General features: G+C 72.1%; 50 protein-coding genes. 7 read left to right on the forward strand and 43 right to left on the reverse strand.

The annotated features are described in order from the left end of the window. Positions 1–265: 265 nt before the first annotated feature. From ACZ52J_RS26130 to ACZ52J_RS26170, 9 genes are all read right to left on the reverse strand, one after another. Positions 266–1,789, reverse strand: coding sequence for a CoA-acylating methylmalonate-semialdehyde dehydrogenase (locus ACZ52J_RS26130; RefSeq protein ID WP_360504704.1), 1,524 nt, complete (start codon positions 1,787–1,789; stop codon positions 266–268). Positions 1,790–2,009: 220 nt separating this feature from the next. Then, entirely contained in the window at positions 2,010–2,849 is an 840-nt protein-coding gene (locus ACZ52J_RS26135) for a nucleotidyl transferase AbiEii/AbiGii toxin family protein (protein WP_465622221.1), read from the reverse strand. 139 nt (positions 2,850–2,988) lie between these two features. Continuing rightward, positions 2,989–3,420 (reverse strand): hypothetical protein, encoded by a 432-nt coding sequence (locus ACZ52J_RS26140; protein ID WP_465622223.1) that lies wholly within the window; start codon positions 3,418–3,420, stop codon positions 2,989–2,991. Between the two features lie 112 nt (positions 3,421–3,532). Further along, positions 3,533–4,927, reverse strand: a complete 1,395-nt coding sequence (locus tag ACZ52J_RS26145) for an NAD(P)/FAD-dependent oxidoreductase (RefSeq protein ID WP_360504701.1) — start codon at positions 4,925–4,927, stop codon at positions 3,533–3,535. Positions 4,928–4,988: 61 nt separating this feature from the next. Continuing rightward, positions 4,989–5,792 carry an ABC transporter permease gene (locus ACZ52J_RS26150; RefSeq protein ID WP_465622224.1) on the reverse strand — a complete coding sequence of 268 codons (804 nt, stop codon included), beginning with the start codon at positions 5,790–5,792 and terminating at the stop codon, positions 4,989–4,991. Beyond that, complete coding sequence (locus ACZ52J_RS26155; RefSeq protein WP_465622226.1) at positions 5,792–6,736, reverse strand: ABC transporter permease; 945 nt, start codon at positions 6,734–6,736, stop codon at positions 5,792–5,794. Before ACZ52J_RS26155 ends, ACZ52J_RS26150 begins: the two co-directional genes overlap by 1 nt. Beyond that, entirely contained in the window at positions 6,733–7,875 is a 1,143-nt protein-coding gene (locus ACZ52J_RS26160) for an ABC transporter ATP-binding protein (RefSeq protein ID WP_465622227.1), read from the reverse strand. The genes ACZ52J_RS26155 and ACZ52J_RS26160 overlap by 4 nt, the downstream gene beginning before the upstream one ends. Positions 7,876–7,915: 40 nt before the next feature. After that, complete coding sequence (locus ACZ52J_RS26165) at positions 7,916–9,166, reverse strand: polyamine ABC transporter substrate-binding protein (protein ID WP_465622228.1); 1,251 nt, start codon at positions 9,164–9,166, stop codon at positions 7,916–7,918. 57 nt (positions 9,167–9,223) lie between these two features. After that, a complete protein-coding gene (locus ACZ52J_RS26170) occupies positions 9,224–10,735 on the reverse strand; it encodes a gamma-aminobutyraldehyde dehydrogenase (RefSeq protein WP_465622230.1) in 1,512 nt (503 codons plus the stop codon). Between the two features lie 398 nt (positions 10,736–11,133). On the opposite strand from ACZ52J_RS26170, the gene ACZ52J_RS26175 reads away from it, so the two are divergent. Beyond that, the gene (locus ACZ52J_RS26175) at positions 11,134–12,789 is read left to right on the forward strand and encodes a PucR family transcriptional regulator (protein ID WP_465622231.1); all 1,656 of its coding nucleotides are present in this window, start codon (positions 11,134–11,136) and stop codon (positions 12,787–12,789) included. Between the two features lie 10 nt (positions 12,790–12,799). On the opposite strand, the gene ACZ52J_RS26180 is transcribed toward ACZ52J_RS26175, so the two are convergent. From ACZ52J_RS26180 to ACZ52J_RS26190, 3 genes are all read right to left on the reverse strand, one after another. Next, a complete protein-coding gene (locus ACZ52J_RS26180) occupies positions 12,800–14,002 on the reverse strand; it encodes a polyamine ABC transporter substrate-binding protein (RefSeq protein ID WP_465622233.1) in 1,203 nt (400 codons plus the stop codon). 65 nt (positions 14,003–14,067) lie between these two features. Beyond that, a complete protein-coding gene (locus ACZ52J_RS26185; protein ID WP_465622234.1) occupies positions 14,068–15,426 on the reverse strand; it encodes an aminotransferase class III-fold pyridoxal phosphate-dependent enzyme in 1,359 nt (452 codons plus the stop codon). A 181-nt stretch (positions 15,427–15,607) separates the two neighbouring features. Next, positions 15,608–17,101: a gamma-aminobutyraldehyde dehydrogenase gene (locus ACZ52J_RS26190; protein ID WP_360504683.1), complete on the reverse strand. Its 1,494-nt coding sequence runs from the start codon at positions 17,099–17,101 to the stop codon at positions 15,608–15,610. A gap of 250 nt (positions 17,102–17,351) precedes the next feature. Here ACZ52J_RS26190 and ACZ52J_RS26195 point away from each other — a divergent pair, with 250 nt between their 5' ends. From ACZ52J_RS26195 to ACZ52J_RS26210, 4 genes are all read left to right on the forward strand, one after another. Then, complete coding sequence (locus tag ACZ52J_RS26195; protein WP_030306695.1) at positions 17,352–17,825, forward strand: Lrp/AsnC family transcriptional regulator; 474 nt, start codon at positions 17,352–17,354, stop codon at positions 17,823–17,825. Then, the gene (locus ACZ52J_RS26200; protein ID WP_360504681.1) at positions 17,822–19,216 is read left to right on the forward strand and encodes an aspartate aminotransferase family protein; all 1,395 of its coding nucleotides are present in this window, start codon (positions 17,822–17,824) and stop codon (positions 19,214–19,216) included. The genes ACZ52J_RS26195 and ACZ52J_RS26200 overlap by 4 nt, the downstream gene beginning before the upstream one ends. 221 nt (positions 19,217–19,437) lie before the next feature. Then, the gene (locus ACZ52J_RS26205) at positions 19,438–20,193 is read left to right on the forward strand and encodes an ABC transporter ATP-binding protein (protein ID WP_465622236.1); all 756 of its coding nucleotides are present in this window, start codon (positions 19,438–19,440) and stop codon (positions 20,191–20,193) included. A 27-nt stretch (positions 20,194–20,220) separates the two neighbouring features. Beyond that, positions 20,221–21,372, forward strand: a complete 1,152-nt coding sequence (locus ACZ52J_RS26210; protein ID WP_465622238.1) for a hypothetical protein — start codon at positions 20,221–20,223, stop codon at positions 21,370–21,372. Positions 21,373–21,390: 18 nt separating this feature from the next. Here ACZ52J_RS26210 and rlmN read toward each other — a convergent pair whose 3' ends face one another. The 6 genes from rlmN to rpsB all read right to left on the reverse strand — a co-directional run bounded on the left by rlmN (position 21,391) and on the right by rpsB (position 27,685). Beyond that, entirely contained in the window at positions 21,391–22,491 is a 1,101-nt protein-coding gene (gene rlmN, locus ACZ52J_RS26215; RefSeq protein ID WP_360504676.1) for a dual-specificity RNA methyltransferase RlmN, read from the reverse strand. 73 nt (positions 22,492–22,564) lie between these two features. Beyond that, positions 22,565–23,845, reverse strand: coding sequence for a phosphatidate cytidylyltransferase (locus ACZ52J_RS26220; RefSeq protein ID WP_465622240.1), 1,281 nt, complete (start codon positions 23,843–23,845; stop codon positions 22,565–22,567). A gap of 281 nt (positions 23,846–24,126) precedes the next feature. Then, complete coding sequence (gene frr, locus ACZ52J_RS26225) at positions 24,127–24,684, reverse strand: ribosome recycling factor (protein ID WP_359900627.1); 558 nt, start codon at positions 24,682–24,684, stop codon at positions 24,127–24,129. A gap of 99 nt (positions 24,685–24,783) precedes the next feature. Beyond that, positions 24,784–25,548, reverse strand: coding sequence for a UMP kinase (pyrH, locus tag ACZ52J_RS26230; RefSeq protein WP_360504673.1), 765 nt, complete (start codon positions 25,546–25,548; stop codon positions 24,784–24,786). A 261-nt stretch (positions 25,549–25,809) separates the two neighbouring features. After that, positions 25,810–26,649, reverse strand: coding sequence for a translation elongation factor Ts (gene tsf, locus ACZ52J_RS26235; RefSeq protein ID WP_387693683.1), 840 nt, complete (start codon positions 26,647–26,649; stop codon positions 25,810–25,812). 130 nt (positions 26,650–26,779) lie between these two features. Beyond that, a complete protein-coding gene (gene rpsB, locus ACZ52J_RS26240) occupies positions 26,780–27,685 on the reverse strand; it encodes a 30S ribosomal protein S2 (RefSeq protein ID WP_465622242.1) in 906 nt (301 codons plus the stop codon). A gap of 607 nt (positions 27,686–28,292) precedes the next feature. Here rpsB and ACZ52J_RS26245 point away from each other — a divergent pair. After that, a complete protein-coding gene (locus tag ACZ52J_RS26245; protein ID WP_465622243.1) occupies positions 28,293–28,970 on the forward strand; it encodes a M23 family metallopeptidase in 678 nt (225 codons plus the stop codon). On the opposite strand, the gene ACZ52J_RS26250 is transcribed toward ACZ52J_RS26245, so the two are convergent. From ACZ52J_RS26250 to proS, 18 genes are all read right to left on the reverse strand, one after another. Further along, positions 28,957–29,559 (reverse strand): TetR/AcrR family transcriptional regulator, encoded by a 603-nt coding sequence (locus ACZ52J_RS26250; RefSeq protein ID WP_465622390.1) that lies wholly within the window; start codon positions 29,557–29,559, stop codon positions 28,957–28,959. The two genes, ACZ52J_RS26245 and ACZ52J_RS26250, sit on opposite strands and share 14 nt — an antisense overlap. Positions 29,560–29,750: 191 nt before the next feature. Further along, positions 29,751–30,785: an RNA polymerase sigma factor WhiG gene (whiG, locus tag ACZ52J_RS26255; protein WP_465622244.1), complete on the reverse strand. Its 1,035-nt coding sequence runs from the start codon at positions 30,783–30,785 to the stop codon at positions 29,751–29,753. A gap of 252 nt (positions 30,786–31,037) precedes the next feature. After that, on the reverse strand, positions 31,038–32,261 hold the full coding sequence (dprA, locus tag ACZ52J_RS26260) for a DNA-processing protein DprA (RefSeq protein ID WP_465622246.1): 1,224 nt from the start codon (positions 32,259–32,261) through the stop codon (positions 31,038–31,040). A gap of 8 nt (positions 32,262–32,269) precedes the next feature. Further along, entirely contained in the window at positions 32,270–33,979 is a 1,710-nt protein-coding gene (locus ACZ52J_RS26265) for a YifB family Mg chelatase-like AAA ATPase (RefSeq protein ID WP_465622248.1), read from the reverse strand. Position 33,980: 1 nt separating this feature from the next. Further along, positions 33,981–34,415 carry a YraN family protein gene (locus tag ACZ52J_RS26270; protein ID WP_360504712.1) on the reverse strand — a complete coding sequence of 145 codons (435 nt, stop codon included), beginning with the start codon at positions 34,413–34,415 and terminating at the stop codon, positions 33,981–33,983. A 297-nt stretch (positions 34,416–34,712) separates the two neighbouring features. After that, positions 34,713–35,039: a DUF2469 domain-containing protein gene (locus tag ACZ52J_RS26275; protein ID WP_030056781.1), complete on the reverse strand. Its 327-nt coding sequence runs from the start codon at positions 35,037–35,039 to the stop codon at positions 34,713–34,715. 55 nt (positions 35,040–35,094) lie between these two features. Continuing rightward, entirely contained in the window at positions 35,095–35,568 is a 474-nt protein-coding gene (locus ACZ52J_RS26280) for an NUDIX hydrolase (protein WP_465622249.1), read from the reverse strand. A gap of 112 nt (positions 35,569–35,680) precedes the next feature. Next, positions 35,681–36,436 (reverse strand): signal peptidase I, encoded by a 756-nt coding sequence (lepB, locus tag ACZ52J_RS26285; protein ID WP_465622250.1) that lies wholly within the window; start codon positions 36,434–36,436, stop codon positions 35,681–35,683. 145 nt (positions 36,437–36,581) lie between these two features. Continuing rightward, entirely contained in the window at positions 36,582–37,523 is a 942-nt protein-coding gene (lepB, locus tag ACZ52J_RS26290) for a signal peptidase I (RefSeq protein WP_465622252.1), read from the reverse strand. 306 nt (positions 37,524–37,829) lie between these two features. After that, positions 37,830–38,771, reverse strand: a complete 942-nt coding sequence (gene lepB, locus ACZ52J_RS26295; protein WP_465622253.1) for a signal peptidase I — start codon at positions 38,769–38,771, stop codon at positions 37,830–37,832. Next, positions 38,755–39,687: a signal peptidase I gene (gene lepB / locus ACZ52J_RS26300; RefSeq protein ID WP_465622255.1), complete on the reverse strand. Its 933-nt coding sequence runs from the start codon at positions 39,685–39,687 to the stop codon at positions 38,755–38,757. The genes lepB (ACZ52J_RS26295) and lepB (ACZ52J_RS26300) overlap by 17 nt, the downstream gene beginning before the upstream one ends. Positions 39,688–39,764: 77 nt before the next feature. Beyond that, positions 39,765–40,115, reverse strand: coding sequence for a 50S ribosomal protein L19 (gene rplS / locus ACZ52J_RS26305; RefSeq protein ID WP_030306736.1), 351 nt, complete (start codon positions 40,113–40,115; stop codon positions 39,765–39,767). Between the two features lie 154 nt (positions 40,116–40,269). Then, positions 40,270–41,088 (reverse strand): tRNA (guanosine(37)-N1)-methyltransferase TrmD, encoded by an 819-nt coding sequence (gene trmD, locus ACZ52J_RS26310; RefSeq protein WP_465622392.1) that lies wholly within the window; start codon positions 41,086–41,088, stop codon positions 40,270–40,272. Positions 41,089–41,120: 32 nt separating this feature from the next. Then, positions 41,121–41,756: a ribosome maturation factor RimM gene (gene rimM, locus ACZ52J_RS26315; RefSeq protein WP_465622256.1), complete on the reverse strand. Its 636-nt coding sequence runs from the start codon at positions 41,754–41,756 to the stop codon at positions 41,121–41,123. A gap of 203 nt (positions 41,757–41,959) precedes the next feature. Next, complete coding sequence (locus ACZ52J_RS26320) at positions 41,960–42,199, reverse strand: RNA-binding protein (RefSeq protein ID WP_030056773.1); 240 nt, start codon at positions 42,197–42,199, stop codon at positions 41,960–41,962. A gap of 2 nt (positions 42,200–42,201) precedes the next feature. Continuing rightward, complete coding sequence (gene rpsP / locus ACZ52J_RS26325; protein ID WP_360504647.1) at positions 42,202–42,630, reverse strand: 30S ribosomal protein S16; 429 nt, start codon at positions 42,628–42,630, stop codon at positions 42,202–42,204. A 391-nt stretch (positions 42,631–43,021) separates the two neighbouring features. Further along, positions 43,022–43,600 carry a hypothetical protein gene (locus tag ACZ52J_RS26330; protein WP_360504645.1) on the reverse strand — a complete coding sequence of 193 codons (579 nt, stop codon included), beginning with the start codon at positions 43,598–43,600 and terminating at the stop codon, positions 43,022–43,024. Between the two features lie 521 nt (positions 43,601–44,121). Then, positions 44,122–45,534, reverse strand: coding sequence for a proline--tRNA ligase (proS, locus tag ACZ52J_RS26335; RefSeq protein ID WP_465622258.1), 1,413 nt, complete (start codon positions 45,532–45,534; stop codon positions 44,122–44,124). A gap of 230 nt (positions 45,535–45,764) precedes the next feature. Here proS and ACZ52J_RS26340 point away from each other — a divergent pair, with 230 nt between their 5' ends. Next, positions 45,765–46,589: a class I SAM-dependent methyltransferase gene (locus ACZ52J_RS26340; RefSeq protein WP_360504641.1), complete on the forward strand. Its 825-nt coding sequence runs from the start codon at positions 45,765–45,767 to the stop codon at positions 46,587–46,589. Positions 46,590–46,642: 53 nt separating this feature from the next. Here ACZ52J_RS26340 and ftsH read toward each other — a convergent pair whose 3' ends face one another. The 7 genes from ftsH to nsdA all read right to left on the reverse strand — a co-directional run bounded on the left by ftsH (position 46,643) and on the right by nsdA (position 57,282). After that, positions 46,643–48,736: an ATP-dependent zinc metalloprotease FtsH gene (ftsH, locus tag ACZ52J_RS26345; RefSeq protein WP_465622259.1), complete on the reverse strand. Its 2,094-nt coding sequence runs from the start codon at positions 48,734–48,736 to the stop codon at positions 46,643–46,645. Between the two features lie 93 nt (positions 48,737–48,829). Next, on the reverse strand, positions 48,830–49,354 hold the full coding sequence (locus ACZ52J_RS26350; RefSeq protein ID WP_396289949.1) for a GNAT family N-acetyltransferase: 525 nt from the start codon (positions 49,352–49,354) through the stop codon (positions 48,830–48,832). A 108-nt stretch (positions 49,355–49,462) separates the two neighbouring features. After that, positions 49,463–51,028: a signal recognition particle protein gene (gene ffh / locus ACZ52J_RS26355; protein ID WP_465622393.1), complete on the reverse strand. Its 1,566-nt coding sequence runs from the start codon at positions 51,026–51,028 to the stop codon at positions 49,463–49,465. Positions 51,029–51,177: 149 nt separating this feature from the next. After that, positions 51,178–53,634, reverse strand: a complete 2,457-nt coding sequence (locus tag ACZ52J_RS26360) for a [protein-PII] uridylyltransferase (RefSeq protein ID WP_465622260.1) — start codon at positions 53,632–53,634, stop codon at positions 51,178–51,180. 144 nt (positions 53,635–53,778) lie between these two features. After that, positions 53,779–54,117: a P-II family nitrogen regulator gene (locus ACZ52J_RS26365; RefSeq protein ID WP_045700226.1), complete on the reverse strand. Its 339-nt coding sequence runs from the start codon at positions 54,115–54,117 to the stop codon at positions 53,779–53,781. Further along, positions 54,117–55,502 carry an ammonium transporter gene (locus ACZ52J_RS26370; RefSeq protein WP_360504635.1) on the reverse strand — a complete coding sequence of 462 codons (1,386 nt, stop codon included), beginning with the start codon at positions 55,500–55,502 and terminating at the stop codon, positions 54,117–54,119. The genes ACZ52J_RS26365 and ACZ52J_RS26370 overlap by 1 nt, the downstream gene beginning before the upstream one ends. Positions 55,503–55,827: 325 nt before the next feature. After that, positions 55,828–57,282: a transcriptional repressor NsdA gene (nsdA, locus tag ACZ52J_RS26375; RefSeq protein ID WP_360504633.1), complete on the reverse strand. Its 1,455-nt coding sequence runs from the start codon at positions 57,280–57,282 to the stop codon at positions 55,828–55,830. Positions 57,283–57,671: the final 389 nt, after the last annotated feature.

Consider the following 57,671-nt stretch of genomic DNA (forward strand, 5'->3'; position numbering starts at 1 on the left):
ATAAAACGAACACGCCGAATAAGAACCGAGCCGCGACGCACAAATGCAGACGCAACCCAGCCCGAACCTGGGAAGTGGTGTTTCAGAGGATTGGCTACCCCGGGACCGTCCGCGCCGATGCGTGTCCGGTGCTCCCTGCCGAGCAGCTCGAAGAACTCTACGCGCTTCGGCAGGCTGATGCAAACGCGGATGCGGCGTGCGGGCAAGAGCACGCCGGCCGGACCCCGGGAGAGGGGTCCGGCCGGCGTGTCCGCGCGGTGCGGGCTCAGCTGTTGGTGGGGAAGCCGAGGTTGATGCCGCCGTGCGACGGGTCCAGCCAGCGCTGGGTGACGGCCTTGCCGCGGGTGAAGAACTGCACGCCGTCCGGGCCGTACGCGTGGGCGTCGCCGAAGAGCGAGGCCTTCCAGCCGCCGAAGGAGTAGTAGGCGACCGGCACCGGGATCGGCACGTTGATGCCGACCATGCCGACCTCCACCTCGAACTGGAAGCGCCGGGCCGCGCCGCCGTCGTTGGTGAAGAGGGCGGTGCCGTTGCCGTACGGGTTGGCGTTGATCAGCGCCAGGCCCTCCTCGTAGGAGGAGACGCGCACGACCGAGAGGACCGGGCCGAAGATCTCGTCGTTGTAGACGGACATGCCGGGCTTCACGTGGTCGAACAGCGTCGGGCCGAGCCAGAAGCCGTCGGCGGTCGGGGTGCCGTCCTTGTCCTCGGCGGTGACCGGGTGCTTGCGGCCGTCCACGGCGAGCTCGGCGCCGTCGGCGACACCGGACTCCACGTAGGAGGTGACCTTGTCACGGTGCTGGCCGGTGACCAGCGGGCCCATCTCCGAGTCGCCGTTGCAGCCCGGGCCGACCTTGAGGGTGGCCACCCGCTGCTTGATCTTCTCGACCAGCTCGTCGCCGATCGGGTCGACCGCGACCAGGACGGACACCGCCATGCAGCGCTCTCCCGCCGCGCCGAAGCCGGCGTTGACGGCGGCGTCGGCGGCCAGGTCCAGGTCGGCGTCGGGCAGGACCAGCATGTGGTTCTTGGCGCCGCCCAGGGCCTGCACGCGCTTGCCGTAGCGGGTGCCGGTCTCGTAGACGTAGCGGGCGATCGGGGTGGAGCCGACGAAGCTGACGGACTTGATGTCCGGGTGCTCCAGCAGGCGGTCGACGGCCACCTTGTCGCCGTGCACGACGTTGAAGACGCCGTCCGGCAGGCCGGCCTCCTTCCACAGACCGGCCAGGAAGTCGGCGGCGGACGGGTCCTTCTCCGAGGGCTTCAGGACGACGGTGTTGCCGGCCGCGATGGCGATCGGGAAGAACCACATCGGCACCATGGCCGGGAAGTTGAACGGCGAGATGATGGCGACCGGGCCGAGCGGCTGGCGGATCGAGTAGACGTCGATGCCGGTGGAGGCCTGCTCGGTGAAGCCGCCCTTGATGAGCTGCGGGATTCCGCAGGCGTACTCCACGACCTCCAGGCCGCGGGCGATCTCGCCCAGGGCGTCGGAGTGCACCTTGCCGTGCTCCGCGACGATGATCGAGGCCAGCTCGTCGCGGCGGGCGTTCAGCAGCTCCCGGAAGGCGAAGAGCACCGTGGCCCGCCTGGCGACCGAGGCGGTGCGCCACTCGGTGAAGGCCGAGGCGGCGGCGGCCACGGCCTGGTCGACCTCGGCGATCCCGGCGAAGTCGACGTGACCGGCGACCTGACCGGTGGCCGGGTCGAAGATGTCGCCGCGACGGGGCGCCGCACCCGCGGTGGCGACCGGCTTGCCGCCGATCCAGTGAATGATGTGCTTGCTCAAGGTCGTCTGCCTCCGAAGTCCCGGGCGGCGTCCTGCCACCGGTCCGGTCTGGCGCCGCCCGCGAGTGGGCCGGGCGACGGAAATTCACGGGGCTACCGCGCTCGTCTCCAGTCTGCTCGCCGCTTCGGCCCGGCTCAACGAACAGGCTGACGGGGATCTCGGATTCAGCCTTACAGGTCGTCCGGTCGCTACTCCGAACGTGTTCCGCCCACCACGTTGCTCAGGCTTCGTCGTCCTCCGGGGACGGATCCTCCGAAGGTGAACCCTCCGGGTCCGGGTCCTCCGGGTACGGGTCCTCCTGGTCCGGGTCCTCCAGGTAAGGATCGTGCAGCCCGTCCGCCGCCTCCTGGGTCTCCAGCAGGTCCAGCCGCAGGTCCTGCGCCCACGCCAGCGCCCACCGTTTCCGCTCGTCCACCCCGCCGGCCGGAACGCCCCGGGCGCGGAACCGCCCGTCCGCCGCCTCGGCGAGCGTCTCCAGCCGGTCGGCGAGCGCCGCAGGCTGGAAGTCCGGGTCCAATTCCCGTGCCAGTGCGAGCAGTTCGCCCTCCCGGTAGCAGCGGGTGAGCGCGTGGACGTCGATCAGGTCGCGCGGCATGCCTCGGTCCACGAGCAGCGCGGTGGTCAGCGCCGCCACGTCCTCCAGGGCGACGACCGGCAGCACCACCGGTGGCTCGTCCGGCCCGGGCGCGCCGAGGTCGAGCCGGACCGGCCGATGGGCCAGCGGTTCCTTGCGCAGCTCCACCGAGTGCGTCCGGCCGCCCAGCGCCAGCCGGACGGTGAGCTGCTCCAGCCGCGGGGTGCCCGGTCGCTCGGCCACTCCGCCACCCGCCGCGCGGTACGCCTCGGCCAGCGCGTCGGCGACCTCCGGCAGGTCGGCGCCGCCGGTCACCAGGGTGAGCCCGTCCTGTGCGCAGGCCGCGACGCCGTGGGCGCGCAGCGCGTGCCCACCGGCCAGGGCGAGGCCGTACCGGTCGCAGACCGGCGCGGCCAGACCGGCCAGGCGCAGCTGGGCGGGGCCCGGTCGGAGGGACGCGTCGACGGCGTGCGGGGCGGTGGTCACGCCTCCAGTCTGACGCGACCGCCCGTCCCGCGCGCCATCGTCAGCCCCCTCACCACCGGCCGAACCACCCGCCGAAACACCCGCTGAAACACCCGCTGAAACACCCACCGAAGCCGCCGAACCACCCGCCGGACCCCCCTCACCACCCGCCGAGCCCTGCCGCCGCCTCGTGCAGGGCGAGTTCCAGCAGCACCGGGTCGTTGAGCCGCCCGGAGCCGCCCGGCGGGACGAGCCAGCGCACGCCCCGGCTGTTGTGCTCGGGGTGCGGGACGACGATCCAGGTGCCCTCCCCCGCGCTGCGCACGCCCGTGCCGACCCAGCGGGCGGCGGTGCCGAGCGGCACCAGGAAGCTGAGGTGCTCCTCGCCGAAGTCGGTGAGGACGGGGCCGCAGGAGCCGGTGTCCAGGATCTCCAGGGCGGGGCGCCCGAGCCGTCCGGGGACGGAGAGGACGTCCCAGCGGCGGCCGGCCGGGAGCAGCATCAGGCCGAGCCCGGTGCGTTCCCAGTGCTCCCGGAAGAACTCCGGGTCCGCCGCCACCTGGGCGAGCCAGTGCAGTCCGGTGCTCTCCATGTCTGTCCCCGCTTCTTGCCGCTCGTACTGTTCGGGCGCGGCGGGAAAGGCCGAGACCCGCCGTCACCAAGGAGAGGCGGACGGCGGGTCCCGATTACACGGGTCGCGGGGGTCAGCTGTCGAAGCCCAGCCCCAGGCGGTCGAGCGTGCGCAGCCAGAGGTTGCGGTGGCCGCCGTTGCGGTCGGCCCGCTCCAGCGACCGGGTGGTGATCTCGATGCCGGCCCAGCGCACCGGCTCGGGCGGGAACGGCAGCGGCTTGCTGCGGACCATCTCCAGCGAGGTGAGTTCGGTGCGCTCGCCCGCGAGCAGGTCGAGCATCACCTCGGCGCCGAAGCGGGTCGCGCCGACGCCGAGCCCGGTGTAGCCGACCGCGTACGCGACCTTGCCCCGGTACGCGGTGTCGAAGAACGCCGAGAACCGGCTGCAGGTGTCGATCGCGCCGCCCCAGGCGTTGGTGAAGCGCAGGCCCTCCAGCTGCGGGAAGCAGCGGAAGAAGTGGTTCGCCAGGGTGCGGAAGGTCTCCGGTCGCTGGTCGTACTCGTGCCGGACGTGGCCGCCGTAGTGGTAGACCGCGTCGTAGCCGCCCCAGAGGATCCGGTTGTCGGCGGAGAGCCGGAAGTAGTGGAACTTGTTGGCGCTGTCGCCGAGCCCCTGCCGCCCGCGCCAGCCGATCGAGGCGAGCTGCTCGTCGTTGAGCGGCTCGGTCATCAGCGCGTAGTCGTACACCGGCACGATGTACGGGCGGACCCGCTTGAGCAGGGACGGGAACACGTTGGTGCCGAGCGCGACCCGGCGGGCGAAGACCCGGCCGTAGGAGGTGCGGGCGGCCATGCCGCTGCCGTACTCCCGCAGGTCGGTGGCCCGGGTGTGCTCGTGGATCCGCACGCCCTGGCTCAGGCAGGCGTCCTTGAGGCCCCAGGCGAGCTTGGCGGGGTGGACCATCGCCACGCCCTCCTTGTCCCAGAGGCCGCCGAGGAAGGTCGGCGAGTTCACCTCGGCGCGCAGCTGGTCGGCGTCCAGGACGGTGATGTCGAGGCCGTGGCGGGCGACCGCCTCGGCGACCTCGTGGAGCTCCTCGACCTGGTGGGGCTGGGTGGCGACGTCGATCTCGCCGGTGCGTTCCCACTCGGCGTCGATGCCGTAGCGCTTGAGGGTGGCCTCGATGCCGTCGAGGTTGGCGGCACCGAGGCGTTCCAGCTGGGCGAGTTCGGACGGCCAGCGCTCCAGGCCGTTGCCGAAGCCGTGGGTGAGGCTGGCCGCGCAGAATCCGCCGTTGCGCCCGGACGCGGCCCACCCGACCTCGTTGCCCTCGACCAGCACGACGTCCAGCGAGGGGTCGCGTTCCTTGGCGATGAGGGCGGTCCACAGGCCGGAGTAGCCGCCGCCGACGACCAGCAGGTCGCAGGTGGTGTCGCCGACCAGGGCGGGCAGTGCCGCCGGCCGGCCCGGGTCCTCCAGCCAGAAGGGGGTGGGCCTGGCGTCACTGAGTGCGCGAGCGGAGTCCATGCATTATCAGCCACTTTCCACGGATAGGTGTCATGTCGGGCCACCGCTGACCGACCGTACGTCAGGCGGTGGCCTTCCTGCGGTTGCCGAGCCCCTGGCCGGCGACGGTCAGCGCGACGGCGGCGAGGAACATCGCGGTGCCGATGACGTTCACCTGCACCGGGATGCCGCGCTGCGAGGCGCCCCAGACGAACATCGGGAAGGTGACCGTGGTCGGGCCCGAGTTGAACTGGGTGATGATGAAGTCGTCGAAGGAGAGCGCGAAGCTGAGCAGCGCACCCGCCGCGATGCCGGGCGCCGCCAGCGGCAGGGTGACCCGGAGGAAGGTCTGGGTGGGGGTCGCGTAGAGGTCCTGGGCGGCCTGTTCGAGCCTCGGGTCCATGCTCATCACGCGCGCCTTGACCGCCGTCACCACGAAGCTGAGGCAGAACATGATGTGCGCGATGAGGATGGTGGTGAAGCCGAACGGGATGCGCATGTTGAGGAAGAGCGTCCCGAGCGAGGCGGCCATGACCACCTCGGGCATGGCCATCGGCAGGAAGATCATCGCGGTGGTGGCGGAGCGGCCGCGGAAGCGGAAGCGGGCCAGTGCGAAGGCGACCATGGTGCCGAGCACGGTGGCGCCGATGGTGGCGAACACCGCGATCTGCAGGCTGAGCGAGAGCGACTGGCACATGTCGGCCACGCCGCAGGGGTTGGTCCAGGCGTCGGTGGAGAACTCGTTCCACTCGTAGTTGAACTTGCCCACCGGCTTGTTGAACGAGAAGGCGAGCACGACCAGGTTGGGCAGCACCAGGTAGGCGAGGGCCAGCAGGCCGGCCAGCACTACCAGGTGGGCGCGGACCCACTTCAGAATCCGGGACATCAGACCAGTTCCTCCGTCCCGGCCTTGCGCATGTAGACCGTCACCATGCCCAGGATCAGGGCCATCAGGATGAAGCTCAGCGCGGCGGCCGTGGGGTAGTCGAGCACGTTCAGGAACTGTTTCTGGATGCCGTTGCCGACCATCTGCTCGCTCGGCGAGCCCAGCAGCTGGGCGTTGATGTAGTCGCCGGAGGCCGGGATGAAGGTCAGCAGGGTGCCCGCGACCACGCCCGGCAGCGAGATCGGGAAGGTGACCTTGCGGAAGGTGGTGAACGGCCGGGCGTAGAGGTCGCCGGCCGCCTCGTGCAGGCGCGGGTCGATCCGCTCCAGTGAGGTGTACAGCGGAAGGATCATGAACGGCAGGAAGTTGTAGGTCAGGCCGCAGACCACCGCGAGCGGCGTGGCCAGCACCCGGTCGCCGGAGGTGAGGCCGACCAGGTTGGTGAGGTCCAGGACGTGCAGCGCGTTCAGCGCGCCGACCACCGGGCCGCCGTCGGACAGGATGGTCTTCCAGGCCAGCGTGCGGATCAGGAAGCTGGTGAAGAACGGCGCGATGACCAGGATCAGGATGACGTTGCGCCAGCGCTTGCTCGCCTTGAAGGCGATCGTGTACGCGAGCGGGTAGCCGACGGCCAGGCAGAGCACGGTGGCGACAGCGGCGTAGGAGAACGAGCGGACGAAGTGCCACTTGTACTCGACCAGCGCGTCCCAGTACGTCGAGAGGTGCCAGGTGACCTTGAAGCCCTCTTCGAGCGAGCCGGTCTGCAGCGAGGTGGACGCCTGGTAGAGCATCGGGACGGCGAAGAAGACGACCAGCCAGGCGACGCCGGGCAGCAGCAGCCAGTACGGGGTGAGCTTGCGCTTCGGCTTGCGCTCGGCCGTCGGCAGCGGGCTGCCGTCGGGGGGTATGGCCTGGGGCGGCGCGGCCGGGGTGGTGGCGGTCATGCGGCCTCCTCCGCGGTGCCCGCGTCGATCGCCTGCGAGGCGTCCAGGGCGAAGGAGTGCGCCGGGTTCCAGTGCAGCCGGACGGCGGCGCCGGGGACGATCCGGGCGTCGCGCTCCATGTTCTGCTCGAAGACGGTGACCTCCTGGCCGCCGTCGATGCGCACCACGTACTGGGTGGAGACGCCGATGAAGCTGGAGTCGAGCACCGTGCCGGACAGCTTGTTGCGGCCGTCGGCGACCTCCTCGGAGGCGTGCGTGATGGTGAGCTTCTCCGGGCGCACGCCGAGGTGGACGCGCTTGGCGTCGGTGGCGCAGCGCGCCTTCGGCACGGCGAGGCGGACACCGCCCGCGCTCAGCAGCAGGTCGCCGCCCTCGGTGCCGGTGACCTCGGCGGGCAGCAGGTTGGACTGGCCGAGGAAGTTGGCCACGAAGGTGGTGGCGGGGTTCTCGTACAGCTCGGCGGGCGCGCCCAGCTGCTCGACCCGGCCGCCGTTCATCACCGCGATGGTGTCGGCCATGGTCATGGCCTCCTCCTGGTCGTGGGTGACGTGCACGAAGGTGATGCCGACCTCGGTCTGGATCCGCTTGAGTTCCAGCTGCATCTGGCGGCGGAGCTTGAGGTCGAGCGCGCCGAGCGGCTCGTCCAGGAGCAGTACCTGCGGGTGGTTGATCAGCGCGCGGGCGACGGCGACGCGCTGCTGCTGGCCGCCGGAGAGCTGGTGTGGCTTGCGCCGGGCGTACTGGCCGAGCTCGACCAGCTCCAGCATGTCGTCGACCTGCTTCCTGACGTCCTTCTTGCCGCGCCGGCGCAGGCCGAAGGCGACGTTCTCGAAGATGTCCAGGTGCGGGAAGAGCGCGTAGCTCTGGAAGACGGTGTTCACCGGCCGCTTGTACGGGGGCAGGGCGGTGACGTCCTGGCCGCCGATCAGGACGGTGCCGCTGGTGGGCTCCTCCAGGCCGGCGATCATGCGCAGGGTGGTGGTCTTGCCGCAGCCGGAGGCGCCGAGCAGTGCGAAGAAGGAGCCCTGGGGGACGGTCAGGTCGAGCGGGTGGACGGCGGTGAAGGAGCCGTAGGTCTTGCCGATGCCGGTGAGCCGGACGTCTCCGCCGGCGGCCGCGTCGCGCTGCTGGTCTGTCATGGAGTGGTGTCTTCCTGGGTTTCTCTGCCGGGAGTGGGGGTCAGGCGCCGATGAGCTTGGAGAACTTCTGCTCGAAGTCGCTCTCCTCGCTCTCGGTGAGCGTGCGGAACACGTGCGCCTTGGCCGCCATCTCGGGGGTGGGTACGACCAGCGGGTTGGCCGCGGTGTCCGGGGCGAGGGTGGCGAGCTCGTCGGTCATCCCGGTGACGGCGGAGACGTAGCCGATGCCCGCGACCAGCTGCGCCGCGATCTTCGGCTGATAGTAGAAGTCGATCAGCTTTTCCGCGTTCGCCTTGTGCTGCGCCTTGGCCGGAACCAGCATGTTGTCGGTCGAGGAGAGGAAGCCCTTCTCCGGGATGACGAACTCGATGTCCGGGTTGTCGGCGCGCAGTTGGATCAGGTCGCCGCCCCAGGCGATGCAGGCCGCGATGTCGCCGGAGGAGAGTTCCTGACCGTAGTCGTTGCCGGTGAAGCGGCGGATCTGCTTGCTGTCGACGGCCTTCTGCAGCCGGGCGATCGCGGCGTCGAAGTCGTCGGCGGTGAACTTCGCGGAGTCCTTGCCCTGGTCGAGCAGCACCATCCCGATGCTGTCGCGCATCTCGGAGAGGAAGGTGACCCGGCCCTTCAGGTCGGGGTCGTCCAGCAGCTGGGAGACGCTGGTGACCTCCTTCCCCTTGGTCGCCTTCTTGTTGTACGCGACGACGGTCTGGATGCCGGCCCACGGGTAGGAGTAGAGCCGGCCCGGGTCCCAGTCGGGGGCGCGGAAGCGCGATTCGACCGTGGTGATCGCGGTGGTGACGTTCGCCGGGTCGAGCTTCTGCACCCAGCCGAGCCGGATCAGCCGGGCGGCCATCCAGTCGGTGAGCACCATCAGGTCGCGGCCGGTGTCCTGGCCGGAGGCGAGCTGCGGCTTGATCTTGCCGAAGAACTCGACGTTGTCGTTGACGTCCTCGTTGTACTTGACCTTGATCCCGGTGGCCTGGGTGAAGGCGTCCAGGGTGCCGTGCTTCTCCTTGTCCTTCTCGTCGGTGTCGATGTAGAGCGGCCAGTTGGAGAAGGCGACCTCCTTCTCCGAGTCCGAGAGGTCCTTGGCGGCGTTCGCGGTGGAGTCGCCGGTCGACCGGGGGGCCGCCGGGATGCCGCAGGCCGCCAGGGTGCCCGCTCCGGCGGTGAGGGCGGCGGCGCGCAGCAGGGTGCGGCGGCCGAGTGCGGCCCGGCCGCTGGTCAGGCTGCGCTCCCACGCCTTGCGGACCGGTTCGGGCAGACCGTCGGTGAGCTCGTTGAACGCCATGGAACGGGCCTCCTGGGGGGAGAGAGGGGGCGTGGGGGAAGCGCCCTTGTCCGGGGGTTATCTGTCTCCGAAGACGGTGCGGTGCCAGTCCTTGCGGGCCACCGCGGTGGTGTCGAACATGACGTGCTTGACCTGGGTGTACTCGTCCAGCGAGTACTGGGACATGTCCTTGCCGTAGCCGGACGCCTTGTAGCCGCCGTGCGGCATCTCGCTGATGATCGGGATGTGGTCGTTGACCCAGACGCACCCGGCCGCGATCTCCCGGGTGGCGCGCAGCGAGCGGTGCACGTTGCTCGTCCAGGCGGAGGCGGCCAGGCCGTACGGGGTGTCGTTGGCCAGCCGCAGGCCCTCGTCGTCGCCGTCGAAGGGCAGCACGACCAGCACCGGGCCGAAGATCTCGCCCTGGACGACCTCGCTGTCCTGGGCCGCGCCGGTGATCAGGGTGGGCGGGTAGTACGCGCCCCGGGTGAGGTCGGTGCCGTCGTGGCCCTTCTCCGGCACCTGTCCGCCGGTGACCACGGTGGCGTACGAGCGGGCGCGCTCCACGAAGCCGGCCACCCGGTCCCGGTGGGTATACGAGACCAGCGGGCCGAGGTCGGTCCGCGGGTTCAGCGGGTCGCCGATCCGGATCGCCGCGAACAGCTCGGCCACCCCGGCCACGAAGGCGTCGTACAGCGGGCGCTGGACGTACGCGCGGGTGGCGGCGGTGCAGTCCTGGCCGCTGTTGATCAGCGAGGCGGCGACGGCGCCGTGCACGGCGGCGTCCAGGTCGGCGTCGTCGAAGACCACGAACGGGGCCTTGCCGCCGAGTTCCAGGTGGGTGCGCTTGACGCTCGCGGTGGCGATCTCGGCGACCCGCCTGCCGACGGCGGTGGAGCCGGTGAAGGAGACCATCGCGACGTCCGGGTTCCCGATCAGGTGCTCGCCGGCGGTGCGCCCGGCGCCGGTGACCACGTTGACCACGCCGTCCGGGATGCCTGCCGCGGTGCAGGCCCGGGCGAACATCAGCGAGGTCAGCGGGGTCAGTTCGGCCGGCTTGAGCACGATGGTGTTGCCCGCCGCGATCGCCGGGAGGATCTTCCAGGCGGCCATCTGCAGCGGGTAGTTCCACGGCGAGATCGAGCCGACCACGCCGATCGCCTCGCGCCGCACGTACGAGGTGTGGTCGCCGGAGTACTCGCCGGCCGCCTTGCCCTCCAGGTTGCGGGCGGCACCGGCGAAGAACGCGGCGTTGTCGATGGTGCCGGGGACGTCGAACTCGGTGGCCAGCTTGACCGGCTTGCCGGTCTGCGCGGTCTCCACCCGGGCGAGGTCGCCGCAGGCGTCGGTCAGCACGGCGGCCAGCCGGGTGAGCGCCTCGGAGCGCGCCCCGGGGGTGGCCGAGGACCAGCCCGGCAGGGCGGCCTTCGCGGCGGCGACGGCCGTGTCGACGTCCTCGGCGGTGGCCAGGGCGACCTGCTCGACCACGCTGCCGTCGGCGGGGTTGACGACCTGGAAGGGCTCGCCGTTCCCCCGGGTCAGGCGGCCCGCGATGTACTGCGCGCCCGCGCCGAAGTCGGTCAGGTCCATCTGGTTCCTCCAAGTGCCGGTGGTACGACTGAGCGACGGAGCGCCGCCTCCCGCCGTGGGGGTCTGCGGGGTGCGGGAATCCGTCCTGTCGATCATCGGGGTTGCGCGATCCTGACAGTCCGGTTGGCTCCGGACAAGGGATTCCACGGTTGCGTTCTGGTCAACGCGACGGATTCCGGCGTGAGGTCGGTTTTCCGCCACAGCCGACCCGCTGACCATGCCCGGTGCCGCCGGGGCGTGACAAGGGTCACTGCGACAATCTCGACACGAAGGGCCTTACAGGGTGCAAGGGTCCCGCCAGGGCAACAGGTCGTTGCGGGGATGGATGATTCACCTGACACTCTGACCACCTCTGCCCACCCGTCCCCGCTCTGGTCCCCCGGCCATGGAGGCCCGCGATGCTCCCCACCGTCGCCCGAGTACTCGACCTGGAGGTGATGCGGCGCGGCCTGCCCCAGGTCGTGGCCGGCGCCGACCACCTGGAGCGGCCGGTCCGCTGGGTCCACGTCAGCGAGCTGCCCGACGTCGCCGGGATGCTCCGGGGCGGCGAGCTGGTGCTGACCACCGGCATCGCGCTGCCCGAGGACCGCGAGGGCCTGGCCCGCTACGTCCGCGAGCTGGACGAGGTCGGGGTGGCCGGCCTGGTCGTCGAGTACGGGCGGCGCTACTTCGACACGCTCCCCCGCGCGCTGGTCAACGCCGCCGAGCAGCGCGGGCTGCCGCTGATCACGCTCCGCCGCGAGCTGCGCTTCGTCGCCGTCACCGAGGCCGTGCACGCCCTGGTGGTCAACGCCCAGCTGGAGCAGCTGCGCGCCTCCGAGTCGGTCCACCAGGTGTTCAACGAACTGGTGGTGGAGGGCGCCGAGCCGCCCGAGGTGATCCGGCAGGTGGCCCGGATGGCGGGCGGGCCGGTCATCCTGGAGAACCTGGCCCACCAGGTGCTCGCCCACGACACCGCCGGGCGTCCGGAGGCCGAGGTGCTGGAGGACTGGGAGCGCCGCTCGCGCGGGGTCCGCCCGTCCGGCCGCACCGGCCACGACCCGCGCAGCGGCTGGCTGGTCACCACCGTCGGCGCCCGCGGCCAGGACTGGGGCCGGCTGGTGCTGGTCCTGGAACCCGGCCCGCTGCCCGAGGGCGAGACCCACCCGCACGCGATGCTGCTGGAGCGCGGCGCCTCCGCGCTGGCGCTCAACCGGCTGGTGGTCCGCGACCGGGAGAGCCTGGAGCGGCAGACCCACCGCACCCTGCTCTCCGGCATCCTCACCCACGCGCTGACCGTCTCCGAGGCGGCGCTGCGGGCCCAGGCGCTCGGCGTCCCGCTGGAGGGCCGCCGGCTGGTCGGCGTGGTGCTGCGGCAGCGGCGCGGGCCGATCCCGGCCGCGCTGGAGGCGCAGTCCCGGCTGCGCGACTTCACCGAGCTGGCCGCGAGCGCGGTCCGCTCCTGCCGGCTCTCCGCCCTGGTCGGCGCGCTGGACGACGAGGCCGTCGGCCTGCTGATCTCGCTCGGCGCCCAGCAGGACGAGCACTCCGCGCTGGACTCCTTCTCCGCCGCCCTGCGCCGGATGTCCGCCGAGGCCGCCCGGGAGGGCGCCGACCCGGCGGGCCCGGTGGTCGCGGTCGGCTCCTCCGTCGGCTCGGTCCGCGACGCCCGGCGCACCCTGCTGGAGGCCACCCAGGTCGCCGACGCCGCCCTGCACGACGCGCCCGGCGGCGGCCGCACCTCCTCCTACTACCGGCTGCCGGACGTCCGGCTGCGCGGCCTGCTCCACCTGCTGCGCGACGACGCCCGGCTGCAGACCTACGTGGAGCGCGAGCTGGGCCCGCTGCTGGCCCACGACGCCGAGCACAACGGCCAGCTGGTGCAGATGCTGCGGATCTACCTGGAGCAGGGCCGGAACAAGTCGGCCGCGGCGGACGCCGCGCACCTGTCCCGGCCGTCCTTCTACGACCGGCTGCACAAGGTCGAGCGGATCCTCGGCGTCGACCTCGACCAGGTCGAGTCCTGCCTGTCCCTGCACGTGGCGCTGCTCGCCCTGGACGCCGTACGGCGCTGAGCCCCGCGCGTCACACCCCGGTGATGCGGCCCCAGACCTTGTGCAGCTCCGGCCGCTCGGCCGAGGTGACGTCACGCATGGTGCGCAGCCGGGCCCGCATCTCCTCGGTCGGGAACACCAGCGGGTTCTCGGCGAGTTCGGCCTTCTCCTTGTCGCCGCTGGCAGCCAGCACCTCGCGGGCGGCCGGCACCGGGCAGATGTACTGGACGAACGCGGCGAGTTCGGCGGCCACCTCGGGCTGGTAGTAGTAGTCGATCAGCAGCTCGGCGTTGCGCTTGTGGGTGGCGCGGTTGGGGATCATCAGGCTCTCCGCCCACAGCTCGCCGCCCTCCTCCGGCACCACGAACTCGATGTCCGGGTTCTCGGCGGTGAGTTGGACCGCGTCGCCGGAGTAGGCCTGGCAGGCGAGCGCAGCGCCGGAGGCGAGGTCGCTGGTGTAGTCGTTGCCGGTGAAGCGGCGGATGTGGCCGGTGTCGACCATCTTCTGCACCAGGTCCATCGCCTTGTTCGCGTCGTCGTCGCCGAACGTCGCGATGTCCGCGCCCTGGGAGAGCATCAGCAGCCCGAGCGCCTCGTCCAGCCCGGCGAACAGCGTGATCCGGCCCTTGAGGTCGGGTGCCCACAGGTCGGCGGTGGACTTGATCTCCCGGCCGAGCGCCTTGCGGTTGTACGCGATGCCGGTGATCCCGGACTGCCACGGCACGCTGCGCCGGCGCCCGGGGTCGAAGCCCGGGTTCGCGAGCTGCGGGTCCAGGTTGGCGGTGACGTTGGGCAGGTTGGCCCGGTCCATGGCCTGCACCCAGCCCAGCGAGACGTACCGCCCGGCCATCCAGTCGCTGATCACCATCAGGTCCCGGCCGGGGGTGGCGCCCTGGGTGAGCACCGGGCTGATCTTGCCGAAGAACTCGTCGTTGTCGTTGATGTCCTCGGTGTAGGTGACGTCGATCCCGGTCTTCTCGCTGAAGCCGTCCAGGGTCGGGCGGCCGCCGTGGTCGTCGGTGTCGATGTACTGCGTCCAGTTGGAGAAGGCGAGCCGCTTGTCGGTCTCCGAGCGGTCCGGCGCCGAGCGGCGGTCCTCGGGGACGTACGCGGACGGGATCCCGCAGCCGGTCAGGGTGCCGGCGCCGAGCAGCGCGGCCCCACCGAGCACGGAACGTCGGCGCAGCACGGCGGAGTCGGGCGTACGGCGGGTCAGGGTGGAGCTGCTGGGCATGGCGGAGCCTTCCGGAGCGTGGGACGGCCCCGGGCACAACTGCCCGGGGCCGTCCTGGAGGTACGTCAGACAGTGTGCGCGTCGGTGAGCGACAGCACCTCGTCCAGCACCGCGAGGCCGGTCTTGGCCTCCTCCTCGGTGACGGTGCACGGCGGGACGACGTGGAAGCGGTTCATGTTGACGAACGGCCAGAGCCCGCGCCGCTTGCAGGCGGCGGCCAGCTCGGCCATCGGCGCGTTGGCGGCGCCGGCGGCGTTGTACGGCACCATCGGCTCGCGGGTCTCCCGGTTCTTCACCAGGTCGAGCGCCCAGAACACGCCCATGCCGCGGACCTCGCCGATCGACGGGTGCCGCTCGGCCAGCTCGCGCAGGCCGGGGCCGAGCACGGTCTCGCCGATGTGCTTGGCGTTCTCGACGATGCCCTCCTGCGCCATCGTGGTGATGGTCGCCACCGCGGAGGCGCAGGCCAGCGGGTGGCCGGAGTAGGTGAGTCCGCCGGGGAACGGCCGCTCGGCGAAGGTGGCCGCGATCTCGGCGCTGATCGCCACGCCGCCGAGCGGCACGTAGCCGGAGTTGACGCCCTTGGCGAAGGTGAGCAGGTCCGGGGTGACGCCCCAGTGGTCGGCGGCGAACCACTCACCGGTGCGGCCGAAGCCCGCCATCACCTCGTCGAGGATGAACACGATGCCGTGGCGGTCACAGATCTCCCGCACCCCGGCCAGGTAGCCCGGCGGCGGGATCAGGATGCCCGCGGTGCCGACCACGGTCTCCAGGATGACGGCCGCGACGGTGCCCGGCCCCTCGAAGGCGATCACCTCCTCCAGGTGCCGCAGCGCGCGCTCGCACTCCTGCGCCTCGTTCTCGGCGTGGAAGTTGGAGCGGTAGGCGTACGGGCCCCAGAAGTGCACCACGCCGGAGACCCCGGTCTCGTTGGCCCAGCGCCGCGGGTCGCCGGTGAGGGCGATCGCGTTGGCGGTGGCGCCGTGGTACGAGCGGTAGGTGGACAGCACCTTCTGCCGGCCCGTGTGCAGCCGGGCCAGCCGGATCGCGTTCTCGTTGGCCTCGGCGCCGCCGTTGGTGAAGAAGATCTTGTCCAGGTCGCCCGGGGTGCGCTCGGCGATCAGCCGGGCGGCCTCGCTGCGCGACTCGACCGCGAAGCCGGGTGCGATGGTGCAGAGCTTCGCCGCCTGCTCCTGGATCGCGGCAACCACCTTCGGGTGCTGGTGCCCGATGTTGGTGTTGACCAGCTGCGAGGAGAAGTCGAGGTAGCGGTTGCCGTCGTAGTCCCAGAAGTACGAGCCCTCGGCGCCGGCCACCGCGAGGGGGTCGATCAGCGCCTGGGCGGACCACGAGTGGAAGACGTGCGCGCGGTCGGCGGCCTTGACGGCCTGGCCGGCGGCTGAGTCAGCGGTGGGGATGCTCATGCCGGTAAGGCTAGGACGGGCCGCGCGCGAAGTGCAGTTTCATCTTGTCAGTCGGTCGCCCGATCCGTCGACAGGGTGCAAAGACACCGGGCCCGGGGCGGAAAGCCCCGGGCCCATTGTCAGTTCATACGACCTGAATAGGTCAGATCGCGGTCATACTGCGCCCGACGGTCATGACCCGCTAGATCGCGGTCATGACGTGCTTCACGCGGGTGTAGTCCTCGAAGCCGTACGACGACAGGTCCTTGCCGTAGCCGGACTTCTTGAAGCCGCCGTGCGGCATCTCGGCGACCAGCGGGATGTGGGTGTTGATCCAGACGCAGCCGAAGTCCAGGCGGCGCGACATCCGCATGGCGCGGGCGTGGTCCTTGGTCCACACCGAGGAGGCCAGCGCGAACTCGACGCCGTTGGCGTACTCGACGGCCTGGTCCTCGTCGGTGAACTTCTGCACGGTGATGACCGGGCCGAAGACCTCGTTCTGGATGATCTCGTCGTCCTGGTTCAGGCCGGAGACGACGGTCGGGGCGTAGAAGTAGCCCTTGTCGCCGACCCGGTGGCCACCGGCCTCGACCTTGGCGTGGGCGGGCAGCCGCTCGATGAAGCCGGCGACCTGCTTCAGCTGGTTGGCGTTGTTCAGCGGGCCGTACAGCACGTCCTCGTCGTCCGCGCCGCCGGTCTTGGTCTCGGCCGCGGCCTTGGCCAGCGCCTCGACGAAGGCGTCGTGGATCGACTCGTGCACCAGCACGCGGGTGGCGGCGGTGCAGTCCTGGCCGGCGTTGAAGTAGCCCGCGACCGAGATGCCCTCGACGGCCTCGGCGATGTCGGCGTCCTCGAAGACCACGACCGGGGCCTTGCCGCCCAGCTCCAGGTGGACGCGCTTGACGTCCTTGGACGCCGACTCGGCGACCTGGATGCCGGCCCGGACCGAACCGGTGATGGAGGCCATCGCCGGGGTCTTGTGCTCGACCATCAGCTTGCCGGTCTCGCGGTCGCCGCAGATGACGTTGAAGACGCCGGCCGGCAGGTCCAGGTCCTTGAGGATGCCGCCGATGATCTCGGCCAGCAGCACGGTCGAGGCCGGGGTGGTGTCCGAGGGCTTCAGGACGACGGCGTTGCCCGCGGCGATGGCCGGGGCGAACTTCCAGACGGCCATCATCATCGGGTAGTTCCACGGCGCGACCTGGGCACAGACACCGACCGGCTCGCGGCGGACGATCGAGGTCATCCCGTCCATGTACTCACCGGCGGCCTTGCCCTCCAGCAGGCGGGCGGCACCGGCGAAGAAGCGGATCTGGTCCACCATCGGGCCGATCTCCTCGGAGAGGGTCAGCGCCCGGGGCTTGCCGGTGTTGCGCACCTCGGCGTCGACGATCTCGTCGGCCCGGGCCTCGACCGCGTCGGCGATCTTGAGCAGCAGCTTCTGCCGGGTGCTCGGGGTGGAGTCCCGCCAGATCGGGAACGCGGCGGCGGCGGAGGCCATGGCGGCGTCCACGTCCGCGGCACCGGACAGCGGCGACGTCGCGTACACCTCGCCGGTGGCCGGGTCGACGATGTCGAGCGTGCGGCCGTCAGCCGCGTCGACGAACTCACCGTTGATGTAGTTGCGCAGCGTGCGAAGGTCGCTCACGGATCTCTCCTCGGTCTGGGCCTGCGGCGTTGCAGATTCCGGCGCCATGGTACGTCGGCGGATCCGGCGTACGAAGGGCGCCGAGTGGCCGTGCCCGAAGCGGCGCGGTCCACTGGTGGCGGTATGCGCGGCACCTCGCGGGGCCGCGCGCGTACCGTGTCAGGGTAGCCGCACGACGGCTGGTATCGACAGGCAGACTCCGTGTACGCGATGAAATCCGTACGCGTTTTCCAAGATCACGACGAAATCAGCAGCTTCCAAGCTTGCGAACACGGGAACGATCAGGCACAGTGGCCGCGTGGCCAACCGCGACCGGAACGCCAGCGTTCCCCTCGACGCCGCCTCCAAGGCGATCATCGAGCAGCTGCAGGAGGACGGGCGTCGCCCGTACGCCGCCATCGGCAAGGCCGTCGGCCTGTCCGAGGCAGCCGTACGGCAACGCGTCCAGAAGCTGCTCGACCAGGGCGTGATGCAGATCGTCGCCGTCACGGACCCGCTCACCGTCGGCTTCACCCGCCAGGCGATGGTCGGCATCCGGGTCGAGGGCGACATCGAGCCCGTCGCCGACGCGCTGGCCGCCCTCGACGAGGTCGACTACGTCGTCTGCACCGCAGGCTCGTTCGACCTCCTGGCCGAACTGGTCTGCGAGGACGACGAGCACCTGCTCGAAATGATCAACAAGCGCATCCGCGCCCTTCCCGGCGTGCGGAGCACCGAGAGCTTCGTTTACCTGAAGCTCCGGAAACAGACCTACACCTGGGGCACCCGATGACAGCCGACCCGGCGCAGAAGGACCTTTCCAAGACCGCTTACGACCACCTGTGGATGCACTTCACCCGCATGTCGTCGTACGAGAACTCCCCCGTGCCGACGATCGTCCGGGGCGAGGGCACCTACGTCTGGGACGACAAGGGCCGCAAGTACCTCGACGGCCTGGCCGGCCTGTTCGTCGTCCAGGCCGGCCACGGCCGCGAGGAGCTCGCCGAGGCCGCCGCCAAGCAGGCCAAGGAGCTCGCCTTCTTCCCGGTGTGGAGCTACGCCCACCCGAAGGCCGTCGAGCTGGCCGAGCGCCTGGCCAACTACGCCCCCGGCGACCTGAACAAGGTCTTCTTCTCCACCGGTGGCGGCGAGGCCGTCGAGACCGCCTGGAAGCTCGCCAAGCAGTACTTCAAGCTGACCGGCAAGCCGACCAAGTACAAGGTCATCTCCCGCGCCGTCGCCTACCACGGCACCCCGCAGGGCGCGCTGTCCATCACCGGCCTGCCGGGCCTGAAGGCCCCGTTCGAGCCGCTGGTGCCGGGCACCCACAAGGCGCCGAACACCAACATCTACCGCGCCCCCGCCTTCCTGGAGAGCCCGGACGGCACCGTCGACCCCGAGGCCTACGGCCGCTGGTGCGCCGACGAGATCGAGGTGGCCATCCTCAACGAGGGCGCCGAGACCGTCGCCGCCGTCTTCGTCGAGCCGGTGCAGAACGCCGGCGGCTGCTTCCCGCCGCCGCCCGGGTACTTCCAGCGCCTGCGCGAGATCTGCGACCGCCACGACGTGCTGCTGGTCTCGGACGAGGTCATCTGCGCCTTCGGCCGCCTGGGCACCATGTTCGGCGCCGACAAGTTCGGCTACCAGCCCGACATGATCACCTGCGCCAAGGGCATGACCTCGGGTTACTCCCCGATCGGCGCCACGATCATCTCGGACCGCCTGGCCGAGCCGTTCTACAAGGGTGACAACACCTTCCTGCACGGCTACACCTTCGGTGGCCACCCGGTCTCCTCCGCGGTGGCGCTGGCCAACCTCGACATCTTCGAGCGCGAGGGCCTGAACCAGCACGTCCTCGACAACGAGGCCGCCTTCCTCGGCACCCTGAACAAGCTGCGCGACCTGCCGATCGTCGGCGACGTCCGCGGCAACGGGTACTTCTACGGCATCGAGCTCGTGAAGGACAAGGTCACCAAGGAGTCGTTCAACGACGACGAGGTCGAGCGCGTGCTCTACGGCTTCCTGTCGAAGGCGCTCTTCGACAACGGCCTGTACTGCCGCGCCGACGACCGTGGCGACCCGGTCATCCAGCTGGCCCCGCCGCTGATCTCCAACCAGTCGACCTTCGACGAGATCGAGCAGATCCTGCGGACCAGCCTCACCGACGCGTGGGCGAAGATCTGATCCCCTGAGCCCTCTTCCCCACCCTCCGCCGAAGGGCGGCCCAGCTCCCCGCCGGGCCGCCCTTCGGCGTTCCCCCACCGGAACATCACAGTCGCACGACCAAACATGCCTGAATGCGGGTGATTTGCCCGTGATGGACCAGAGCGCCGCAACCGCGCCCCGCCCCGGTCGTTCTAATCTGACGACTGTCATATCCCTGCGGCCACCCAGGATGGAACCTCATGTCAGCGGCACCGCCTGACAACGACGTGCTGTGGGCCCGAGGGATCGTCAAGTCCCATCACGGCACCCCCGCCCTGCGCGGCATCTCGCTCGGCGTCCGCGAGGGCGAGGTGCTCGCCGTCACCGGCCCGCGCGGCTCCGGCAAGAGCACCCTGCTGGGCTGCCTCTCCGCCCAGCTCCCGGTCGACGAGGGCGAGGTCTGGTTCAACAGCGCCCCCGTGCACACCCTCACCCGGGCCGGCCGCGAACGGCTGCGCCGCGACCGCTTCGGCTTCGTCGGCTCCGAGCCGCACCTGGTCCCCGAACTGACCGCCCGGGAGAACGTCGCCCTGCCGCTGCTGCTCGCCGGGGCCGGCAACAAGGCCGCCTACACCGCCGCCGCCGAGTGGCTGGAGCGCCTCGACGTCGGCGACTTCGCCAAGCACCGCCCCGACCGGCTGGTCCAGAGCCAGCGCCAACGGGTCGCCGTCGCCCGTGCCCTGGCCCCGCTGCCGCCCGTCGTCTTCGCCGACGACCCCACCGCCCCGCTGCACCGCGAAGCCGCCGACCAGGTCCTGCGGATACTGACCAGCGCGGCCCGCTCGCACCAGCTCACCCTCGTCCTGGCCACCCACGACCCCGAGCTCGTCCGGTTCGCGGACCGCGCCGTCGCCCTCGTCGACGGACGGCTCACCGCCCCCGCCGCCCCCGTCCCGCGCGGCACCACCGTGTCCGGGGCCCCCGGAGCGCCCGCCGTCACGGCCACCCGCCGCTGACGACGCCGAGCCGCTGAAAGAGTCGACGTGTTCTATCTCCGTCTGGCCCGGGGCTACCGGGTGCCCGACCTCGGCCGCTGGCTGCTCACCGCGCTGGCCGCCGCCGTGGTCGCCGCCTTCCTGCTGCGCTCCCTCGGCCGGGCGATGAGCGACCCGCTCGGCGGCGCCGACCCGCTGGTCCGGCTGCTCTGGTGCCTGCCCCCGCTCGCCGCCGTCGCCTGGTTCGCGGCCGTCGCCGCCCGCGCGGTGCCCGCCCGGCGCCCCGAGCGGATCGCCGGCCTCACCGCCGCCGGAGCCGGCTCCCGCCGGATCCGGGCCCTGATCGCCGGCGAGGTCGCCCTCGCCTGCACCCTCGGCAGCGTGCTCACCCTGCTGGTCTTCCTGGTACTGCGCAACGACATCGCCGGGCCCTCGCTCGCCCCCGACCTCGGCATGGGCGTGCCGCTGCCGCCCGCCGCGCCGGTCACCCTGCTCGCCCTGGTCCCGCTCACCGCCGGCCTCGCCGCCGCCTGCGCGGTGCCCGCCACCGAGAACCTGCCCGGCGGCCGCACCCGCCGCCGCACCGGCTTCGGCGTCTGGCGGATCGCCCTGCCGATCGGGCTGGGCGTGATCGGCGCCGCACTCGAACTCATCGCGCTGCGGCCCGGCGCCGCCGCCGACGGCCGCCCGATCCACCTGCCCGCCGGGCTCGGCACCACCAGCACCGCCGCGCTCGGCGGCTGGGCCACCAGCGCACTCGGCCTCGCCCTGCTCACCGGCCCGCTGCTGGCCTGGGCCGGACGGCTGCTCGCCCTCGGCCGGCCCACCCCGCTGCGACTGCTCGCCGGGCGCGGGCTCACCGCCCAGGCCCCGCGCCTCGGCGCGCCGCTGGCCGTCCTCACCCTCGCCGTCGCGCTGGTGCTCACCACCATCCGCTACTGGATCGGCGCCCCCGACAGCGCCGACGCGCTGCCCGCCGTCGAGGCCTGCCTGGTGCTCGGCTGCGCGGCCGCCGCGGTGGTCGCCCGGCTCGCCGAGGTCCGCACCGACCGCCGCCACGTCACCGACGCGCTGCTGCGCCTCGGCGCCTCGCCCCGCCTGCTGTTCGGCGCGGTCGCGCTGCGCACCCTGGCGGTCGGCACCACGCTGCTGCTGACCGGCGGGGCGACCGCCGCACTGGCGGCCGCCGGACTGCGGTAGCGGCCGGGCTCCCGGGGGCTAACCCGCTGCGGCGAGCTGGCCGCAGGCGCCGTCGATCTCCTGGCCGCGGGTGTCGCGGACGGTCGTCGGCACACCGTGCGACTGCAGCCGGCGGACGAACTCGCGCTCGTCCTCGGGCCGGGAGGCGGTCCACTTGGAACCCGGGGTCGGGTTCAGCGGGATCAGGTTGACGTGCACCCGGTGGTTCTTGATCAGCCGGCCGAGCAGGTCGGCCCGCCACGCCTGGTCGTTGATGTCCTTGATCAGCGCGTACTCGATGGAGATCCGGCGGCCGGACTTCTCCGCGTAGTTCCAGGCCGCGTCCAGCACCTCGTCGACCTTCCACCGGGTGTTCACCGGCACCAGCTCGTCGCGCAGCTCGTCGTCCGGGGCGTGCAGTGACAGCGCCAGGCGGCAGCTGAGGCCCTCGTCGGCGAAGCGGTGCATCGCCGGGACGAGCCCGACGGTCGAGACGGTGATGCCGCGCTGGGACAGGCCGAAGCCGTCCGGCGCCGGGTCGGTCAGTCGGCGGATCGAGGCCAGCACCCGGTTGTAGTTGGCCAGCGGCTCGCCCATGCCCATGAACACCACGTTGGACAGCCGCGCCTCACCGCCCGGGATCTCCCCGTCCTTGAGCGAACGCATCCCGGCGGCGATCTGCTCGACGATCTCGGCGGTGGAGAGGTTGCGGGTCAGCCCGGCCTGGCCGGTGGCGCAGAACGGGCAGTTCATGCCGCAGCCGGCCTGCGAGCTGATGCACATGGTGACCCGGTCCGGGTAGCGCATCAGCACGGACTCCACGAGCGTGCCGTCGAAGAGCTTCCACAGCGTCTTGCGGGTGGCGTCGTCGTCACAGGAGACGTGCCGCACCACCGACATCAGCTCGGGCAGCAGGCTCCCGGTGAGCTTCTCCCGGCTGGCGGCGGGGATGTCCGTCCAGCTCGCCGGGTCGTTCGACATCCGGCCGAAGTAGTGGTTGGAGAGCTGCTTGGCGCGGAACGGCTGCTCGCCCAGCTCGGCGACGGCCTCCTTGCGCTCGGCGGGGCTCAGGTCGGCGAGGTGTCGCGGGGGCTTGGCGCCGCGCGGCGCGACAAAGGTGAGTTCTCCGGGCTTAGGCATGGTTGTTCCAGTGTCGCAGACGCGCGAGGGCCCCGGACGCCAGGCGTCCGGGGCCCTCGCGGGTACGCGCGGATCAGCTGCCGACGAAGGCCGTCAGCAGCAGCCAGACCACCGGGGCGGTCGGCAGGAGCGAGTCCAGCCGGTCCATGATGCCGCCGTGGCCGGGCAGCAGCGTGCCCATGTCCTTGATGCCGAGGTCACGCTTGATCATCGACTCGCCCAGGTCGCCCAGGGTCGCGGTGACCGCCGCGCAGCCGCCCAGGATCAGGCCCTGCCACCAGCTGCCGTCGTCGATGATCAGCTGCATCAGCACCGCGCCCGCCAGCATCGACAGGCCGATGCCGCCGGCCAGGCCCTCGCGGGTCTTGCCGGGGCTGATCGTCGGGGCCAGCTTGGTGCGGCCGAACTTGTAGCCCACGGCGTAGGCGCCGGTGTCGCTGCAGATCGTGACGATCAGGAAGAGCACGATCCGCTGGGGGCCGTCGTCGGCCGCCAGCATCATCGCCACGAAGGTGGCAAGGAACGGCACGTAGAAGGCGGTGAACACCCCTGCCGTTATGTCCCGCAGGTAGTTCTCCGGCGGTTCGGCCATCCGCCAGACCATCACCGCCAGCCCGGTCAGCGCGAGCGAGGCTGCGGCCCACTGGATCCCGGACCAGTAGCCGGTCGCGACCATGGCGATGCCGCCCGCGACCAGCGGGATCAGCGGCGCCTTGATCTGCTTGCGCTCGGAGAGCCGGCTGGTCAGCTCCCAGACGCCGACCGCGACCGCGGCCATCACGACAACCAGGAACAGTGCCTTCACCACGAACAGCGAGGCGACGATCACCGCGCCGAGGCCGACGCCCACGCCTATGGCGGCCTGGAGATTACGGCCGCCGCGCTGCTTGCGCGGCTGCGGCTGCGGGTCGGGCTGGGCGGCCACGGGTGTCTCCTGCCCTGGATGGGACGACGGCACGAAGTGGGGCTGTCCGGCCGCCGGGTGGCTGGGCGGCGGCGCGGAATGCACCGGTGCCCCCGGGTACGGCGGGGTGCCGTGGCCGGGGGCGGGGGCGGTGTCACCGGATATCGCGCGCAGCACGACCGTCTCCGTCACGCCGGGCGGCGCGGTCTCCGGCTGCTCGTCCCGGAACAGCGGGCCGCTCAGCCGGCCGGCTTCCCGGGCCTGGCCCGCGGCGGGGTCGGCCGGTCCGCCGGTGGGCTGACCGGGTGCGGGCTGACCGGGCGCGGGCCGGCCCGGTGCGGGCTGACCGGGCGCGGGCCGGCCCGGTGCCGCGGACGCGCCGCGGCCGACCGGTCGGCCGCCGCCGGGCACACCGGGAGGCGGGCCGGGGTCGGCCGGTACGGGAGGCATGACCTGAGTCTCCTGCGCGTCGCCGCCCCAGTACACCGGAGGCTGCTGCGGGTGATCCGAACGGAGGTCCCGCTCCGGCGGGCCGGCACCCGGCGCGCCCGGGGGCACGGCTCGGCCGCCCGGGTGGCCGGGGTGTCCCTGGACCGGCGCCGCCGGTTCGCCGTACCCCGGCGCCGGATGGGCCGGGGTACGGGATGCCTGCGGCTGCGGCGCCGGGCGGTAGGGCTGGAACTGCTGGTCGGACGGGCCCCAGTAGCCAGGGGCGTCAGGGGCGTCGTTCATCAGACCTCGAGCAGCTCGGCTTCCTTGTGCTTCAGCAGCTCGTCGACCTGGGCCACGTACTTGGCCGTGGTGTCGTCGAGCTCCTTCTCGGCGCGGCGGCCGTCGTCCTCGCCGACCTCGCCGTCCTTGACCAGCTTGTCGATGGCGTCCTTGGCCTTGCGGCGCACGGCACGGATCGAGACCTTGGCGTCCTCGCCCTTGGTGCGGGCGATCTTGATGAACTCCCGGCGGCGCTCTTCGGTCAGCTCGGGCAGCACCACGCGGATGATGGAGCCGTCGTTCGACGGGTTGACGCCCAGGTCGGAGTCGCGGATCGCCTGCTCGATGGCCTTCAGCGCGGTCTTGTCGAACGGCGAGACGACCGCCATCCGCGGCTCCGGCACCGAGAACGAGGCCAGCTGGTTGATCGGCGTCACGGCGCCGTAGTACTCCGCGACGATCTTGGCGAACATCGCCGGGTGCGCACGGCCGGTACGGATGGCCGCGAGGTCGTCCTTGGCGACGCCGACGGCCTTCTCCATCTTCTCCTCGGCCTCGAGGAGGGTCTCTTCGATCACTGTGGTCTCCCTGTCCGGTTCATCTGCTGTTGTTCCGACCGGTGTCGGCGCGGCGGCCGTTCGCGGCTCCCGCACCGTTCCCGTACGGCTGGTTGCTGCTCAGGCCCGGACAGAATCCTGGCTGATGAGTGTGCCGATCTTCTCACTCTTCACCGCACGCGCGATATTGCCCTCCGCCAGCAGTTCGAAGACCAGCATCGGGAGGTTGTTGTCCTTGCACAGCGTGATCGCGGTGAGGTCGGCGACCTTGAGGTCGCGCGCGATGACCTCGGAGTACTCCAGCGCGTCGAACTTGACCGCGTCCGGGTTCGTCCGCGGGTCGGAGTCGTAGACGCCGTCCACGCCGTTCTTGCCCATCAGCAGGACGTCGGCGTGGATCTCCAGCGCGCGCTGGACGGCCGTGGTGTCGGTGGAGAAGTACGGCATGCCCATACCGGCGCCGAAGATCACCACGCGGCCCTTCTCCAGGTGCCGGACGGCCCGCAGCGGGAGGTACGGCTCGGCGACCTGGCCCATGGTGATGGCGGTCTGGACCCGGGTCTCGATGCCCTCCTTGACCAGGAAGTCCTGCAGCGCCAGGCAGTTCATGACGGTGCCGAGCATGCCCATGTAGTCGGAGCGGGCCCGGTCCATGCCGCGAACCTGCAGTTCGGCGCCCCGGAAGAAGTTGCCACCACCGATGACCACCGCGACCTCGGTACCGGCGCGGACGACCGTGGCGATCTCTCGGGCGATCGCGTGCACGACGTCCGGGTCGACGCCGAGTCCGCCGCCACCGGCGAAGGCTTCACCGGACAGCTTGAGCAGCACCCGGCGGCGCGAGCCGACCCTGGGGTCCTGCGCGGTCTCCTGCGTCTCCTGCATGGACTTCTCCTTTTTGCACCTACTGGTCACAGGCGCGGGTGTGCGGATGCCCCGCCTGCGCGTACACGCGAGGAGGCCACTGCCGCGGGAACCGGTTCGGTGTCCTGCACGGCAATGGCCTCCTCGTCGTTCATGGTGCCGACGCGAGCCCGCCCGTGGGCGGTTGGCGCTGGGTGAGCCCGTTCGGCGTTCCTCCCGCCCTGGTCAGCGGGCGGGGGCGGTTCCCAGCCTAAGGGGGCCGGGAACCCGGTGGAACGTGGCTCAGGCGCCGACGCGGAAGCGGGCGAAGCGCTTGAGGGCGACGCCGTTCTCCTCGAGGACCTTGGCGACGGTCTTCTTGTTGTCCTTCGCGAAGGCCTGCTCCAGGACGGAGAACTCCTTCACGAAGCCGGTGACGCGACCCTCGACGATCTTCGGCAGGGCAGCCTCCGGCTTGCCCTCCTCGCGAGCGGTGGCCTCGGCGACGCGGCGCTCGTTCTCGATGTCCTCGGCCGGGATGTCCTCGCGGGACAGGTACTTCGGGGCGAAGGCGGCGATGTGCTGCGCGACGTCCTTCGCGACCTCGGCGTTCTCCTTGTCCAGCTCGACCAGGACGCCGACGGCCGGCGGCAGGTCGGGGCTGGTCTTGTGCAGGTAGACCGCGACGAAGCCGTCACCGTCGAACTGGGCGAAGCGACGGAAGACGATCTTCTCGCCCAGGGTGGCGTTGGCCTCGTCCACGAACTGCTGGACGGTCTTGCCGGCCTCGATCTCGGAAGCCAGGGCGGCGTCCAGGTCGGCCGGGGCCGTCTTGGCGACGTGGGCGGCAATGGCGTCGGCGACCTTGACGAAGTTGTCACCCTTGGCGACGAAGTCCGTCTCGCAGTTCAGCTCGACCAGAACGCCGGACTTCTTGTCCTCGGCGATCAGCGCGGCGACGGCGCCGTTGGAGGCGTCGCGGCCCTCGCGCTTGGCAACGCCCTTCTGGCCCTTGATGCGCAGGAGCTCGACGGCCTTCTCGACGTTGCCCTCGGCCTCGTCCAGGGCCTTCTTGCAGTCCATCATGCCGGCGCCGGTGAGCTCACGGAGCTTCTTGACGTCCGCGGCGGTGAAGTTCGCCATGGTGTGAATCTCTTCTCGCGTCTCGCGTGTCTGCGTGGAGTGGCGCCGGGACCGATGGTTCGGGTCCCGGCGCTGGAGAGAGGGGCACCTGCCGGCTTCGTACCGGCGGGTGCCCCTCACCCTTGGTACGTCAGGCCTGCTCGGCCGGCGCCTCGGTGGCGGGAGCCTCGGCGGCGGGGGCCTCCTCGGCGGCCGGCGCCTCGGCAGCGGGGGCCTCCTCGGCGGCGGGGGCCTCGGCGGCGGCGGGGGCCTCCTCGGCCTTCTCGCCCTCGATGAGGTCCTTCTCCCAGGCGGCCAGCGGCTGGTCGGCGCCCGGCTCGGCCTTGGTGTCGCCCTTGGCGACACCGGCGCGGGACTTCAGGCCCTCGGCCACGGCGTCGGCGATCACGCGGGTCAGCAGGGTGACGGAGCGGATCGCGTCGTCGTTGCCCGGGATCTTGTAGTCGACCTCGTCCGGGTCACAGTTGGTGTCGAGGATGGCGACGACCGGGATGTTGAGCTTCCGGGCCTCGCCGACCGCGATGTGCTCCTTCTTGGTGTCCACGATCCAGACGGCGCTGGGAACGCGCTGCATGTCGCGGATACCGCCGAGGGTCTTCTCCAGCTTGTCGTGCTCGCGCTGGAGGACCAGGAGCTCCTTCTTGGTGAGGCCGGAACCGGCCACGTCCGAGAAGTCCAGCTCGCCGAGCTCCTTCAGACGCTGAAGGCGCTTGTAGACGGTCGAGAAGTTGGTCAGCATGCCGCCAAGCCAGCGCTGGTTCACGTAGGGCATGCCCACGCGGGTGGCCTGCTCGGCGATGGCCTCCTGGGCCTGCTTCTTCGTGCCGACGAAGAGGACGCTGCCGCCGTGGGCAACGGTCTCCTTGATGAACTCGAAGGCGCGGTCGATGTAGTTCAGCGACTGCAGGAGGTCGATGATGTAGATGCCGTTGCGCTCCGTGATGATGAAGCGCTTCATCTTCGGGTTCCAGCGGCGGGTCTGGTGACCGAAGTGGACGCCGCTCTCCAGCAGCTCCCGCATCGTGACGACGGCCATTGCCGTGCTCCTCAGGTGTTACGGCCCGACAGCGGCACTGCGTCGCAGCGATCGCCCACAGCCGGGTCAGTCTCGGTTTGTCCGTGGCGGCCAGGTGACAGCCACGCCTGACGCCCCGAACGTGCCGAGCCGCTTGCGCCCGCTCGGCCGGGGGCCGGTCGGGCTCGGCGGACCGAGCGGCACTCGCACCTGGCGGGGCTGCGGACGAACCGCGTCCGGCCGCCGGTGGCGGGGCGTGCGAAGTCGACCCGGCGGACCGGGTCGCGTGTGAAGTGTACGGGAAGCGCCGAGCGACGGGCGACTTCGCGAGCGGCCGGGGGCCTGCCGAGGACCCGGGAAGAACCTGGGAACGGCCGGGACGGGCGGGTCGGCGGGGGTGCCGACGGGCGGGTCGGCGGCGGTACCGGCGCCGGGGTCTGCGGAGCTGGGGAGCGTGCGTGCGTCGGTCGGCTGCCTGCCCGCGGTTGGCCACCGGTATGCCGCTTGTACACCGGATGGCGGCGTCCGTACACCCGTTGGAGGGGCGGCGGTCGGACGCGGGGGCGGTTTGTCCACAGGAATCCGGATCCGGGTGGTGCTTGGGCGGCCGGGCGGCGAGCCTTCGCGCATGACTGCTCGTGCGTGGTTCGTCGGGATTCGGGGGCTGGTCGCCGTGGGGGTGGCGCTGGGGGTGGTGGGGGCGCTCGGGATGCCGGGGGCAGCGGCGGGGGCGGCAGCGGGGGCGGCGGGCGGCTCGGGCTCCGGCAATGGCTCCGGCTCCCGCAGTGGCAGTGGCTCCGGCAGTGGCTTGGGCCCGCGCGGTGCCCGGGCCTGGCCGGTGGGCGGGCCCGGCGGGGTGCTGGGGCGGTTCGAGCCGCCGGCGAAGCCCTGGGCCGCCGGGCACCGGGGAGTGGACCTCGCCGCCGAGCCCGGGGCGGAGGTCCGGGCGGCGGCCGCCGGGGTGGTCACGTTCTCCGGGCTGGTGGCCGGACGTCCGGTGGTGACCGTCTCCCACCTCGGCTCGGGGTCTCCCCCGCTCCGAACCACCTACCTGCCGCTCACCGGCACCCTCCCGGTCGGCACCGCGGTGGCCGCCGGGCAGGTGATCGGCCGGCTCGCCCCGGACGGGCGGCACTGCGCCGCGCGCGACTGCCTGCACTGGGGGCTGCTGCGCGGGGGCCGCTACCTGGACCCGCTGGCCCTGTTCGGCGCGGGTACGGCACGGCTGCTGCCACTGGGCTCAGAACCGCTGGGGGCCGAGCGGCTGCAGCCGTCGGAGGCCGAGCAGGCGGTCACGCCCGGCTGAGGCCGTGCAGCGCGAAAGCGACGGCGGCGACCGCGATCTCCTCGGGGTTCTCCGCGTTCTCGGGGTTCTCGGTCGGGCAACCGGCGTGCTCCCCGGTAGTCGCCTGCTCGGCTCGACGGACGGCCGCCTCCACGACCCCCTGCAGCAGCACCGCGGCGAGCCGGGGCCGCTCGTGGCCCAGGTCCTCCAGCGCCCGGACGACCAGGCCGGCCAGCCTGCCGTGCGCCGCCCGGATCCGCTCGCGCGCGGCCTCGTCGAGCTCCAGCGCCGAGATCGCCACGATCGCACGGTGGCGCGGGTCGGCGGCCAACGCCAGCTGACCCCGGACGTACGCCTCGATCCGCTCGGCGGCGGTGTCGCAGCTCCCCATCCCGGCCTCGATCTCGGCCGCCCAGAGCGGGAAGTCCACCTCGCAGAGCGCCTCGACCACGGCGGCGCGGGAGCGGAAGTACTCGTAGACCGAGGAACGCGCCAGCCCGGTACGCGCGGCAAGCGCGGGGAAGGTCAGGGCCTCCTTGCCACCCTCGGTGAGCAGGGTGCGGGCAGCGTCGAGGAGTGCTGCTCGCTGCAGCTGGCGATGCTCGGCCACCGTGGCCGCTCGGATCTTCGGCACGCTCCCACTGTACGGAGCCCTGCCCGCGGCCGATAAGGCGCCGCGCATGCGGAGGAGGCAGGGGCCCGCCGGGCAGGCCCGGCCTGTCCGGCTGAACCCCGCGCCGCCGGATCGGGGCGCTACGGGATCGGCGCGCGACCGGATCGGCGCGCGACCGGATCGGGGCGCTAGCGGACCTCCGAGAGCTTGGCGCGCAGCTGGAGGACGGACTTGGTGTGGATCTGGCTCACCCGACTCTCCGTCACCCCCAGCACCTGCCCGATCTCGGCAAGGGTGAGTCCCTCGTAGTAGTAGAGCGTCACGACGGTCTTCTCCCGCTCGGGAAGGGTGTTGACCGCCTGGGCCAGCAGTCTGCGCAGCTCGCGGTCCTCGGCCACCTCGACCGGGTTGTCCGCGCCGTGGTCCTCCAGGGTGTCCATCAGGCTCAGCCGGTCGCCGCCCTCCCCCACCGGGTGGAGCAGCTCGTCCAGGGCCACCACGTTGGCGAGCGACAGCTGGCTGAAGATGGCGTGCAGGTCCTCGATCGCGATGCCCATCTCGGCCGCGACCTCGGGCTCGTGCGGCGTCCGGCGCAGCCGGGCCTCCAGCGTCGCGTACGTCCGCTCGACCGCCTTCGCCTTCTGCCGCACCGAGCGCGGGATCCAGTCCAGGGCGCGCAGCTCGTCGATGATCGCGCCGCGGATGCGGCTGATCGCGTAGGTCTCGAACTTGATGGCGCGCTCGATGTCGAACTTCTCGATCGCGTCGATCAGCCCGAAGACCCCGGAGGAGACGAAGTCCGCCTGCTCGACGTTGGAGGGCAGGCCGACCCCGACCCGCCCCGCCACGTATTTGACGAGCGGTGAGTAGTGCAGGATCAGCTGCTCGCGCAGCCGCTGGTCGCCGGTCTCCTTGTAGGAGCGCCAGAGCTCTTCGAGCGCGCTGCGCCCCTGGGTCACGGCGTCCGGGCCGGCCTGTCCGGTGTCCGCGGGCGTGGCGGCTGGTGTCGCGGCGGATGTGTCGGCGGTTGTGTCCACCGGCGCGTCGCCGGCGCGGACCGCCTCGGTGCCCCGGGTCGCGTCCGCGGGCTGGCCTGGCACCACCGTCGGCCGGCCGCCCTGGCGCGACAGGCCGCCCATCGCCCCCGCCGACTTGGACGGGAACTCGGTCGCCGGGCGCCGCTCGGTCCTCGGCCCTCCCGAGGACCGAGCGCCACCGGTCACTCTGTGTCCGGGAATGTGTGTGGGCATGCGTTGGTCTGCGCCGTTCTGCCGAGTCATGTGCTGATAGGGAAGGCATGTGGAGCGTAGCGTGACCGACTCGCTGCAAAGCGCTACCGCCACTCGGTCGTCCCCCGATCCGGTGGCGTTCACTCACCGGATCCGGGCACACGAGCGGAAGACCCGGATCAGCAGGTCAGCCGGGCGGTTCGGACACGCCCTCCCTCGGCGCACGCGCGTTCCCTGCTCCGACGCTCACCTCCTCCGCACCATGCGCCAGTGCGCGCCGTGTCGCTCGACGTAGCCGAGCGAGCCCAACTCGTAGAGCCGCTGGAGCACTTCGTCCGGCGGGAGCCCGGACTGGCGGGCCAGTCGTTCGACCGGCGCGCCCTCCGCCGTCGCCGGTACGGCTTCCAGGACCCGGGCCACCGGGGGCTCCAGCAGGTCGCGCGGCAGCACCGGTCCACTGCGCTGCGGGGCCAGGTCGTCCCCGATCGCCCCGATCAGCTCGGTGATCTCGGCCGCGTCGGTGACCAGGGCGGCGGCGCCGCTGCGGATCAGGGCGTGCACCCCGGCCGAGAGCTCCGAGGTCACCGGGCCGGCGACGCCCATGGTGTGGCGGTTGAGGTCCCGCGCCCGCCTCGCCGTGCTCAGGGCTCCGCTGCGGACCGCCGCCTCGACCACCACGGTGCCCCGGGTGAGCGCCGCGATGACCCGGTTGCGTAGGACGAAGCGGAAGCGGTTCGGGTGCTCCCCGGGCGGGAGTTCACTGACCAGCAGACCCTGGACGCCGATCCGCCGGATCAGTTCGGCGTTCCCCTTCGGGTAGGCCACGTCGACTCCGCAGGCAAGCACCGCGACGGTCATCCCTCCGACGGCGAGTGCGCCGCGGTGGGCGGCCGCGTCGATCCCGTAGGCGGCGCCGGACACCACCACCCAACCGCGCTCGGCCAGTTGGGCCGACAGTTCCCCGGCGACGTGGGCGCCGTAGGCCGTGCAGGCCCGGGAGCCGACCATCGCGACCGAGCGGAGCGCGAGCAGCCTCAGCGAGCCGGTGCCGATCGTCCAGAGCCCGATGGGACGGCCGTCGCCCAGGTCATCGAGTTGGCTGGGCCATTCCGTGTCCCCCGGAATGATGAACCGCCCACCGGCGCGCCGTACCCGTTTCAGGTCCATCTCCGGGTCCAGCCCCGGGAGTCTCGCCTGGTACCCGGCCAGGCGGGCGGAATCCAGCCCGGGGTGGTCGGGCACCGTCCCGTCCCGGATCGCCTGGACCACGTCGACGGCGGGGAGCCGGCCGAGCCAGCGGCCGACCACCGCGTCCCCCGGTTCGCTGAGCCGGCTGAGCACGACGCGGGCGAGGCGCTCGGGATCGGGCGCTGTCGTGGCGTCGGTGGGATCGGTTGCTGGCCCGATCCGGAGCCGGGGCCCGAGCCCGGCTCCGGCTCCGGCTCCGCTGTGGGCTTGGGGGTGCCTCACCAACCGGTTCATGCCTCGCCCTCCGCGTTCTCCGTCTGCTCGGCACGTGTCCCGGGCCGGCCGCCGTCCGGCGGGCCGCCGCGCTGGGCCGGGATGCCCCCGAGCCGGCCGGTGCCCCGTTCGGTCAGCGCCAGCCCGTGCTCCACCCCGGTGCGCAGGACCAGGGCGGTGCGCAGGTCCCGCTGGTCAGGCCGGTCGCGGCCGGCGAGGTCGGCGACCGTCCAGGCGACCCGGAGCACCCGGTCCAGGCCCCGGGCGGTCAGCAGCCCCCGCTCCAGCTGGCGTGCGACATCGTTGAGCGCGCCGGGCGCGAGCTGCCACCGCGTGCGCAGCTCGTGGCCCGGGACCTCCCCGTTGGTCCGCCACGGGGTGTCCGCCAGCCGGGCCGCCGCCCGCTCCCGCGCGGCCAGCACCCGGGCCGCGACGGTCTCGGTGTTCTCCGCCGTGGTGTCCCGCTCCATGAGTTCGATCCTCGTCACCGGGGCGACCTGGACCTGGAGGTCGACCCGGTCCAGCAGTGGCCCGGAGAGCCTCCCCTGGTAGCGGCTGACCATCACCGGGGTGCACTCGCAGCCCTCGCCCCGCCGTGAGTGCCGGCCGCACGGACAGGGGTTGGCGGCCAGGCAGAGGAGGAAGCGGGCCGGGAGCCGGAGCGACCCGGCCGAGCGGGCGATCACCACTTCGCCCGACTCCAGCGGCTGGCGCAGTGCGTCGAGCACCCGGACCGGGAACTCCGGCGCCTCGTCCAGGAACAGCACGCCCCGGTGGGCCAGCGAGACGGCGCCCGGTCGCGGCAGGCCGCTGCCGCCGCCGACGATCGCGGGCATCGTGGTGGAGTGGTGCGGGGCGCAGTAGGGCGCGGTGTCGATCAGCGGGCGCCCGACCGGGAGCAGGCCGGCAACCGAGTGCACGGCAGTGACTTCCAGCGCTTCCTGCTGGGTCAGCGGCGGGAGCAGCGAGGGCAGCCGCTCCGCCAGCATGGTCTTGCCCGCGCCCGGCGGACCCTTCAGGTAGAGGTGGTGTCCTCCGGCGGCGGCGATCTCCAGGGCTCGCCGCGCCTCGTACTGGCCGGCCACGTCGGCCATGTCGAGGCGGGCCGCCTTGTCCTCGGACAGGCCCCGCACGCTCGCGCTGGGCAGCATCAGCCCGGCCATCAGCGGGTCCGGTCGGCCTCCGATCGGATCGGGCGGCTCCTCCGGCGGCGGCGCTCCGGTCAGGATCGCGACCAGCTGGCGCAGGCTGCGGACGCCGATCACCGTCACCCCGGGGACGAGCGAGGCCTCGGGCGCGGTCTGCTCGGCGACCACGACCCGTTCGTAACCGGCATCGGCGGCGGCCAGCACCGACGGGAGCACGCCGCGGACCGGCCGCACCCGGCCGTCCAGCCCCAGCTCGCCGATGATCAGCAGCTCGGCGATGGACGACGGGTCGAGCCGCTCGGCGGCGGCCAGCACGGCGCAGGCCACCGCGAGGTCGAAGCCGCTGCCGCTCTTGGGCACCGAGGCGGGGCTGAGGCCGACCGTCAGCTTGCGCTGCGGCCAGGCCTCGCCGCTGTTCACCACCGCGGCGCGGACCCGGTCGCGGGACTCGGTGAGCGCCTTGTCGGGCAGGCCGACCAGGGTGAACGCGGCCACCCCGGGCTCCAGATCGGCCTGGACCTCGACGATCACCCCGTCGACGCCGACCAGCGCGACGGAACAGGTTCGGGCGAAGGCCATCTCAGACCACCCCCCGCAGGTGGTCGACCAGGGCCGCACCCCGCGCCCGGTTGACCACGGCGACCAGGTCGATCCGCACCCCACCCGGCGGGGCGGGCGGCCAGTGCGGATCCGTCGGCGCCACGTCGTCGTCGGCCCCGGCCAGCCGGGCGAAGTGACCGGGCCAACGCTCGGCCATCCAGCGCTCGGCCAGGCGTTGCAGCCGGGCGGCCTTGGCCTGGTCGATGGCCTCGGTGGGCTGCTGGAAGCCCCGCTCGGAGCGGGTCTTCACCTCGCAGACCGCCACGGTGTCGCCGTCGAGGGCGACGATGTCCAGCTCGCCCTCGACGCAGCGCCAGTTGCGGTCCAGGATGCGGAGCCCGGCCTCCGCGAGGCGGCGGGCGGCGACCCGCTCCCCGTAGCGGCCGAGCGCGTTCCTGGTGCTGCGGTCCGGGATCCCCCGCGGCTTCTTCCCGGGCGCGGCCTGCTCCGGTACGGCCGTGTCCGGCGCGGTCGGGTCGGCTACGGCCGTGCTCGGTGCGACCTGCTCCGGTACGGCCTGGTCCTGCTCGACGGTGTGCTGCATGGTGACCACCTCCGCCGAGGAGGCTGCACCACCGCGCACGGCGGGGCCCGGAAATTCCGTTTCCCTGTGGATAACTCGGACCTGTGGACAACTTCTGTCACCCGCAGGGGTGAGAAGCCCCGATCCCGCGAAATTCGGCTGGACAACGCGGGCCGGAGTCGTTCAACGTCAGTTCCCGAAGCCGGACTCGTCCGAGGGCAGCTCCAGGTCGCTCTTCGCGAGTTCCTCGATGTTCACGTCCTTGAAGGTCAGCACCCGGACCTTGCGGACGAACCGGGCCGGCCGGTACATGTCCCAGACCCACGCATCCGCCATCGACACCTCGAAGAACACCTCGCCCTGGACCGAGTGCACCTGCAGCTCGTAGTCATTGGTGAGGTAGAACCGTCGCTCGGTCTCGATCACGTACTTGAACAGGCCGACTACGTCCCGGTACTCCCGGTAGAGCTTGAGCTCCATCTCGGTCTCGTACTTCTCGAGATCTTCGGCACTCATCCAGGCGTCCCCTCAACTTGTCACGTCCACCCATTGTGGACCACCGCACCCACGGTCAGAGCCGCACCGGGTCCACCGGCGGGCCCTCGGCCAGCAGCCGTGCCAGGAAGTCCGCCAGGCCGGCCGGATAGACCGTCTCGCCGGTCCCCCTCAGTTCCTCGACCGTCCACCAGCGCGCCGCGAGCAACTGGGCGTGCTCGTCCGCGCCCATGCCCGAGTGGTCCAGGCCCGTCTCCGTGGTCCGGGCCAGGTGGAACCACTGTTCCTGCTCGAAGCGCTGTCCCTGAAAGGAGAACGACACCGTGCCGTACGCCACCAAGGGCCCCAGGTCCACGCCCCGCAAGCCGGTCTCCTCCGCGAGCTCCCGCTCGGCGGCCTCGCGCACGTCCTCCCCTGCTTCCAAGCCTCCCCCGGGCGTGAACCACCATGTCTCCCCCGGGACGGCCGGGTCGGCGCCCAGGAAGAGGAGGATGCGGTCCAGCCCGTCCAGCAGCAGGATCCGCGCCGCCCGGCGACGCTGTGCTGTCATGGCTGCGCTCCACGCTCCTTCCGTTCGCATCGGTGGCGCTACCGATCCTGCCACCCGACGCCGCCGTTCGGGGCGATGTTCGCCAGAGCGGCCCGCGCCGCGACGGCCCCGCTCAGGAGCTGCGCCCCCGGCGGAGCCGGCGGGCCAGGCCCGCCACCCCGCCCACCGCCGAGGTCACCAGGATCAGCGCCGCGCCGGCGACGGTGGCGTAGGCGGCGGGCTCCAGCGGGCCGGGCTGCGACGCCCTCGGCCCCGTGAAGCCGTCGAAGGCCGTGGTCCGGTCGAGCAGGCCCGTCCGGCCGAAGGGCTTCAGGGTGGCCTCGACCCTGGCCTCGATGACGTCGGCCGGGACGGTCCCGCCGTCGACCTCCAGGTGGGTGCGGGAGTCGAGCGAGCCGACCCGGTTGTCGCCGAGGAGGAACAGCCGGCCCTGCGGCACCGTCACGCTGAACGACTCGCCCTGGCGGCCCTGCGTCGCGAGGTAGGGCTCGTCCACCGGCTGTCCGTTGACCGTCAGCCGACGGTTGTCCCCGCTGGTTGCGACGGTGTCCCCGCCGACCGCGACCACGCGCTTGACCATGAGCTCGCCGCCCCAGGCCTGGTCCCGGAAGACCACCACGTCCCCCCGGCCGACTTTCCCGCCGTCGGCCTTGCGGGCCAGCACGGTGTCTCCGACCTGCAGCGTCGGGTGCATCGAGGCGGTCGGGATGTTGTACGGCCGGTAGTCGATCGCGATCAGGGCGAAGCCGCCGATCATCAGCACCAGCCCGAGCGCCAGCGCGACGCCCTGCAGCACTGCGGCGAAGCGACGGCGCTCACGGGCGGGCGCGGCCGGGCGATCGGCCGTCTGCTCCACGACACTGCTCATCGACACCGTCCACCTCTGGCCTACCGGAGAACACCACTGGCACGCCGGAGGCACCGGCGGGAACGCCGACGGGCCGTGGCACGTCCGAGCAGATTACTCGTCGGTACCACGGCCCGCGCAAGAGTCGGGGACAACCCGGTGGAGCTCAGGACTCCTTGCGGCGCTCCACCCGGACTCGCACCCGGCGCACCAGCGGAAGCAGGGCGACAGCCCCCACCGCACCGACCACGGGGGGCGCCATGGGCGCGGCCGCCGCCAGGCCCTTCTGGTCGAAGGTGTCCGGCACCGACAGCGTCGACCAGTGGTTGATCGGCCAGGCCACCACGAAGGCACGCCCGATCACGTTGTCCACCGGGACGGTGCCGCCGCCCGGCTGGTCCATGTGGAAGCGGGAGTCCAGCGAGTTGGCGCGGTGGTCGCCCATCACCCAGATCCGCCCCTTGGGTACCTTGACCGGCTGGAAGGGGTGGTCACCACAGGGGGTGTTGCCCGGGTAGACGTACGGCTCGTTGAGCGCGACGCCGTTGACCTTGACCGGCCCCTCGCCCTCGCACTCGACGGTGTCCCCGCCGACCGCGATGACCCGCTTGATCAGGTCCTTCTCATTGGTGGAGGGCATCAGACCGACGAAGCTGAGCACGTCCTGAACGCCGCGGACGAAGGAGTTGCTGCTCTGCTGGGTCGGCTCGTCGTTCAGCCAGCCGCCCGGGTCGTGGAACACCACGACCTCGCCGCGCTCGGGCTCGGCCCCGAACCAGGGGGTCAGCTTGTCCACCAGGACGCGGTCGCCGACCTGCAGCGTGTTCTGCATCGACTCCGACGGAATGGAGAACGCCTGGACGAAGAAGGTCTTGATCACGAGCGCGAGGATCAGCGCGATCCCGATCAGGATCGGCAGCTCCTTCCAGAAGGAGCGCGGCTTGCGCGGCTTGGCCGGAGACTCCGACTCCGATCCGTCCACCGACCCGGTCTCCGGGTGCGAGGGTTCCGGCGAGTCCTCGGCCCCCGTGCCCTGCTCGTCGGCGGTCTGGGCCGCGGCGTCGTCGACCGCGGCCGAGGACGCCGAGGACTCGGCGGACCGGGCCACCCGACGACCTGGGCCTTCGGGCTCTCCGGCGCCCGAACGGGCACCGATCACCAAATCCCCCACAACGTCTCCTCCCTGCTGTGCGGACGCCCGCGCGCCCGCGCTCAGAGTGCCGCACAGCGGGCACCACGCTCACCATGACCATGAACGCCTCAGGGCTGCCCACCGCGGGCTCCCCTGACACCAGCACAGTCTCGGCGCGCGACCCGGAACCACTCCCGGCCGCACCTGCACTTCTCTATCACTCCAAGGCATCCGGCTCGCGGTCCCACACGCGAGGCCCGGCCGGTCGGCGGCCGACGCGGCTCACTCCGGAGGCCGCCCCGGCCGACGACCGACGAGCGGAAGGATGCCCAACACACCCATAACGAGCGGAGGTTCCACAGGAACCGGCCCAACGCCCACGGATTCCGCGGTAGTTCCTCCGGCCTGCGGAGCCCGGGCGAGAGAGGAGAGTGAACTCGGCACATCGAGTTGATGGAAGCGGTCCAGCGGCCAGGCGATCACGAACGCGCGACCGACCACACCGCTCAGCGGGATCGTGCCCTGGCCCGGATTGCCCATGTGGAAGCGGGAGTCGGCGGAGACGTCGCGGTGGTCGCCCATGACCCAGAGCCGCCCCTGCGGCACCTTCACCTTGAAGGGCTGCCGGGACGGCGGGTTGCCGGGTGCGAGGTAGGTCTCGTCCACCGGGTGCCCGTTGACGCTGAGCCGCCCCTGCGCGTCGCAGCACTCGACGGTGTCCCCGCCGACGCCGATCACCCGCTTGATCAGGTCCTGCTCGTTGTCGGACGGCAGCAGTCCGACAAAGGTCAGCGCCTGCTTGGCCGCACCCAGCACCGGGCCGTCGTCGGAGGGCTTGTGGTCGTTCTCCAGCCAGCCGCCCGGGTCCTTGAAGACCACCACGTCGCCGCGCTGCGGCTCACTGCCGAACCAGGGGGTCAACTTGTCCACCAGCACCCGGTCCCCGATCCGGATGGTCTGCTCCATCGAACCCGAGGGGATCACGAACACCTGGACCAGGAAGGTCTTTATCACCAGCGCCACCAGCAGGGCCACCAGGATGATCATCGGGACCTCGCGCACCAGCGACCGCTTGCGTCGGCGAGCCGCCCGACGGGCGCTGCGGCGACGCTCGGCCCGGCCGCGCACCGACCGGGCCACGGCGGGCCCGGCGCCCTCCGGCCCACCGTTGTCCGGCTCGCGGGCCGGGCGGTCGGCGAGCCGACCCCTACCTCTGGTCCCCATGACCACCCGTCCCCGCAGTCGCGGCGAAAGCCGCGGGCCGGTCCAGGCTGGTCCAGCGCGAGAACGGGTAGACCACCCAGTCCGCCCGGCCGATCACCTTCTCCTCGGGCACGAAGCCGCCGCCGGGCTCGCCGAGGTGGTCGCGGGAGTCACGGGAGGCCCTGCGATGGTCGCCCATCACCCACAGTTCGCCGGCCGGCACCACCACGTCGAAGGCCACGCTCGACGGGTCGTTCCCCGGGGCCAGGTAGGAGGTCTCGTCCACCGGCACGCCGTTGACGGTGATCGGCGCACCCGGGCCGGCACTGGTCACCCGGTCGCCGCCGACGCCGATCACGCGCTTGACGTAGATGGTGTTCCCGGCCGGGGCCAGCCCGAGGTCCTGGGCGAGCGAACGCGCGCCGTCCCAGAAGCCCTGCGGCTGCGCGGACTCCCGCAGGAAGGAGCCCCTCCCGTCGAAGACCACGATGTCGCCCCGTTGGGGGTGGCCGCCGAAGGCGTAGGCGAGCTGGTTCGCGATCAGCCGGTCGCCCGGTCGCAGGGTGTCCTCCATCGACCCGGAGGGCACCGCGAACGGACGCGCGACGAAGGCGTTCACCAGGAGCAGGGCCGCCAGGCAGATCCCCACCAACAGCAGCAGGTCGCGCGAACGCGAGTGGCCGGGCTCCTCGTCCTGCTCCGAGCCCTCCTCGGCCTGACTCTCCTCGCCCCGACTCTCCGCGGCCTGGCTCTCCTCGGCGGTGCGCGCGGAAGCGGCAGTAGCCGGACCGGTCGCCGTGTCCTCGGAAACGACCGCGGAAACGACCGAAGCGGCCCCGGTAACCGCCCCGGACACGACCGCGGACCGCGACAGCGAGTCCGCACCGGAGGGTGCGGGACTGCTGTCGCGGTCCGCGGGTGGTTCGTGCGTGCTCATCGGGGGGTGAGCTTACCTTGCGGTCTCTCGGTCCCCTTGAGCGCTCCGATCCCCCGGCGAGGCCGGGGGCCGGTGGATCAGCGGTCGCGCTTCTCCTTGATCTTCGCGGCCTTGCCGCGGAGGTCACGCAGGTAGTACAGCTTGGCGCGGCGAACCGCACCGCGGGTCACGACCTCGATCTTCTCGACGACCGGGGTGTGCACCGGGAAGGTGCGCTCCACGCCGACGTTGAAGCTGACCTTGCGAACGGTGAAGGTCTCACCGATGCCGGCGCCGTGGCGGCGGATGACGACGCCCTGGAAGACCTGGACACGGGAGCGGTTGCCCTCGATGACCCGGACGTGGACCTTCAGGGTGTCACCGGCACGGAAGGCCGGAATGTCGCTACGCAGCGAAGCCGCGTCGACAGCAGCGAGCTTGTTGCTCATGTTGCTCTCCATCGCAGGCGCCACGGGCCGCCCACGGAAAATCGTCACAATGGGGTTTGCTGCGGGCCGCATCGGCTGACGGCGAGCCCCCCGTGGCGGGGGCGCCGGTCCACGTGCCCCCTACGAGAGGGTGCCAGCGACAGACAGCAGCGGCCTATTCTTCCACACCACCGGCCACGGACCGAAATCGGCCGAGCTGTTCGTCCCAGGCCAGGCCGAGGATGCTGAGCGCCTCCCGCTCCTTCTTGTCGAAGGCGCCGTACTGCCAGCGTTCGACCAGGTCGGGACGGTTCGCCAGGGTACGGGCGAAGGCCTGCTCGCGCCGCCAACGGGCGATCCGGCCGTGGTTGCCGCTGAGCAGCACGTCCGGCACGGTGCGGCCGCGCCACTCGGCGGGCTTGGTGTAGACCGGCCCCTCCAGCAGGTCGGCCATCGCGCCCGGCGCGAAGGAGTCGTCGCGGTGGGACTCGGCGTTGCCGAGCACCCCGGGCAGCAGTCGGGCGATCGCCTCGACCATGACCAGCACCGCGACCTCGCCGCCGGCCAGCACGTAGTCGCCGATCGAGGCCTCGACCACCGGCATCCGGGTGGCCGCCTCCTCGATCACCCGGCGGTCGATGCCCTCGTACCGCGCGGGGGTGAAGGCCAGCCAGGGGCGGCCGGCCAGCTCCTGGGCGAGCTCCTGGGTGAACGGGCGCCCGCTCGGGGTCGGCACGACCAGGGTGGGCACCTCGCCCTCGGGCCCGCCGGCGACCACCGCGTCCAGCGCCTCGCCCCACGGCTCGGGCTTCATCACCATGCCGGGGCCGCCGCCGTACGGGCTGTCGTCCACCGTGCGGTGCACGTCGTGGGTCCACTCGCGCAGCTCGTGGACGTGCACGTCCAGCTGGCCGCGCGCGCGGGCCTTGCCGACCAGCGAGATGTTCAGCGGCTCCAGGTACTCGGGGAAGATCGTGACGACGTCGATCCGCATGCCGCTCTGCACACCGCCGCTCTCCTCGACGGTCACTCCGACTCCTCCGAACCGTCGGCGGGCTCGGCGGGCGCAGTGGCCTCGGCAGCCTTAGCGGTCTCAGCGGTCTCAGCGGTCTCAGGGCCCTCGGCCGAGGACGTACCGGCGACCTCCGCCTGCTCCAGGTCGATCAGCCCGGGCGGCGGGGTGATCACCGCGCGCTGGTTCTCCAGGTCGATGGTCGGCACGATCTGGCTGACGAAGGGCACCAGCACCTCGGTCCCGTCGGGCCTCTCCACCGTGAGCAGGTCCTGGTACGGCAGGTGGAGCACCTCGGTCAGCTCGCCGACCAGGGTGCCGTCGAGCAGCACCACGTCCAGGCCGATCAGCTGGTGGTCGTAGTACTCCTCCGGATCGTCGGGGCGCTCCTCCGGGTCGACCTCGGAGATGAGCAGGGTGCCCCGGAGTGCCTCGGCCGCGTTGCGGTCCTTGACGCCGACGAAGCGCAGCAGCAGCCGGCCGCTGTGCACCCGGCCGGACTCGATGGTCAGCGGCCCGGCCGACGCGGGGTCGGTGAGCAGGACGGCACCCGGGCCGAGCCGGAGCTCCGGCTCGTCGGTGCGGACCTCGACGCTGACGTCCCCCCTGATGCCGTGGGCACGGCCGATCTTGCCGACGACGAGCTGCACGGTGATCGTTCTCCTGGAGTTCCTGAGCCGAAACGAGAGCCCGACGAAATGCGAAGGGCCGGTGCGAAGGGCTGGTGCGGTGGGGTGGTGCGATGCCCCGAAGGGGTGGTGCGAACGGGTGGTGCGGGAAACGAGAAAAGGCCGACCGGGACGACATGCGTCCCGGTCGGCCCCAAGCCCTGACGGCTGAACGAGCAGCTGCGTCAGCGAATGTTGTCCACGTCGACCAGGTCGACCCGGACGTTGCGACCGCCGAGGGCGCCGACCACGGTGCGCAGAGCGCGCGCCGTGCGGCCACCCCGGCCGATCACCTTGCCGAGGTCATCGGGGTGCACTCGCACCTCGATGGTGTTGCCCCGACGCAGGTTGCGCGAACGCACCTGCACCTCGTCGGGGTGCTCGACGATGCCCTTCACCAAGTGGTCGAGGGCGTCCTCGATCACGCTCAGGCCTCGGCGGCGGCGTCGGCCTCAGCCTCGACCTTGTCCGACTTCTTGGCCTTCGGGGTGATGGCGACACCGGTGGTGGCGTCCTCGAAGCCGGCGACGGCCTTCGCGAACAGGTGCGAGAAGTCCTCGACCTTCGGCTCCGCGACCAGCAGCGGCGCCGGGGCCGGCAGGCCCTTGAACTTCTGCCAGTCGCCGGTCAGCTTCAGGATGGCGAGCACCGGCTCGGTCGGCTGGGCGCCGACGGACAGCCAGTACTGGGCGCGGTCGCTGTCGACCTCGATCTTCGAGGGGTTGTAGGTCGGCTGGTAGATGCCGATCTCCTCGATCGCGCGACCGTCACGCTTGGTGCGGGCGTCGGCGACGACGATGCGGTAGTGCGGGGAGCGAATCTTGCCGAGACGCTTCAGCTTGATCTTGACTGCCACGGGAGTGGGTTCTCCTGGTGTTGACGTGGGTGAGCGGGCTCGCCTCGCGTGGGGTTGCGGGGTGGACCGTTCAAGGGACACGCCAGCCGTAGGAGAGAGGGGTCCTGTCTCGGCTGCCGAGTACTCAGCTGTCCATTCTGCCATACCGGCGCGAACCGCCCGCACACGGCCCGGGAACGGATCAGGGCTCGACCGGGAGCCCCCGCTCCCGGTCCAGCCCACGGACTCACCGCTGTTGTACTGCCCTGCCGTTGTTCTGCTCATAGCGCTTGGACCGCTCGTAGCGCTCGGACTGCTCGTAGCGCCTGTACCGCTCTGCCGGTCCGCCGTGCGACCGCTCGCTCCGGCCGGACCGCTGCCCGCACAGCAGTCCCGCCGGCCCGCCGACCACTTACGTGATCTTGAACGGCTGCTGGCACGCGCCGCAGACGATGGACGCCTGCGCGAGCACCGACGGAACGACCCGGACGTTGCGTCCGCAGCCGCAAACCGCCTTGACCCGGACGCCGCCCCCGGAGGAGCCGTGCCGGGCGGCCGGGCCGCGGAAGGCACGCGTCACGCCGTCGCCGGCCACCGCTTCCTGGTGCGCGCCGAGGGCGCGGTCCAGACGCTCGATGGTTCCTGCGTAGCGTTCCTGCGTCTCCTTGAGCATGGTCACCTGGGAGAAGCCGCTACTCGCGTGCGGCTCCACCGGGTGCGCCAGGCCCAGCTCGGAGGCGAGCATCAGGAAGCGCCGGTTGTGGTAGCGGCCGGCCCGCGAGGTGTCCCGGATATCCCGGGCCGCGGCCAGACCGTGGGCAGCCTCGTGGAGGAGCCGCTCGAAACCGAGCCGCGTGCCACAGGCCGAGGAGGATTCGCCGATCAGGGCCTCGGGCGAGGCCAGGTCGGGGAGATCCTGGTGGTAGGCCTGGATGTCGCTCCAGGCGGCGGCCAGTTCGGCCGCGAGGACGAGGGGCTGTGTCGTGCTCACGCTAGACCAACGATGGAGTGCGAGCCGATGTTCCGCATGTTTCCGTCCTCCGGGAATTCACAGGGAACTCCCAGGAATGCAAGGCGGCGCGCGAATTGCACGCTCCGGATCTGACGCAAGACCAACCCCCTGCCGGTTTCGGCCCGTCCCACGGTCGGCGGGCCTGGTGAATTCCGCCCCGGGCGGCGGGCTGTCGCCCCCAGGACGTACGGCCCGTGGTCCCGCCTGATTGACAGGGCCACGGGCCGTACACCGTACCGCTATTCCGTTAATACCGGGAGTTGACCGGCCAGTAGGGATGTCCGCTGCCGGGAGTCCCCCGAAGGAGTTACCGGATTCTTACCCATCCGCATTACGGGCAAATGTCGCCGCCAACGGTCATTACCTACAGGTAACAGACAACCGGCGGACATCCCGGATCGCGGAAGACCCGCGAAACGGCCGCCTGAACCGAACCCCGGATCGAACCCGGAACCGGACACGGGTGCGAACCGGGAACGGGTGTCGGAACCGGATCGATGTCAGTACGCGCGGGCGACGATCGCGATATTGCCGTCCTGGTCGTCCGACTGCGGCACCGAACCGTCGGCCGCGACGATGCAGCGCACCGTGACGCCCTGCTCGGCCAGCTTGGCCTCGCCCTCCGCGCCGAGGTCGGCCCAGGAGATCCGGCCCCAGCCGGTCGCGGCGGCCTCGACGGCCTCGTCGATGGTCTTGACGTCGACCGTGCGGGACTCGCGGCGCTCGCGGGACTGGCGCAGCAGCAGCGCCTGGTCCTCCTCCAGCACGCCCGGGAGCAGCGCGGCCAGGGCGTCGATGGAGACCGGCTCCTTGCCGCCCGGGATGCGGCGGGCCAGCATCGCGGTGCCGTTCTCCAGGTCGCGCGGACCGACCTCGATGCGCAGCGGAACGCCCTTGAGCTCCCAGTCGACGGCGCGGCGGCCGAACGGGGTGTCGGTGCGGTCGTCGACCACGACCCGGATGCCGGCGGCCTCCAGCTGCGCGCCGATCTCGCGGACCTTGGCGATGACCGCGTCGTCGCCCTTGATCGCGAGCACGACGGCCTGGACGGCGGCCAGGCGCGGGGGAACCCGCAGGCCGTTGTCGTCGCCGTGGGACATGATCAGGCCGCCGACCATGCGGGTCGAGACGCCCCAGGAGGTCTGCCAGACGTGCTCGCGCTCGGCGCCCTGCAGCTGGTAGGTGGTGTTGAACGCCTTGGCGAAGTTCTGGCCCAGCTCGTGGCTGGTGCCCATCTGCAGCGCCTTGCCGTCGCCCATCATCGCCTCGAGGGTGAGGGTGTTGATGGCGCCGGCGAAGCGCTCCTTGGCGGTCTTGCGGCCGAGCACGACGTCGATGCCGAGCACGTTGGTCATGAAGTCGCCGTAGACCTGGGTGTGGATCATCGCCGCGTACGCACGGGCGTCCTCGTACGTGGCGTGGGCGGTGTGGCCCTCCTGCCAGAGGAACTCGGTGGTGCGCAGGAAGACGCGCGGGCGCAGCTCCCAACGGACCACGTTGGCCCACTGGTTGATCAGCAGGGGCAGGTCGCGGTGGCTCTGCACCCACTTCGAGAAGTACTCGTTGATGATCGTCTCGGAGGTGGGCCGGACGACGACCGGCTCGTCCAGCTGCTTGCCGCCGCCGTGGGTGACCACCGCGAGTTCGGGTGCGAAGCCCTCGACGTGCTCCGCTTCCTTGGTCAGGTAGGACTGCGGGATGAACATCGGGAAGTAGGCGTTCTGCGCGCCGGCCTTCTTGATCCGGGCGTCCATCTCCTGCTGCATCCGCTCCCACAGGCCGTAGCCGTACGGTCGGATGACCATGGTGCCGCGCACCGGACCGTTGTCGGCCAGCTCGGCCTTGTTGATGAGGTCCTGGTACCAGCGCGGGAAGTCTTCCGCCTGAGGGGTGAGAACGGGTGCCTTAGCCATGGGGCGAATGGTACGGGGAGCGACCCCCTGACTTCGAATCGGTATCACACCCCCGGCCGGTGACGGACCGGGCCGCGGAACGGGCCGAAGGACGGGGGGCGCACTACCGCGACACGCGCGCACCACCCTGCACCCCTCTGGACGCCGGGCCCGACCCGCTGTTCGCTGGAGTAGGGCGGGACTTTGGGGGAGCCGTAGCAGCACACCGAAGGACCGGATGGGAGGCCGCGATGGCTTCAGCTCGGACGACCGGCACAACCGAACGACCAACGGGCGCACGCGCGCACCACCCGCAGCCCGGGGCCGCCGGGCCCGTGCGGGCGCGCGACTGGGCGGAGATCCAGGAACGCATGCTGGTGCCGCTCTACGAGGCGGTCTACGACCGGCTGGAGGTCGGCCCGGCGAGCAGTGTGCTGGGCCTGGGCTGCCGGTCCGGACTGGCGTTGCTGCTCGCCGCCGGACGGGGCGCCCAGGTCTCCGGGCAGGAGCCACGGGACGAGCTGCGCGAGCTGGCCCGCGACCGTCGCCTGCGGGTGTGCGCCGGGGCCCGGCCGGCCGCCGACGTCGCCCGCTCGGCCCATTCGCTGGTGACGGTTTTCGAGCAGCTGCCCGGCGCCGCCGAGCCCTGCGCGGTGGTGGCCGAGGCCGCCCGGCTCACCCTCCCGGGCGGGCACGTGGTGCTCGCCGTCTGGGGCCCGCCGGAGCGCTGCGAGAGCGCCGCGCTGCTGGACGTGGCCCGGCGGATGGCGGGTCGCACCACCGCGCGCGACCCGTTCGAGCTGAGCGCGCCCGGAGCGCTGGAGGACCTGCTCGCCCCGGCCGGCCTGCGCCCGGCCGGCAGCGGCCGGGTGGGCTGCCCGTTCGCCTACGCCGACCTCGACAGCGCGGTGCGCGGACTGCTCTCCACCGGCCTGTTCGAGGCGGCGGAGGAGTTCTCCGGCGCCTCACTGGTGGCCAAGGAGCTGGAGGAGGCGCTGCAGCCGTACCTGCGCGCGGACGGCTCGGTCCGGATGGAGAACGTGTTCCGCTACCTGGTCGCCGAGCGGCCGCGCTAGGAGACGCGAACCGGGGGCGCCCGCCACCACGGCGGGCGCCCCCGGCAACCGGTTCACGCCTGGTCGAGCGACCTCCCGCCGGGGCCGTCCTCGGAACCACCGGCACTGTCGGAGCCACCGGAACCGGCGGAACCGTCAGAACCACCGGGACCACCCGAAGCACCGGAGCTGTCGGTCCCACCAGAGCTGCCGGACCCGCCGGAGCTGCCGGACCCGCCTGACCCGCCGGAGCCCTCTGAGGCCCCCTCCCGGGGCACCCCCGCCGCCCGGTAGGCCTGCTCCTCGTCCAGCGTCTCCGCCTCCAGCAGCGCCGCCGCCAGCGCGTCCAGCCGGTGCCGCTGCTCGGTCAGCAGCCGCACCGCGTCGTCGTAGCACTCGGCGACGATCCGCCGGGCCTCCTCGTCCACCGCGTCCAGCGTGGTCGGCGCGGCGGAGAGCCCGTACGCGCCCTGCGGGTCGGAGGGCACCGCGGTGAGCCGGCCGACCCGCTCGCTCATCCCCCAGCGCCCGGCCATCCCGCGGGCGATGTTGGTGACCTGTTCCAGGTCGCTCTCCGCGCCGGTGGTGATCACTCCGTAGACCACCTGCTCGGCCGCCATGCCGCCGAGCGCGCCGATGATCCGGCCGCGCAGGTAGGGCTCGGTGTACGAGTAGCGGTCGTTCTCCGGGGTGGAGAGGGTGACACCGAGCGCCCGGCCGCGCGGCACGATGGTGATCTTGCGGACCGGGTCCGCGCCGGGCTGGAGCATGCCCAGCAGCGCGTGCCCGCTCTCGTGGTACGCCGTCCGCTCGCGCTCCTCCTGCGGCATCACCAGCGGCCGCACGGCGCCGAGTTGGACCTTCTCCAGGGCGTCCGAGAGGTCCCGCTCGTTGACCGCGTCCTGCTCGCGCTTGACGGCCAGCAGGGCGGCCTCGTTGACCAGGTTGGCGAGTTCGGCGCCGGTCATCCCGGGGGTGACCTTGGCCAGTCGGGTGAGGTCGGTGTCGCCGGACAGCGGGACGGTGCGGGTGTGGATGCGCAGGATCGCGGCCCGGCCCTCCCGGTCGGGCGGGCTGACGGTGATCCGCCGGTCGAAGCGGCCGGGGCGCAGCAGCGCCGGGTCGAGCACGTCGGCCCGGTTGGTCGCGGCGATCACGATGACGCCTTCGGAGCCGCTGAAGCCGTCCATCTCGGTGAGGATCTGGTTGAGCGTCTGCTCGCGTTCGTCGTGCCCGCCCATGCCGCCGCCCGCGCCGCGCTGGCGTCCGATGGTGTCGATCTCGTCGATGAAGATGATCGCCGGGGCGACCTTGCGGGCCTCGGCGAACAGTTCGCGGACCCGGCTGGCGCCGACGCCGACGATCATCTCGATGAACTCGGAGGCGGAGGCGGAGAAGAACGGCACGTCCGCCTCGCCGGCCACGGCCCGGGCCAGCAGGGTCTTGCCCGTCCCGGGCGGGCCGCTCAGCAGCACGCCGCGCGGCATCTTGGCGCCGAGCTTGCGGTACCGCTCCGGGTTCTTCAAGTAGTCGACCACCTCGGTGAGTTCGGCCTCGACCTCGTCGATTCCGGCCACGTCGGCGAAGGTGGTGCGGGTGCCCTGCTCGGCGGTGACCGGCTTGGGCGGTGCCTTGCGCCCGAGCGGCCCGGCGCCGAGGCCGCCGGCCATCCGGCGGGCGAGCAGCACCCAGATGAAGATCAGCAGCAGCATCGGGGCGAGCGAGAGCAGCAGGTTGGTGAGGAAGCTGCGCTGCTGGACCGGCGAGGTGGCGGTGACCTCGACGCCCTGCTGCTGCAGCGTGGTCCACAGGTTGTCGCCCGCGAACGAGGGCCGCTGGGTGTCGAACTCGGTGTAGTCGCCCTTGCCGCCGTCCGGCTTGGGCTGGGCGCTCTTGAGGGTGCCCTCGATCGCGTCGCCCTTGGCGTAGATCTTGGTGATGTTGCCCTTGTTCAGCTGGTTGTTGAACTCGGTGTACGAGATCGTGGTGGCGCCCTCGTTGCCGAAGTAGGACAGCAGCACGTCGGAGATCAGGAACACCACGAGGGCGGTGAGGACGAGGCCGGTCCAGCCGCCGGGCATCCTGCGGCGGGGCGGGGGCGGGGGCGGGGCGCCCTCGGAGCGCCAGGGCTGGTCGGGGGTCTGACGCGGCGGCACGGGTTCGGTCACCCATCGGACGATACGGACAGGTGCTCGGGCGGGCCAACCGCAACGCCGCGCCCGAGCGCCCGCGCGGTCCCGCCGGGCGCCTCCCACCAGCGGTTATGCCGAAGCGCCGGGCCACTCCTCGGCGGTCAGCGCGAATCGCTCGTGGTCGCGCCAGTCGCCCTGCAGGAACAGCATCCGCGGCGAGAAGCCCTCGCGTCGGAAGCCCAGCCGCTTGGCCATCGCGACCGAACGCTCGTTGTCCGGCTGCACGTTGATCTCCAGCCGGTGCAGTCCCAGCCCGCCGGCCGACTGCGGGGCGAAGCAGCGGTCCAGGACCAGCCGCATGCCCTCGGTCATCCGCCCGGTGCCGGCGAACGGCAGGTACGCGTCGTAGCCCATCGTCGCGTTGCAGAACCGGCCCATCACGATGTTGGCGATGTTCACCTTGCCGACCAGCCCGCCGGTCCTCCCGTCGAGGATCAGGAAGGTGCGCAGGCCGGCCCCCTGGCGCTCCAGCAGTTCGGGCAGCCCGTCCGGCTCGACCGGGTTCCACCGCCCGATGTGTTCGGCGGACCGCCGGACCGCCTCGGCGTACGCAACCGCGTCCTCGGCCCTCGGGGCCCTGATCATCACTCGCATGTCCCCCATCATCGGACACGCGATCGGCCCGCCGCCCGGAAATACCGGACGACGGGCCGAGCGAAATCGATCAAGGCCGATCACAGACCAGCCCCGGACGCTCAAGGACTACAGCAGGTCCTTGAACTCCTTGGGCAGCTCGAAGTCGGCCGGGCCCTTGCCCGCGCCGAGGCCGAACGCCCCGCCGTCCGCCGGGGCCTGGTCGGCGCCCGGGCCGAGCGCGCGGCGCTCGGCGGCCGCGGCCTCCTCCTGCGCCCGCTTCAGCGGGTTGCCGCTCTTGCGCTTGCCCTTGGCCTGCGGGGCCTTCTTGCCGGACTTCTTCGCGCCGCCGCCCATGCCCGGGATCCCCGGCATGCCGGGCATGCCCTTGCCGGAGGCCATCGCGGACATCATCTTGCGGGCCTCGAAGAACCGCTCGACCAGGTTCTTGACCTCGCCGACCTGGACGCCCGATCCCTTGGCGATGCGGGCCCGGCGGGAGCCGTTGATCAGCTCCGGCTCGGCGCGCTCGGTCGGGGTCATCGACTTGATGATCGCGCCGACCCGGTTGACGTCCTTGTCGTCGATGTTGTTGATCTGCTCGCGGATCTGGCCCATGCCGGGCAGCATGCCGAGCAGCTTGGAGATCGAGCCCATCTTCTGGACCTGCTCCAGCTGCGACAGGAAGTCGTCCAGCGTGAACGCCTTCGGGCCGCCGCGCAGCTTGGCGGCGATCTTCTCCGCCTCGGCCTGCGAGAAGGTCTGCTCGGCCCGCTCGATCAGCGAGAGGACGTCACCCATGCCGAGGATGCGCGAGGCCATCCGGTCCGGGTGGAAGGCGTCGAAGTCGTCGACCTTCTCGCCGTTGGAGGCGAACATGATCTGCCGGCCGGTGACGTGGGCGACCGACAGGGCGGCACCGCCGCGGGCGTCGCCGTCGAGCTTGGAGAGCACGACACCGGTGAAGTCCACGCCGTCGAGGAAGGCCTGCGCGGTGGTGACCGCGTCCTGGCCGATCATCGCGTCGACGACGAACAGGACCTCGTCCGGGTTCACCGCGGCGCGGATGTCGGCGGCCTGCTGCATCAGCTCGGCGTCGATGCCCAGGCGGCCGGCGGTGTCGACGACGACGACGTCGTACTGCTTCTGCTTGGCGTACTCGATCGAGTCCTTGGCCACCTGCACCGGGTCGCCGACGCCGTTGCCCGGCTGCGGGCCGTAGAAGGCCACGCCGGCGCGCTCGGCGACCACCTGGAGCTGGTTGACCGCGTTGGGGCGCTGGAGGTCGCAGGCCACCAGCAGCGGGGTGTGCTTCTGCTTCTTCAGCCAGTGGCCGAGCTTGCCCGCGAGGGTGGTCTTACCGGCGCCCTGCAGACCGGCGAGCATGATGACCGTCGGGCCGCTCTTGGCGAACCGCACCCGGCGGGTCTCGCCGCCGAGGATCGCGATGAGCTCCTCGTTGACGATCTTGATGATCTGCTGCGCCGGGTTCAGCGCGCCGGAGACCTCGACACCGAGCGCCCGCTCCTTGACCTGCTTGATGAAGGCCCGGACGACAGGCAGCGCGACATCCGCCTCCAGCAGCGCGATACGGATCTCGCGGGCCGTGGCGTCGATGTCCGCCTCGCTCAGGCGGCCCTTGCCCCGGAGGTTCTTGAACGTCGCTGCGAGGCGATCGGAAAGGGTGTCGAACACGTCGTCGCGGGTCCTCTGCGGCATCGGTAACGGTACGGTCGTCGTCCCCCAGGGTATCCGGCCGCCCCGGGTAAGGTCTCCACCCCTGCTCCAGGAGCTCCTCCGCCCCTGCTCCCGGGGCTGCTCAGCCGCTACTTCCCGGGGTTTCCTCAGCCCAGCGCCGCCCGGACCGCGGCCGCCACCTCCCCGGCCCGCCCGGCGGCCAGCGGACGGCCCTCCGGGTCGGTCAGGTAGAAGGAGTCGACGGCCTCCGCGCCCAGCGTGGAGACGTGCGCCGTGCGCACCCGTACGCCGGCCCCGTCCAGCGCCCGGCCGATCCGGTGCAGCAGTCCGGGGGCGTCGTGCGCGCGGACCTCCAGCACGGTCGCGGTCGCCGAGGCCACCGCGGGCGCCACCGCGACCAGCGGCGGCGGGGTCGGGATGCCCTTGCGGCGCGGGGCGGCGGCGTCCCGTTCGGCGAGGCGCCGCGCGACGTCCAGCGAGCCCTCCAGCGCCCGGCGCAGGTCGGCTCGCAGCCGGGCCGCCTCCGGCAGCTCGCCGAACTCGGCGGCCACCCGCCAGGACAGCAGCAGCACCGGCCCGGCACCGATCGGGTCCAGCTCGCGCAGCCCGGCCGAGCGGACGGTCAGCCGGTGCAGCGCGAGCACCCCGGCGGCGGTGCCGAGCAGCCCCGGGCGGTCCGGGACGGCCAGGGTCAGCTCCACGCCCATCGGCTCGGTGCCCGGGTCCGCGCCCGCGGCCTGGGCCCGCAGCGACAGCGCCGGCTCACCGGTGCGGGCCGCCTCGACCGCGAGCCGCTCCTGCTCGGCGGTCGGCGCCGCCTCCACCGGTGCCGTGGCCGCCCCGGCCAGCCGGTCGGCGGCCCGGTCCACCAGGCCGGCCACCAGCGAGGCCCGCCAGCTGCTCCACGCGGCCGGGCCGGTGGCCAGCGCGTCCGCCTCGGTGAGCGCGTGCAGCAGCTCCAGCTCCGGCAGGGTGGTGATCGCCTTGGTGATCGCCTCGACGGTGGCCGGGTCGTCCGGGTCGCGCCGGGTCGCGGTGTCGACCAGGGTCAGGTGGTGGCGGACCAGCACTGCCAGGGTCTCGGTGTCCTCGGGGCTGAAGCCCATCCGGGGGGCGAGGTCGCGGACGATCACCTCGCCGGCCTCGCTGTGGTCCCCGGGCCAGCCCTTGCCGATGTCGTGCAGCAGCGCGGCGACCAGCAGCAGGTCCGGCCGGGCCACCCGGCGGGTCATCGCGGCGGCCCGCACCGCCGTCTCCACCAGGTGCCGGTCCACCGTCCAGCGGTGCACGGCGTTGCGCTGCGGACGGCAGCGCACCCGCTCCCAGTCCGGCAGCAGCCGGGTGACCAGCCCCTCCGCCTCCAGCGCCTCCCACACCGGGACGGCCGCCTCGCCGGCGCCCAGCAGGGTGACCAGCTGCTCGCGCGCCTCGTCCGGCCAGGGCACCGGCAGCGGACGGCACTCGGCGGCCAGCCGGCGCACCGTCGCGTACGAGACGGTCAGCCCGTTCTGCGCGGCGGCGGCCGCGGCGCGCAGCGGCAGCACCGGGTCGGTGGCCGGGCGGGCGCCCTGGGCCAGCACCGCCTCGCCGTCCTGCTCGACCACGCCCTCGGCGAGGGGGCGGCGCTCGACCGCGCCCCGGGCCACCGCGCCCGCGCCGCGCCCGGCGCCGGTGAACGGGGCGGTGAACGGCGCGGTGAACGGGAACGCGCGCCGCGTCGCCCGGCGGCCCCGGCCGGTCCGGGCGGCGAGCACCCGGTCCACCGCCCGCCAGGTGACGTCGCTCGCGTACGCGATGGTCCGGGCGGCCTCGTAGACCTGGCGCAGCAGGGTGTCGGCGTCCAGCACGCCGAGCCGCTCGGCGACCTGGTCCTGGTCCTGCAGGCTGAGCCGCTCGGTGGCCCGGCCGGTGACCAGGTGCAGCGCGTCGCGCACGTCGGCGAGCCGCAGCGCGGCGGCGTCCAGGCCGTCCCGGGGAGCGTCGGCGAGCCAGGTGGCGGCGACGGCGTTGAGCGCGACCACGTCGCGCAGGCCGCCGCGGGCCTCCTTGAGGTCGGGCTCCAGCAGGAAGGACAGCTCGCCGTGTCGTTCGGCCCGCTCGCGGCCCAGCTCGCGCAGCTCGGGCAGGCGCGCGGGGGCGCTCGCGCGCCAGTCGGTGAACACCGCAGCGCGCAGCTCGGCGGTGAGCGCCGGGTCCCCGGCGAGGTGGCGGGCGTCCAGCAGGCCGAGCTGGGCCTTGAGGTCGGCGGCGGCGACCGCCCGGGCCTCGGCGACGGTGCGCACCGAGTGGTCGAGCTTGGCGCCCGCGTCCCAGACCGGGTACCAGATCCGCTCGGGCAGCTCGCGGGCGATCGGGCCGTCATGCAGCAGCAGGACGTCCAGGTCGCTGCGCGGGGAGAGCTCGCCGCGCCCGTAGCCGCCGACGGCGACCAGGGCGACCCCGGGCGGGGCACCGGCGGCCGCGAGCAGGGCGGCCAGCCAGTCGTCGGTGAGCCCGGCGAGCGCCTCGCGGCGCGGGCGGCCGACCGGGCCGGGGTCGGCGAGCAGCGCGGCCCGGGCGGCGGCGGGGTCGGCGGGGTCGGAGGGCCTGGTCTCGGTGGTCATGCGCTGGGGTCCCGTCCGTCGTGCGGGGTGGGCCGTGCCACGGTGCGCCGGGAATGCGGTGCGGCGCGGTTCGGCCGAGCGGGGTACGCCGTCGGCGGGCCCGTGGTCCCCTCGGGGGATCACAGGCCCGCCGACGGGCGGGGGCTACAGGGCGTCCGGGCCACGCTCGCCGGTGCGGACCCGTACGGCGGTGTCGACCGGGACGCTCCAGACCTTGCCGTCGCCGATCTTCCCGGTCCGGGCGGCCTTCACCAGGACCTCGATCAGGTCGTCGGCGTCCTCGTCCTCGACGAGGACCTCGATTCTGACCTTCGGCACCAGGTCCACGGTGTACTCGGCGCCCCGGTACACCTCGGTGTGACCGCGCTGGCGGCCGTAGCCGCTGGCCTCGGTGACGGTCAGGCCGTGGACCCCGAAGGCCTGCAGGGCGGCCTTCACCTCGTCCAGGCGGTACGGCTTGATCACGGCGGTGATGAGCTTCATCAGGCGTCGACCTCGGTCTTCTCGGCCGCCTTTCCGGCGGCCTTCTCGGTGGGCTTCTCGGCGGACGAACCGGCGGACGATCCGGCCGACGCGGCGGCCGCGGCCAGGCCCGGCAGGGCCCGGGCCAGGCCCGCCCCGACAGCGCTGAAATCGTAGGCGGACTCGGCGTGTTCGGCCTGGTCGATGCCGGCCACCTCGACCTCCTCGGCGACCCGGAAGCCGACCAGCTTGTCGACCGCCTTGGCCAGCAGCCAGGAGAGCACGAAGGAGTACGCCGCGACCACGGCCACGCCCATCGCCTGCTTGCCGAGCTGCCCCAGCCCGCCGCCGTAGAACAGGCCCTTGGCGGTCTGGCCGACCCCGCCGGTGGCGAACAGGCCGATCAGCAGCGAGCCGATCGCCCCGCCCACCGCGTGCACGCCCACCACGTCGAGCGAGTCGTCGAAGCCCCAGCGGTACTTGAGCGAGACGGCGGCGGCGCAGACCGCGCCCGCGACCAGGCCGATCGCCACCGCGCCGAGCGGGCTGACCGAGCCGCAGGCCGGGGTGATCGCGACCAGTCCGGCCACCGCGCCGGAGGCGGCGCCCAGCGTGGTGAAGGCGCCGTGCTTGAGCTTCTCGTAGATCAGCCAGCCGACCAGCGCCGCGCCGGTGGCGACCTGGGTGTTGACCATCGCCATCGCGGCGACCCCGTTGGCGGCCAGCGCCGAACCCGCGTTGAAGCCGAACCAGCCGAACCACAGCAGGCCGGAGCCGAGCATCACCAGCGGCAGGCTGTGCGGGCGCATCGGGTCCTTCTTGAAGCCGACCCGCTTGCCCAGCACCAGGCAGAGCGCGAGGCCCGCCACACCGGCGTTGATGTGCACGGCGGTGCCGCCGGCGAAGTCGATCACGCCGTTTCTGTCACCCAGCCAGCCGCCGTGGCCGCCGTCGAAGAAGAACACCCAGTGCGCGACCGGGAAGTAGACGATCGTCACCCAGAGTGCGATGAACAGGCCCCAGGCGGCGAACTTGGCCCGGTCCGCGATGGCGCCGCTGATCAGCGCCGGGGTGATGATCGCGAACATCAGCTGGAAGACCGCGAAGGCGGTGATCGGGATGCTCCCGGTCAGCTCGTTCAGGCCGATGCCGCGCATCCCGAGGAAGTCCAGGTTGCCGATCAGGCCGGCGAAGGCGTCGGGCCCGAAGCTGAGCGAGTACCCGTAGAGGACCCAGAGCACGGTCACGATGCCGAGCGAGAGGAAGCTCATCGCCAGCATGTTGAGTGTGCTCTTGGCCCTGACCATGCCCCCGTAGAAGAAGGCCAGGCCCGGGGTCATCAACATGACCAGGGCCGCACTGATGAGCACGAAGGCGGTGTCGCCCGCGCTGAAGCCGTCCGGCATCGGCGTCTCCTCTGCGTCCAAGCCGATCCGCACCCGGGTACCTGTCCCGTGCCACCCGGGGTGTCGGCGATGAAGAGGAGCGTGCCGAAGGCTGGTTTCGGCCAATGCGGCCGGTTGTTTCGCGGCCGTGACGCGTGCGACGCGCGGGTTACGGCTGTGTGAACCGCGGCCCCGCGGCCGCCCGGAGGGGCTACCGTGCCGCCGCACGGCCCGGCCCCGGCGCGGAGGAGCCACCGCCCGCGACGGCGGCGGCCGGCACGGGCGGTGGAGTCGGGGCGGGTGGTGGAGTCGGGGCGGAGCGGTGGAGTCGGGGCGGGAGCGGTGATCAGACCACCGAGAGGTACTCCGGGATGTCCTGGACGACCCGCTCCTTGAGCCGGCTGACGGCGTCCACGCCCTTGAACCGGGCCGCCGCGGCCTCCGTGGTCTTGCGCACCCTGGAGTTCAGCCGCTCCGAGCGCACCTTGGTCGCGATGTCCACCGCCTGCTCGGCCATCACCGCCGCCTGCTCGGCCTCCTTCTGCAGCAGGTGCACGCTGGCCATGCCGATCAGGTTGAAGGCGTACGAGCGCACGTGGTCGCCGTCCTGGCGGAACAGGTCGACCGCGCGCTCCATCACCGGCGCCGACAGCGAGGCGTACAGCTCGGCGTTGTCCGAGTGGTAGGCGAGGTCGCGGAAGGAGTGCGCGTTCTCGGCGTTCAGCTCGGCCGGCGAGAAGAACTTCAGCCAGTCCGGGTCCCCGTCGCCCTCACGGATGTCGGTGAAGGTGTCCTCGGACAGCCGGATCGCCCGGGCGCAGCGGTTGATCTCCCCGATGGTGGCGTAGGCGCGCGCCTCCATCGCGTACAGCAGGGACTGCTGGCGCGGGGTGGCGGTGTCACGGCTGCCGTACTGCGCCAGGTGGATCAGCTCCAGGGCGTCCTCGCCCCGGTTGAGGTGGATCATCTGGCGGCTCATGTCGGTGAGGATCAGCGCGCCGAACGGGCGGTCACCGGCCTCCTTGGCCGCGTGCAGGGCCAGCACGTAGTACTTCTGCGCGCTCGGGTGCATCCCGACGTCGTACGACATCCACCCGGCCAGGTGGGCGAGCTCGGCGGTGAGCCGGAACAGCCGCCGGGTGGTGTCCTCGGTGTACGTCTCCTGGAGCAGGTCGGTGACCTCGTGCAGTTGGCCGACGACGGCCTTGCGGCGCAGCCCGCCGCCGTTCTGCGCGTCCCATTGGCGGAACATGACCGTGGTCTGCTCCAGCAGTTCCAGCTCGGGCTCGGAGAGCCGGCCGGTGAACGCCTCGCCGCCGTTGGCTGCGGTGAGGATCGGGGTGGGGATGCCGGTCGGGCCGGGGGTCAGCCAGCGCTGCATCGGCTCGATCAGCGCGGCGCCGGCGGTCAGCGCCAGCGAGGTGCCGAGGAAGCCCCGGCGGTTGAGCATCAGGTCGCTGCGGGAGTAGTCACTGATCAGCTGGACGGTCTGCGGGCCGCTCCACGGCAGGTCGACGCCGCCGCCCACGGTGGAGACCGGGATCGCGGCGCGCAGGCCGAGGTCCTCGATCGAGACCACCGAGCCGAAGCGCTCGGAGAAGAGCTCCGACATGATCTTGGGGATCGGCTCGCGGGGCTGTTCGCCGTCGAGCCAGCGGCGCACCCGCGAGGTGTCGGTGGACACGTGGTGGGCGCCGATCTGCCGGGCCCGGCGGTTGACCTGGCGGGCCAACTCGCCCTTGGACCAACCGCTGCGGGTGAACCACGTGGTCAGCTTCTCATTGGGTTGCTTCTCTGCCATGGGAACGTCCCATCCCGCCCGGCCCCTCGCGGGGCCCCCGATCGTGACCGCCCGACGGTTGCGGGCTCTTGCCAGACGTGCCTGCCGTGCCTGAGGTGGTGCCGTACCGCGCCCTCGCACTGGTGTGCCATCGTCGCGGACGTCCCGTCAGATTCCCAACTCCCGTTCTCCGGCGGCCCGGAGCGGGATCACGGCGACATCCGCGTGCTGAACGTAATGCCCCGCGAGGTGCCCGTGGGAGCGACCCTGGCGAAACGCCACCTTTCGCCACCCCCAGGAGTGAACCGAAGTCAGGGGGCAGACGCTTCACTGGATAGTCCCGACGGTCCGGCATATGCGGGCCGCCAAGTCGCCCGGCTCATCCCGGTAGACCCGGCAGAACCCGCAAT

The organism is Kitasatospora sp. NPDC034035 (assembly GCF_055575755.1).

Coding starts and splice junctions, on each gene's coding strand:
- ACZ52J_RS26170 (WP_465622230.1), bottom strand. CDS start 10,735: ATGGACCTGACCGACTTCGGCGCGGGCGCGCAGTACATCGCGGGCCGC.
- ACZ52J_RS26145 (WP_360504701.1), bottom strand. CDS start 4,927: ATGGACTCCGCTCGCGCACTCAGTGACGCCAGGCCCACCCCCTTCTGG.
- proS (WP_465622258.1), bottom strand. CDS start 45,534: ATGGCTAAGGCACCCGTTCTCACCCCTCAGGCGGAAGACTTCCCGCGC.
- ACZ52J_RS26220 (WP_465622240.1), bottom strand. CDS start 23,845: ATGCCTCCCGTACCGGCCGACCCCGGCCCGCCTCCCGGTGTGCCCGGC.
- ACZ52J_RS26280 (WP_465622249.1), bottom strand. CDS start 35,568: ATGACAGCACAGCGTCGCCGGGCGGCGCGGATCCTGCTGCTGGACGGG.
- ACZ52J_RS26175 (WP_465622231.1), top strand. CDS start 11,134: ATGCTCCCCACCGTCGCCCGAGTACTCGACCTGGAGGTGATGCGGCGC.
- trmD (WP_465622392.1), bottom strand. CDS start 41,088: ATGCGGATCGACGTCGTCACGATCTTCCCCGAGTACCTGGAGCCGCTG.
- lepB (WP_465622250.1), bottom strand. CDS start 36,436: ATGAGCAGTGTCGTGGAGCAGACGGCCGATCGCCCGGCCGCGCCCGCC.
- ACZ52J_RS26200 (WP_360504681.1), top strand. CDS start 17,822: ATGACAGCCGACCCGGCGCAGAAGGACCTTTCCAAGACCGCTTACGAC.
- ACZ52J_RS26150 (WP_465622224.1), bottom strand. CDS start 5,792: ATGTCCCGGATTCTGAAGTGGGTCCGCGCCCACCTGGTAGTGCTGGCC.
- ACZ52J_RS26160 (WP_465622227.1), bottom strand. CDS start 7,875: ATGACAGACCAGCAGCGCGACGCGGCCGCCGGCGGAGACGTCCGGCTC.
- ACZ52J_RS26350 (WP_396289949.1), bottom strand. CDS start 49,354: ATGCGAGTGATGATCAGGGCCCCGAGGGCCGAGGACGCGGTTGCGTAC.
- ACZ52J_RS26265 (WP_465622248.1), bottom strand. CDS start 33,979: ATGGCCTTCGCCCGAACCTGTTCCGTCGCGCTGGTCGGCGTCGACGGG.
- ACZ52J_RS26365 (WP_045700226.1), bottom strand. CDS start 54,117: ATGAAGCTCATCACCGCCGTGATCAAGCCGTACCGCCTGGACGAGGTG.
- ACZ52J_RS26360 (WP_465622260.1), bottom strand. CDS start 53,634: ATGACCACCGAGACCAGGCCCTCCGACCCCGCCGACCCCGCCGCCGCC.
- ACZ52J_RS26370 (WP_360504635.1), bottom strand. CDS start 55,502: ATGCCGGACGGCTTCAGCGCGGGCGACACCGCCTTCGTGCTCATCAGT.
- ACZ52J_RS26340 (WP_360504641.1), top strand. CDS start 45,765: ATGGCTTCAGCTCGGACGACCGGCACAACCGAACGACCAACGGGCGCA.
- ACZ52J_RS26275 (WP_030056781.1), bottom strand. CDS start 35,039: ATGAGTGCCGAAGATCTCGAGAAGTACGAGACCGAGATGGAGCTCAAG.
- rpsB (WP_465622242.1), bottom strand. CDS start 27,685: ATGGCCGTCGTCACGATGCGGGAGCTGCTGGAGAGCGGCGTCCACTTC.
- ACZ52J_RS26245 (WP_465622243.1), top strand. CDS start 28,293: ATGACTGCTCGTGCGTGGTTCGTCGGGATTCGGGGGCTGGTCGCCGTG.
- ACZ52J_RS26155 (WP_465622226.1), bottom strand. CDS start 6,736: ATGACCGCCACCACCCCGGCCGCGCCGCCCCAGGCCATACCCCCCGAC.
- ACZ52J_RS26190 (WP_360504683.1), bottom strand. CDS start 17,101: ATGGCGCCGGAATCTGCAACGCCGCAGGCCCAGACCGAGGAGAGATCC.
- ACZ52J_RS26180 (WP_465622233.1), bottom strand. CDS start 14,002: ATGCCCAGCAGCTCCACCCTGACCCGCCGTACGCCCGACTCCGCCGTG.
- tsf (WP_387693683.1), bottom strand. CDS start 26,649: ATGGCGAACTTCACCGCCGCGGACGTCAAGAAGCTCCGTGAGCTCACC.
- rlmN (WP_360504676.1), bottom strand. CDS start 22,491: ATGCCTAAGCCCGGAGAACTCACCTTTGTCGCGCCGCGCGGCGCCAAG.
- ACZ52J_RS26205 (WP_465622236.1), top strand. CDS start 19,438: ATGTCAGCGGCACCGCCTGACAACGACGTGCTGTGGGCCCGAGGGATC.
- ACZ52J_RS26185 (WP_465622234.1), bottom strand. CDS start 15,426: ATGAGCATCCCCACCGCTGACTCAGCCGCCGGCCAGGCCGTCAAGGCC.
- pyrH (WP_360504673.1), bottom strand. CDS start 25,548: ATGCAGGAGACGCAGGAGACCGCGCAGGACCCCAGGGTCGGCTCGCGC.
- ACZ52J_RS26165 (WP_465622228.1), bottom strand. CDS start 9,166: ATGGCGTTCAACGAGCTCACCGACGGTCTGCCCGAACCGGTCCGCAAG.
- rplS (WP_030306736.1), bottom strand. CDS start 40,115: ATGAGCAACAAGCTCGCTGCTGTCGACGCGGCTTCGCTGCGTAGCGAC.
- lepB (WP_465622255.1), bottom strand. CDS start 39,687: ATGAGCACGCACGAACCACCCGCGGACCGCGACAGCAGTCCCGCACCC.
- lepB (WP_465622253.1), bottom strand. CDS start 38,771: ATGGGGACCAGAGGTAGGGGTCGGCTCGCCGACCGCCCGGCCCGCGAG.
- nsdA (WP_360504633.1), bottom strand. CDS start 57,282: ATGGCAGAGAAGCAACCCAATGAGAAGCTGACCACGTGGTTCACCCGC.
- ACZ52J_RS26140 (WP_465622223.1), bottom strand. CDS start 3,420: ATGGAGAGCACCGGACTGCACTGGCTCGCCCAGGTGGCGGCGGACCCG.